This is a genomic window from Streptomyces coeruleorubidus, from assembly GCF_008705135.1.
GTDB lineage: Bacteria > Actinomycetota > Actinomycetes > Streptomycetales > Streptomycetaceae > Streptomyces > Streptomyces coeruleofuscus.
In genome coordinates this window covers 4,284,853-4,340,529 of the sequence record NZ_CP023694.1, presented here as the reverse complement: position 1 = coordinate 4,340,529, position 55,677 = coordinate 4,284,853, and the positions used below count along the sequence as shown (strand labels likewise).

General features: G+C 71.8%; 52 protein-coding genes and 2 pseudogenes (2 of these 54 cut by a window edge). 29 read left to right on the top strand and 25 right to left on the bottom strand.

From position 1 onward, the window contains the following. Positions 1–553, top strand: the 3' portion of a protein-coding gene (locus CP976_RS19950; protein ID WP_150481614.1) for a MerC domain-containing protein. 92 nt of this gene lie to the left of the window's left edge; 553 of the gene's 645 nt are visible here — the last part of the coding sequence; its start codon lies beyond the left edge, outside the window; it ends in the stop codon at positions 551–553. Position 554: 1 nt separating this feature from the next. Here CP976_RS19950 and murQ read toward each other — a convergent pair whose 3' ends face one another. Together murQ and CP976_RS19940 are read right to left on the bottom strand one after the other, a co-directional pair. Next, positions 555–1,487, bottom strand: coding sequence for an N-acetylmuramic acid 6-phosphate etherase (gene murQ, locus CP976_RS19945; protein WP_150481613.1), 933 nt, complete (start codon positions 1,485–1,487; stop codon positions 555–557). A 48-nt stretch (positions 1,488–1,535) separates the two neighbouring features. Continuing rightward, entirely contained in the window at positions 1,536–2,438 is a 903-nt protein-coding gene (locus CP976_RS19940) for a MurR/RpiR family transcriptional regulator (RefSeq protein WP_150481612.1), read from the bottom strand. A 55-nt stretch (positions 2,439–2,493) separates the two neighbouring features. Between CP976_RS19940 and CP976_RS19935 the strand changes: the two genes are divergently transcribed. Continuing rightward, positions 2,494–2,877, top strand: coding sequence for a hypothetical protein (locus CP976_RS19935; protein ID WP_150481611.1), 384 nt, complete (start codon positions 2,494–2,496; stop codon positions 2,875–2,877). Continuing rightward, positions 2,874–3,161, top strand: coding sequence for a DUF4031 domain-containing protein (locus CP976_RS19930; protein WP_150481610.1), 288 nt, complete (start codon positions 2,874–2,876; stop codon positions 3,159–3,161). Before CP976_RS19935 ends, CP976_RS19930 begins: the two co-directional genes overlap by 4 nt. On the opposite strand, the gene CP976_RS19925 is transcribed toward CP976_RS19930, so the two are convergent. Further along, on the bottom strand, positions 3,134–4,186 hold the full coding sequence (locus CP976_RS19925) for a GNAT family N-acetyltransferase (protein ID WP_150485417.1): 1,053 nt from the start codon (positions 4,184–4,186) through the stop codon (positions 3,134–3,136). The two genes, CP976_RS19930 and CP976_RS19925, sit on opposite strands and share 28 nt — an antisense overlap. Before the next feature lie 34 nt (positions 4,187–4,220). After that, positions 4,221–4,883, bottom strand: a complete 663-nt coding sequence (locus CP976_RS19920; RefSeq protein ID WP_150481609.1) for an HD domain-containing protein — start codon at positions 4,881–4,883, stop codon at positions 4,221–4,223. 47 nt (positions 4,884–4,930) lie between these two features. Here CP976_RS19920 and CP976_RS19915 point away from each other — a divergent pair, with 47 nt between their 5' ends. The 4 genes from CP976_RS19915 (at position 4,931) to CP976_RS19900 (ending at position 8,911) form a co-directional block, all read left to right on the top strand. After that, on the top strand, positions 4,931–5,611 hold the full coding sequence (locus tag CP976_RS19915; RefSeq protein ID WP_150481608.1) for a maleylpyruvate isomerase family mycothiol-dependent enzyme: 681 nt from the start codon (positions 4,931–4,933) through the stop codon (positions 5,609–5,611). A 103-nt stretch (positions 5,612–5,714) separates the two neighbouring features. Next, on the top strand, positions 5,715–6,407 hold the full coding sequence (locus CP976_RS19910; protein WP_150481607.1) for a copper homeostasis protein CutC: 693 nt from the start codon (positions 5,715–5,717) through the stop codon (positions 6,405–6,407). Between the two features lie 163 nt (positions 6,408–6,570). Beyond that, positions 6,571–8,088: an AfsR/SARP family transcriptional regulator gene (locus tag CP976_RS19905; RefSeq protein WP_167537372.1), complete on the top strand. Its 1,518-nt coding sequence runs from the start codon at positions 6,571–6,573 to the stop codon at positions 8,086–8,088. Between the two features lie 82 nt (positions 8,089–8,170). Further along, complete coding sequence (locus CP976_RS19900) at positions 8,171–8,911, top strand: SDR family NAD(P)-dependent oxidoreductase (RefSeq protein WP_150481605.1); 741 nt, start codon at positions 8,171–8,173, stop codon at positions 8,909–8,911. Between the two features lie 80 nt (positions 8,912–8,991). Here the strand turns inward: CP976_RS19900 and CP976_RS19895 are convergent, their stop codons facing one another. Beyond that, the gene (locus CP976_RS19895; protein ID WP_150481604.1) at positions 8,992–11,046 is read right to left on the bottom strand and encodes a HelD family protein; all 2,055 of its coding nucleotides are present in this window, start codon (positions 11,044–11,046) and stop codon (positions 8,992–8,994) included. 296 nt (positions 11,047–11,342) lie between these two features. Here CP976_RS19895 and CP976_RS19890 point away from each other — a divergent pair, with 296 nt between their 5' ends. Further along, the gene (locus tag CP976_RS19890) at positions 11,343–11,534 is read left to right on the top strand and encodes a hypothetical protein (RefSeq protein ID WP_086848789.1); all 192 of its coding nucleotides are present in this window, start codon (positions 11,343–11,345) and stop codon (positions 11,532–11,534) included. A 21-nt stretch (positions 11,535–11,555) separates the two neighbouring features. Here CP976_RS19890 and CP976_RS19885 read toward each other — a convergent pair whose 3' ends face one another. Continuing rightward, positions 11,556–13,199: a DNA repair helicase XPB gene (locus tag CP976_RS19885; RefSeq protein ID WP_150481603.1), complete on the bottom strand. Its 1,644-nt coding sequence runs from the start codon at positions 13,197–13,199 to the stop codon at positions 11,556–11,558. A gap of 208 nt (positions 13,200–13,407) precedes the next feature. Here CP976_RS19885 and istB point away from each other — a divergent pair, with 208 nt between their 5' ends. Further along, positions 13,408–14,649 carry an IS21-like element helper ATPase IstB gene (istB, locus tag CP976_RS19880; RefSeq protein ID WP_150481602.1) on the top strand — a complete coding sequence of 414 codons (1,242 nt, stop codon included), beginning with the start codon at positions 13,408–13,410 and terminating at the stop codon, positions 14,647–14,649. Here istB and CP976_RS19875 read toward each other — a convergent pair. The 3 genes from CP976_RS19875 to CP976_RS19870 all read right to left on the bottom strand — a co-directional run bounded on the left by CP976_RS19875 (position 14,627) and on the right by CP976_RS19870 (position 17,762). After that, entirely contained in the window at positions 14,627–14,818 is a 192-nt protein-coding gene (locus CP976_RS19875; RefSeq protein WP_150481601.1) for a hypothetical protein, read from the bottom strand. The two genes, istB and CP976_RS19875, sit on opposite strands and share 23 nt — an antisense overlap. A 102-nt stretch (positions 14,819–14,920) precedes the next feature. Then, the gene (locus CP976_RS44355) at positions 14,921–15,052 is read right to left on the bottom strand and encodes a hypothetical protein (protein ID WP_256984351.1); all 132 of its coding nucleotides are present in this window, start codon (positions 15,050–15,052) and stop codon (positions 14,921–14,923) included. A gap of 175 nt (positions 15,053–15,227) precedes the next feature. Beyond that, positions 15,228–17,762, bottom strand: a complete 2,535-nt coding sequence (locus tag CP976_RS19870) for a helicase C-terminal domain-containing protein (RefSeq protein WP_150481600.1) — start codon at positions 17,760–17,762, stop codon at positions 15,228–15,230. A 153-nt stretch (positions 17,763–17,915) separates the two neighbouring features. Here CP976_RS19870 and CP976_RS19865 point away from each other — a divergent pair, with 153 nt between their 5' ends. After that, entirely contained in the window at positions 17,916–18,932 is a 1,017-nt protein-coding gene (locus CP976_RS19865; protein WP_150481599.1) for a hypothetical protein, read from the top strand. 72 nt (positions 18,933–19,004) lie between these two features. Then, entirely contained in the window at positions 19,005–19,628 is a 624-nt protein-coding gene (locus tag CP976_RS19860; protein ID WP_150481598.1) for an HAD family hydrolase, read from the top strand. Here the strand turns inward: CP976_RS19860 and CP976_RS19855 are convergent. Further along, positions 19,607–19,855 carry a hypothetical protein gene (locus CP976_RS19855; RefSeq protein WP_086601337.1) on the bottom strand — a complete coding sequence of 83 codons (249 nt, stop codon included), beginning with the start codon at positions 19,853–19,855 and terminating at the stop codon, positions 19,607–19,609. The two genes, CP976_RS19860 and CP976_RS19855, sit on opposite strands and share 22 nt — an antisense overlap. A 162-nt stretch (positions 19,856–20,017) precedes the next feature. On the opposite strand from CP976_RS19855, the gene CP976_RS19850 reads away from it, so the two are divergent. Continuing rightward, positions 20,018–20,401: a cold-shock protein gene (locus CP976_RS19850; protein WP_010035896.1), complete on the top strand. Its 384-nt coding sequence runs from the start codon at positions 20,018–20,020 to the stop codon at positions 20,399–20,401. 5 nt (positions 20,402–20,406) lie between these two features. Here the strand turns inward: CP976_RS19850 and CP976_RS19845 are convergent, their stop codons facing one another. The 4 genes from CP976_RS19845 to CP976_RS19830 form a co-directional block, all read right to left on the bottom strand. Further along, the gene (locus CP976_RS19845) at positions 20,407–21,255 is read right to left on the bottom strand and encodes a 1,4-dihydroxy-6-naphtoate synthase (RefSeq protein WP_150481597.1); all 849 of its coding nucleotides are present in this window, start codon (positions 21,253–21,255) and stop codon (positions 20,407–20,409) included. Then, the gene (locus CP976_RS19840; protein WP_190146922.1) at positions 21,245–22,045 is read right to left on the bottom strand and encodes a futalosine hydrolase; all 801 of its coding nucleotides are present in this window, start codon (positions 22,043–22,045) and stop codon (positions 21,245–21,247) included. The genes CP976_RS19845 and CP976_RS19840 overlap by 11 nt, the downstream gene beginning before the upstream one ends. After that, on the bottom strand, positions 22,015–22,488 hold the full coding sequence (locus CP976_RS19835; RefSeq protein ID WP_190146923.1) for a DUF2771 domain-containing protein: 474 nt from the start codon (positions 22,486–22,488) through the stop codon (positions 22,015–22,017). Before CP976_RS19835 ends, CP976_RS19840 begins: the two co-directional genes overlap by 31 nt. 62 nt (positions 22,489–22,550) lie before the next feature. Next, complete coding sequence (locus CP976_RS19830; protein WP_150481596.1) at positions 22,551–23,984, bottom strand: MFS transporter; 1,434 nt, start codon at positions 23,982–23,984, stop codon at positions 22,551–22,553. Positions 23,985–24,266: 282 nt separating this feature from the next. Between CP976_RS19830 and CP976_RS19825 the strand changes: the two genes are divergently transcribed. Continuing rightward, entirely contained in the window at positions 24,267–25,181 is a 915-nt protein-coding gene (locus CP976_RS19825; RefSeq protein ID WP_150481595.1) for a DUF3027 domain-containing protein, read from the top strand. Positions 25,182–25,208: 27 nt separating this feature from the next. Here CP976_RS19825 and CP976_RS42950 read toward each other — a convergent pair whose 3' ends face one another. Both CP976_RS42950 and CP976_RS19820 read right to left on the bottom strand, forming a co-directional pair. Continuing rightward, positions 25,209–25,349: a hypothetical protein gene (locus tag CP976_RS42950; protein WP_167537371.1), complete on the bottom strand. Its 141-nt coding sequence runs from the start codon at positions 25,347–25,349 to the stop codon at positions 25,209–25,211. Between the two features lie 88 nt (positions 25,350–25,437). Next, a pseudogene (locus CP976_RS19820) lies at positions 25,438–26,300 on the bottom strand (helix-turn-helix domain-containing protein). A 453-nt stretch (positions 26,301–26,753) separates the two neighbouring features. Between CP976_RS19820 and CP976_RS19815 the strand changes: the two are divergent. From CP976_RS19815 to CP976_RS19805, 3 genes are all read left to right on the top strand, one after another. After that, positions 26,754–29,900 (top strand): sacsin N-terminal ATP-binding-like domain-containing protein, encoded by a 3,147-nt coding sequence (locus CP976_RS19815; RefSeq protein WP_150481594.1) that lies wholly within the window; start codon positions 26,754–26,756, stop codon positions 29,898–29,900. Between the two features lie 194 nt (positions 29,901–30,094). Continuing rightward, the gene (locus CP976_RS19810) at positions 30,095–31,003 is read left to right on the top strand and encodes a hypothetical protein (RefSeq protein ID WP_150481593.1); all 909 of its coding nucleotides are present in this window, start codon (positions 30,095–30,097) and stop codon (positions 31,001–31,003) included. Positions 31,004–31,217: 214 nt separating this feature from the next. Beyond that, positions 31,218–32,072: a hypothetical protein gene (locus CP976_RS19805; RefSeq protein ID WP_150481592.1), complete on the top strand. Its 855-nt coding sequence runs from the start codon at positions 31,218–31,220 to the stop codon at positions 32,070–32,072. A gap of 6 nt (positions 32,073–32,078) precedes the next feature. Here CP976_RS19805 and CP976_RS19800 read toward each other — a convergent pair whose 3' ends face one another. The 3 genes from CP976_RS19800 to CP976_RS19790 form a co-directional block, all read right to left on the bottom strand. Beyond that, positions 32,079–34,472, bottom strand: a complete 2,394-nt coding sequence (locus tag CP976_RS19800) for an HAD-IC family P-type ATPase (RefSeq protein ID WP_150481591.1) — start codon at positions 34,470–34,472, stop codon at positions 32,079–32,081. A 144-nt stretch (positions 34,473–34,616) separates the two neighbouring features. Continuing rightward, entirely contained in the window at positions 34,617–35,462 is an 846-nt protein-coding gene (locus CP976_RS19795; RefSeq protein WP_150481590.1) for a class I SAM-dependent methyltransferase, read from the bottom strand. Positions 35,463–35,580: 118 nt separating this feature from the next. Continuing rightward, positions 35,581–35,859, bottom strand: coding sequence for a DUF2530 domain-containing protein (locus CP976_RS19790; protein ID WP_150481589.1), 279 nt, complete (start codon positions 35,857–35,859; stop codon positions 35,581–35,583). A gap of 117 nt (positions 35,860–35,976) precedes the next feature. Here CP976_RS19790 and CP976_RS19785 point away from each other — a divergent pair, with 117 nt between their 5' ends. Beyond that, positions 35,977–37,428: an NCS2 family permease gene (locus tag CP976_RS19785; RefSeq protein WP_150481588.1), complete on the top strand. Its 1,452-nt coding sequence runs from the start codon at positions 35,977–35,979 to the stop codon at positions 37,426–37,428. Positions 37,429–37,457: 29 nt separating this feature from the next. On the opposite strand, the pseudogene CP976_RS19780 reads toward CP976_RS19785, so the two are convergent. Beyond that, positions 37,458–37,631 (bottom strand): annotated as a pseudogene (locus CP976_RS19780) (ribbon-helix-helix protein, CopG family); the annotation flags it as partial. Positions 37,632–37,784: 153 nt separating this feature from the next. Between CP976_RS19780 and CP976_RS19775 the strand changes: the two are divergent. Together CP976_RS19775 and CP976_RS19770 are read left to right on the top strand one after the other, a co-directional pair. Then, a complete protein-coding gene (locus tag CP976_RS19775; protein WP_020273509.1) occupies positions 37,785–38,222 on the top strand; it encodes a MarR family winged helix-turn-helix transcriptional regulator in 438 nt (145 codons plus the stop codon). Positions 38,223–38,249: 27 nt separating this feature from the next. Next, positions 38,250–39,635: an MFS transporter gene (locus tag CP976_RS19770; protein WP_150481586.1), complete on the top strand. Its 1,386-nt coding sequence runs from the start codon at positions 38,250–38,252 to the stop codon at positions 39,633–39,635. A 7-nt stretch (positions 39,636–39,642) separates the two neighbouring features. Here the strand turns inward: CP976_RS19770 and CP976_RS19765 are convergent, their stop codons facing one another. After that, positions 39,643–40,230 (bottom strand): Uma2 family endonuclease, encoded by a 588-nt coding sequence (locus CP976_RS19765; RefSeq protein ID WP_150481585.1) that lies wholly within the window; start codon positions 40,228–40,230, stop codon positions 39,643–39,645. A gap of 99 nt (positions 40,231–40,329) precedes the next feature. Continuing rightward, the gene (locus tag CP976_RS19760; RefSeq protein ID WP_150481584.1) at positions 40,330–40,851 is read right to left on the bottom strand and encodes a GNAT family N-acetyltransferase; all 522 of its coding nucleotides are present in this window, start codon (positions 40,849–40,851) and stop codon (positions 40,330–40,332) included. A 25-nt stretch (positions 40,852–40,876) separates the two neighbouring features. Here CP976_RS19760 and thpR point away from each other — a divergent pair, with 25 nt between their 5' ends. Beyond that, on the top strand, positions 40,877–41,449 hold the full coding sequence (thpR, locus tag CP976_RS19755; RefSeq protein WP_150481583.1) for an RNA 2',3'-cyclic phosphodiesterase: 573 nt from the start codon (positions 40,877–40,879) through the stop codon (positions 41,447–41,449). A gap of 198 nt (positions 41,450–41,647) precedes the next feature. Here thpR and CP976_RS19750 read toward each other — a convergent pair whose 3' ends face one another. Beyond that, complete coding sequence (locus tag CP976_RS19750) at positions 41,648–42,640, bottom strand: aldo/keto reductase (protein ID WP_150481582.1); 993 nt, start codon at positions 42,638–42,640, stop codon at positions 41,648–41,650. Positions 42,641–42,766: 126 nt separating this feature from the next. On the opposite strand from CP976_RS19750, the gene CP976_RS19745 reads away from it, so the two are divergent. Then, positions 42,767–43,516 carry an aminoglycoside adenylyltransferase family protein gene (locus CP976_RS19745; protein WP_150481581.1) on the top strand — a complete coding sequence of 250 codons (750 nt, stop codon included), beginning with the start codon at positions 42,767–42,769 and terminating at the stop codon, positions 43,514–43,516. Here CP976_RS19745 and CP976_RS19740 read toward each other — a convergent pair. Next, positions 43,504–44,178: a GDSL-type esterase/lipase family protein gene (locus tag CP976_RS19740; RefSeq protein WP_150481580.1), complete on the bottom strand. Its 675-nt coding sequence runs from the start codon at positions 44,176–44,178 to the stop codon at positions 43,504–43,506. The genes CP976_RS19745 and CP976_RS19740 overlap by 13 nt on opposite strands. Before the next feature lie 159 nt (positions 44,179–44,337). On the opposite strand from CP976_RS19740, the gene CP976_RS19735 reads away from it, so the two are divergent. Genes CP976_RS19735 through CP976_RS19725 form a run of 3 tightly spaced genes read left to right on the top strand, consistent with a single transcriptional unit; the run spans position 44,338 to position 46,934 of the window. Then, complete coding sequence (locus CP976_RS19735; protein WP_086844440.1) at positions 44,338–44,745, top strand: YciI family protein; 408 nt, start codon at positions 44,338–44,340, stop codon at positions 44,743–44,745. A gap of 8 nt (positions 44,746–44,753) precedes the next feature. Continuing rightward, positions 44,754–45,899 (top strand): RNA polymerase sigma factor, encoded by a 1,146-nt coding sequence (locus CP976_RS19730; protein ID WP_150485414.1) that lies wholly within the window; start codon positions 44,754–44,756, stop codon positions 45,897–45,899. 60 nt (positions 45,900–45,959) lie between these two features. Further along, positions 45,960–46,934: a WD40 repeat domain-containing protein gene (locus CP976_RS19725; protein ID WP_150481579.1), complete on the top strand. Its 975-nt coding sequence runs from the start codon at positions 45,960–45,962 to the stop codon at positions 46,932–46,934. Between the two features lie 40 nt (positions 46,935–46,974). Here CP976_RS19725 and CP976_RS19720 read toward each other — a convergent pair whose 3' ends face one another. Continuing rightward, positions 46,975–47,787: a TetR/AcrR family transcriptional regulator gene (locus tag CP976_RS19720; RefSeq protein WP_150481578.1), complete on the bottom strand. Its 813-nt coding sequence runs from the start codon at positions 47,785–47,787 to the stop codon at positions 46,975–46,977. Positions 47,788–47,898: 111 nt separating this feature from the next. Here CP976_RS19720 and CP976_RS19715 point away from each other — a divergent pair, with 111 nt between their 5' ends. The 5 genes from CP976_RS19715 to CP976_RS19690 all read left to right on the top strand — a co-directional run. Then, the gene (locus CP976_RS19715; protein WP_150481577.1) at positions 47,899–48,867 is read left to right on the top strand and encodes an ATP-binding cassette domain-containing protein; all 969 of its coding nucleotides are present in this window, start codon (positions 47,899–47,901) and stop codon (positions 48,865–48,867) included. Beyond that, positions 48,864–49,682 (top strand): ABC transporter permease, encoded by an 819-nt coding sequence (locus tag CP976_RS19710; protein ID WP_086844436.1) that lies wholly within the window; start codon positions 48,864–48,866, stop codon positions 49,680–49,682. The genes CP976_RS19715 and CP976_RS19710 overlap by 4 nt, the downstream gene beginning before the upstream one ends. 141 nt (positions 49,683–49,823) lie before the next feature. Next, complete coding sequence (locus tag CP976_RS19705; RefSeq protein ID WP_150481576.1) at positions 49,824–51,341, top strand: cellulase family glycosylhydrolase; 1,518 nt, start codon at positions 49,824–49,826, stop codon at positions 51,339–51,341. 906 nt (positions 51,342–52,247) lie between these two features. Next, on the top strand, positions 52,248–54,434 hold the full coding sequence (locus CP976_RS19700; RefSeq protein WP_150481575.1) for a bifunctional polysaccharide deacetylase/glycosyltransferase family 2 protein: 2,187 nt from the start codon (positions 52,248–52,250) through the stop codon (positions 54,432–54,434). A gap of 759 nt (positions 54,435–55,193) precedes the next feature. Then, positions 55,194–55,677 carry the 5' portion of an alpha/beta hydrolase gene (locus CP976_RS19690; RefSeq protein WP_150481573.1) on the top strand. Its footprint extends 1,109 nt past the window's final position, so only the first 484 of its 1,593 coding nucleotides appear in the window; it begins with the start codon at positions 55,194–55,196; its stop codon lies beyond the right edge, outside the window.

The window sequence follows — 55,677 nt, the reverse complement described above, 5'->3', positions numbered from 1 at the left end:
TTCCGCGCTGTGGGCCGTGCTGGTGCCCGCCCTGCTGTTGGTCGGTTCCGCGGTCGGACAGTGGGTGACCTGGCTCGGGGTCGTCGTCTGCATGGCGACCATCGCGGTCGCCGCCAGTGTCATCGGCGGTTCCTGGCACCGGGCCGGGGCGGCGACGCTCGTCTCCTTCGGCGGATTCGCGCTGATGCTGTTCGCCGGGCCCGCCGTGTACGAGGGGTACATGGCAACCGTGGGAGAGCCCGTCGACGCCGTGGTGACCCAGGTGGCCGACCGGGACCAGCGGCGCGGGCCGGACATGTTCTGCACGGTCCGGGAGCTCGGCGGGGACCGAAAGACGTACGAGGTGTCCCAGCAGGAGAACTGCTTCGGCCAGGCAGAGCCCGGCGACCGCGTCGAGATCCGCAAGGACCCGCTCGGGCTGCTCGATCCCAGGCTGCCCGACAGTCCCGATCAGCGGAACACCACGGAGATCACCCTCGCCGTCACCGCCGGACTGACCCTGGTCCTGGCGGGCGGCACCTTCTACGGCGGTCAGCGCCGCCGGGGCCGGTGAGTCAGCCGGCCGCCGCCAGGGCCGCGCGCAGATGGCCGTCGGACTCCTCCAGCAGGCGCGCCGCCGTCGGGCCGTCCACGTCGGCCAGGATGGTCAGGATCGCGTTCTTCACCTCGCCGTCGGTGGCGGCCAGGGCCCGTTCGATCTCCTCGTCGCCCGCGCCGGTGGCGAGGGCGACGATGCGGTGGGAGCGGGCGCGCAGTTTGTCGTTGGAGGCGCGGACGTCGACCATCAGGTTCCCGTAGGTCTTGCCCAGGCGGATCATCGTGATCGTCGAGAGCATGTTGAGGACGAGCTTCTGTGCCGTGCCGGCCTTCAGGCGGGTGGAGCCGGTGAGCAGTTCGGGGCCCACGACGATCTCCACGCCGTGCTCGGCGGCCGCTGCCAGCGGGCTGTCGGCGTTGCAGGCGAGGCCGATGGTGAGGGAGCCGCGGCTGCGGGCGTACTCGACCGCGCCGATGGCGTAGGGCGTGCGGCCGGAGGCCGAGATGCCGACCACCGTGTCGTCCGGGGTCAGGCCGAGCGGCTCCAGGTCGGCACGGGCCAGTTCCCGGGAGTCCTCCGCGCCTTCGACCGAGGTGACCACGGCCTGCGGGCCGCCCGCGATCAGCCCGACGACCCGGGAGGGGTCGGTGTTGAAGGTGGGCGGGCACTCGGAGGCGTCCAGGACGCCCAGCCGGCCCGCCGTGCCCGCACCCGCGTAGACCAGGCGGCCGCCCCGGGCCATCCGCTCGGCCAGGGCGTCGATCGCGGCGGCGATCTGCGGCAGCCGGGCCGCGACCGCCCCGGCCACGGTGGCGTCCTCGCCGTTCATGAGCCGCGCGATGTCGAGGGTGGGCAACCGGTCGATACCGGCGAGGTCCGGCCGGAACGCCTCGGTGGTCAGGGACCCCAACTCGGCTCTGAGATCACGGGGGTCGGAGGTGGAGGTCATGGGAGGGCTCTTTCCGTGTCTTTCCGGTGCGTGCCGACCGGGGCCGGCTCAGGGGCGGTGCCGGTGGGCCAGCGCCTCGTACGACGCCGAGAGCGCCGGCGCCGCCGTCTCGTACGTCCGCTGCGCCACCCCCACGAACAGGCAGTCCACCACAAGAAGCTGACCGGTCCGGGACGACATCGCCGCGGGACGCAGCTCGCTCTCCCGCGCGGTGGACGTGGTGAGGACGTGGTCGGCGTACTGGGAGACCGGGCCGTCGGGGCGGCCGGTGATCGCCACCGTCGTCGCCCCGCGCTCGAAGGCGACCCGCAGCGGCTCGATGACGTCCCCCGTCGACCCGGAGTGCGTGATGGCGATCGCGACGTCGCCCGCGCGCAGTTGCACGGCGTTGGTGACGGCCAGGTGCGGGTCGCTGTGCGCGTGCGCCACCAGACCTATCCGCAGCAGCTTCTGTGTGAGGTCCTGGGCGACCAGCCCGGACGCCCCGACGCCGTACACGTCCGTGCGGCGGGCACCGGTCAGCGCGGTGACGGCCGCGCCGAGCTGGACGGTGTCGAGGCCGGCGGCGGTGTCGGCGAGGGTCTGCTGCTCGTCGTAGGCGAGCTTCGCGACGACGTCGGCGATCGGGTCGTCGACCGCGATGTCCGTCGTTATGGCCGGGGCGCGGCCGGACTGCTGCTGCGCGGCGAGGCCGGCGAGGGCCAGGCGCAGGTCCCGGTAACCCGGATAGCCCAGCAGCCGGGCGGTGCGTACGACGGTGGCCTCGCTGGTGCCGGTGAGTTCGGCGAGGCCGGTGACCGTGAGGGCCGCGCAGCCGGCCGGGTCGCCCGCGACGGCCTCGGCGACGCGCTGCATGGAACGCGTCATCGACGGGCCCAGCGTGCGGACCTTGGCCGCGAGGGCGGCGGGGGCCGGCGGGGTGCCGAAACTTTCCTTCACTCTTGAGGTCACCTCTGAAAGATATTTTCGGCTCGGCGTCACGGTCAAGAGTGCGCACAATGGGGGCATGGACCCCATCAGCCCCCTGGAGCAGGCGCTGCACGCCGCGCGCGCCCTCGTGCTGGCCGACCTCGTCGCGGGACGCGTCGCCGAGGCGGACGTCGTGTCGCTGGTCGAGCAGTCCGTCGTGCAGCGGCGGTGGTGGGTCGAGCAGTGGCCGGAGGGCGCGCAGTACGTCGCCGGTCTGGTCGCGCAGGACGTGCAGGACGCCCTGCTGGAGCGCTACGGCCGCTGGCCGCTGTGCCCGGTGTGCGGCACCGGCGACCCGCACGCGCTGGACGTGCAACCGGAGTTGGGGCCCGACCCGCACTGGGTGTGCAGCGAGGCGGGCGTGAAGGTCGCGGCGCTGGGATCGCTGGGCGAGGCCCTCGGCGGAGCGGCGCCCTCGTGACCGTCTACATCGACCCGCCGACCTGGCCCGGCCACGGGCGCATGTGGTCCCACCTGATCAGCGACGTCTCGTACGAGGAGCTGCACACCTTCGCCGAACGCCTCGGTGTGCCCCGGCGTGCCTTCGAGCGCGACCACTACGACATCCCCGCCGAGCGGTACGCGGACGTCGTGGCCGCCGGGGCCGTGGAGGTCAGCAGCCGCGAAGTGGTGCGGCTGCTGCACGGGGCGGGGCTGCGGCGGCCCAAGGGGCGGGCTCAGGCGCCGGGTTCGCGCAGTTCGTAGGCGACCTGCTCGGCGTCCTCCGCGACGGCCTTGAACCCGGCGCGGGCGAGGACGTTGTGCGAGGGCGTGTTGTCCCGCTCGACGTTCGCGACGACGGTCCGTACCTCGTCCCGGGACAGCGCGTACGCCGACAGCGCGCGCAGCGCCTCGGTGGCGTAACCGTGGCCACGGGCCGCTTCGACCAGGTCGTAACCGATTTCCACCCGCCCCGACTCGTCCGGGACGCCGTGGAAGCCCATGGCGCCGAGCGCGCGGCCGTCCTCGCGCCGGACCAGGACGTACATGCCCCACTCGGGCCGGTGGACGCCGTCCTCGTACTGCTTGAACACCAGCCCGGCGCCCACCCGGGTGCCCTCGGCCGGGTCGCCTCCGAGCCACTCGAAGCCGCCGTCGCCGACCATGCCCAGATCGCCGGCCGCCGCCGGAGTGACGCCTTCAAGGGTGAGCCGCTCGGTCGGCAGCACCAGGTTGTTGGACCAGCGCCACTCGGTGACCGGTTCGCGGCCGGGCAGGTCACCCCGGCCGGTGGCCCACAGCAGGGTCTGCCACGGGGTGGGGCCGGGCTGCACGTGCGGGAAGATCCGGGTGAGGACGAAGTCGCACAGCTCGGGGGCCGGTTCGTACGACACGCCCAGCCCCTCGGCCATGTCGTGGGTGTGCAGCAGCACCTCGGCCACGCCCATCGCGGCGAACCCCTCACGGTTCGCGCTGCGGAACGGATACGGATGGAAGGCCCGCACCTCGCGCGGGGTGGTGCGGATCGCGGCGGCGAACAGGGCGCCCATCGTGCGGATCACGCGCAGCGCACCCGCGTTGTCCGTCCCCTCCTCCAACGAGATCTCGAACGGCGTGTACCCCTCGGGCTCGCGCCCCGCCAGCTGCCCCGCGTACCCGATGAGGTCCCCGGCGATATGCTCCGCCGTCTCCCGGCAGCTCCACTCCAGCCGCCCGGCGCGCACCGCCTCCCAGTCCCGGTCGGTGACCGCCCCCAGCAGGCCCACGCACTCGTCGACGGCCTGCTCCACCTGTTCCGCGCCCGTTGTCCACATGCCGGGCAGGTTACGAGGGGACGTCCGGTGGAAGCGACAGCATTTCCAGCTCGGCGGTGAGGTTGTAGCGGGCCGTCGCCTCCCACTCCGACGCTCCGTACGGCGTCCTGAACAGCCTCGGCAGGTCGAGGAGTTGGCGCAGGATCGCCGCGCGGCCCGCGCGGAAGGCGTCGTTCGGGACGAAGTGGTACTCCTCGCGGACGGCCGCGGTGTAGGCGGCGTACGCCGACGGGGGCGAGGCGAGGATCGCCAGGTCGGCGTCGCACAGCACCTGGCCGTCGGGGTCGTCGTCGGCGGGGTCGTGGCCGACGGTGAGGCGGACCAGGCGGGCCACCTCGGCGGTCTTGGCGGCGGACATGCCGGCCTCGGGGAGGGCGCGCTCGGCCAGGCGGGCGGAGCGTTCCTCGTTCTCGGAGCGGTCGGGGAGGTAGACGGCGTCGTGGAACCACGCGGCCAGCCGGACCACGTCCGGGTCGTGCGCGTACTTCTCCAGCACGTCGATGTGGTCCAGGACCGCCGTGAGATGCGCGACCGTGTGGTAGCGGCGCTGGGGCTCCTGCCAGCGGCCGAGCAGGTCGTCGGCGTACGGGTCCGGGTCCGGGCCGCCGGCCGGGCCCCGGGCCGCTTCCAGGGTGCGGACGAAGCGGGCGCGGAGGACGTCGAGATCGGCCATGGGGGCATTCTCCCGCCGAACGGGCCGCGGCACCTAGCGTGGGTCCCATGACGACTCCTGCTGATGTGCACGACGTACGGGACCCCGAGCAGCCCGGGCGGCTGCTCGCGATCGAGCGTGACGCGCTGATCCCGCTGTTGCGGGGCAGGGCCGAGGAGGACTTCGCGCTGCCCGTGAGGGCGTGTCCGGGCTGGTCGGTGCGGTCGGTGCTGGCGCACTGCTCGGCCGCGCTCACGCGGGTGGTGGAGAACCGGTTCGAGGAGGGCGTGTTCTCGCCCGAGTCGAACGACCGGGACATCGCCGAGCGCGACGGCTGGAGCAACGCGCGGGTGGTCGACGAGCTGGAGCGCGGGATGACCGGGGCCGGGCCGGTCATCGCAGGGTCGGACGGGAAGCTGGACGGCCTCGCGCTGGGGGAGTGGGTGCACGCCGGGGACGTGCGCGAGGCCCTCGGCGAGCCCGGGGCGTACGGCGGGGCCGGGCTGCCGGACGCGCTCGCGCTGCTCGCCCGGCTCACCCGCGAGCGGGGGCACGTGCCGCTGCACGCCGACCTCGACGACCCGGACGAACCGCTGCGGCTGGGCGAGAGCGGCGGGGAGCGGCCCCCGGGGCGCTTCATCGGGGACGGGCCGACGCTGGTGCGGCTGTACACGGGACGGCCGGTCGACGGGGCGCCCGCGTTCGAGCTGGTCGGGGTGGAGGCGAAGGACCTGAACCTCTTCGGGTGAGCCATGTCCTCCAGGGCTTGGAATCGGGCGTGAGGGGGCAGCGTAGTCTTGATTGGACTAGACCTGTTGTCGAACGCCGACGCCATGCCGACGAAGGGGCCCCATGAGCAAGCGTGCAGTCCTGGAGGTGATCGCCCTCGGCGTCGAGGACGCGGTCGCCGCCCAGGCCGGAGGCGCGGACCGCCTCGAACTGGTCACCGACATGGCGGCCGACGGGCTCACCCCGTCGGCCGCCACCGTCGCCGGGATCCGCCGTGCCGTCGACATCTCGCTGCGGGTGATGCTGCGGCTCGCCGACGGCTTCGCGGCCGGGGACGTCGACCGGCTGGTCGGTGTGACCGCCGGGCTGCGGGAGGCCGGGGCCGAGGAGTTCGTGCTGGGGTTCCTCGACGCGGGGGGTGGGGTGGATCTGGCGGCTGTGGAGCGGGTTGTGGGGGCGCTGGACGGCTGCCCCTGGACCTTCCACCGGGCGATCGACCGGGCCGCCGACCGGGACGCGCTGCGCAAGCAGCTGGACGGGATGCCGGGGTTGGACACGTACCTGACGGCCGGGGCGGCGGACGGGGTCGACGACGGGCTTCCCGTGCTGCTCGCGGAGGCGGCCCGGCAGGGGGAGCCGGGGTACGAGCAGCATCTCCTGGTGGGGGGCGGGCTGCGGCTCGACCATGTGCCGACGCTGCTGACGGCCGGGGTCGACGGCTTCCACATCGGCGGGGCGGCCCGGCCGGAGGGCTGGGAGGCACCGGTGTCGGCGGATGCCGTCGCGCGGTGGCGGGCCGCCCTGGACTCCGTCTGAACACCCCCGGGCCGCACCCGCGGGTGACGGTGACCGTGACGTCTGACAACACCTTCACGGGCGGCGGAGTTCACCGTCGCACGTTCCCTCGGTTGCCTCTGTACGGGGAAGCAGGGGATGTGCCCGTGCGTTGTGCCGTTGCATGAGCCTGCGCTTCTCACTGATGGGTCCGGTACGAGCCTGGCGCGACGACGAGGAGATCGAACTGGGGCCGCGCCAGCAGCGGGCGGTGCTGGCGGCGTTGCTGCTGAACAACGGCATCCGGCTGAGCAACGACCAGTTGATCGGCATGGTCTGGGACGACCCGACGCCGAGCGCGGTGATGGCGTTGCGGACGTACGTGTACAAGCTCCGCAAGACGCTTCCGGAGCTGAACCTGAAGTCCAGGGACGGCGGGTACACGGTCCGCGCCGAAATCGTCGACGACTGCCGCGGCGAGCCCTTGGAAGGCCTCCGGAGCGCCTACTTCGACGCGCAACGGGTGCGGCTCGGCGACTACCGGCTCAAGGCGCGGGAGGACTGCCTCGAACGCGAGCTCGACGTGCTGGAGCTGCAGAAGCACGTCGCCGCCTTCCCGCTCAGGGAACGACCGCGCGCCCTCCTGATGCGCGCGCTCTACCTGGAGGGCAGGCAGGGGGAAGCACTTGACCACTTCCACCAGGCGCGCGCACTCCTCAACGAGGAGCTCGGCCTCGACCCGGGGCCGGAGCTGCGCGAGGTCCACGCGCAGATCCTCAACGGCGACCTCGCCCCGCCGCGCAGGCCGGAGCAGCTGCTGCCGGATCTGATCGACTTCACCGGCCGCGCCGAGGAGATCGCGCAGGCTCTCCGGACGTTGCCGGGCACCGTGGGCATCACCGGTATGCGGGGCAGCGGCAAGACCGTGCTGGCCACCCGGATCGGCCACCTCGTCAGGGGCCGCTTCCCGGACGGGCAGATCTTCGTCAGGGGCGGGGACGTCGCCAACCAGCTGTTGCGCGCGGTCGGCGTGGAGAACCCCGTCGCCGACAAAGCCGCACTGTGGCGGGAGAAGGCGCGCGGCAAGCGGTTCCTGGTAGTGGTCGACGACGTGCAGGACGCGGCGGCCGTACGCGATCTCGCCACGCCCGGGTCGGCGATGATTCTCACGAGCGTCCGCCGGTTGCACGAGCTGCCGGGGGTGACCTGGATGAAGATCGCCGGGCTGACCGAGCGGGAGGCACGGGAGTTCCTCCGCAAGACCTTCGGCCCGGTGCGTGCGGACGCGGAACCCGAGCAGGCCGGGATGCTGGTGGAACGCCTTTCGCGACTGCCGGGCCCGATCAGGGTGATCGGCGGCAAGCTCAGCTCGCGTCCTCACTGGACGATCGAGATGGCCCTGCTGCAGATGCAGCGGGAGAGCACGCTCGACGGCGTGATCCCGTCCGACTGCGCCGCGATGCTGGCCCCGTTGATCGCAGCCGAGGAGCAGCTGAGCGAACCGGAACGGCGCATGCTCATGTGCTTCGCGCGCCAGGACGCCGAGGTGATCGACAGTCACAAGGCGGCGGACATGTCCGGGGCCGACCCCGGTGAGATCGAGCTGGTGCTGGAGTCACTCGCGGGCGTGCACCTGATCGAGCCGCTCGTACTCGGCCGCTACCGGCTGCCGCAGTTCGTGCGCCTTTACTTCGGGCGGCGCACAGCGGCCCTGACCGCCTGATTCATTTCGAAGCCCTCGACCTGACCAGGCCGTATATCCGGAAATTATGCTCTGACGATCTGACACGGCCAGGTTTGCGGACATGTCAACCAACGAACTTCAGGGCAAGAAGGCACTCGTCACCGGCGCCACGTCGGGTATCGGCCGCGCGATCGCGGTCAAGCTCGCGGAGGCGGGTGCCACCGTCTACGTGACGGGGCGCAGGGCCGAGCTCGGCAAGGAGACCGTCGAGCTGATCGAGGAGGCGGGCGGGACGGGCCACTTCGTCGTCGCGGACGTCGCGAAGATCGACGACGTCCGCAAGCTCGCCGAGGAGGTCGGCGAGGTGGACGTGCTGGTGAACAACGCGGGCATCTTCCCGTTCTCGCCGACCCCCGAGCAGTCGCTCGACAGCTACGAGCAGGTGTTCGACATCAATGTTCGTGCGTCCTACTTCCTGACAGCCGCGCTCGCGCCGGCCATGGTGGCCAAGAAGAAGGGGGCGATCGTCAACGTGTCGTCGGTCGCCGCGCAGATCGGCACCCCGGTCGGCTCCGTCTACAACGCCTCCAAGGCCGCGATGGACGCGCTGACCCGGTCGTGGGCCGTCGAGTTCGGCGCGGCGGGCGTTCGCGTCAACTCTGTGGCGCCCGGCCCGATCCGGACCGACACGGCCGTCGACACGGTGGGAGAGATGTTCGAGGCGTTCAGCCAGAACACACCGCTCACCCGCGCCGGCGAGCCTGAGGAGATCGCCGAGGCCGTGCTGTTCCTGGCTTCCGACAAGGCCAGCTACATCACCGGCGCGGTGCTCACCGCAGACGGCGGCTTGGTCGCTACCTGAGCGCAGGAGCGACTGCTGGGCGCTGATGGGCCTCCCGCGGGCATCACCGCCAGTGATGCCCGTCGTGCAAGCCCGAGGCTTCAGCGAAGGGGAGTTGACGCCAACTGTGGCGGCAGCCCGGCCGCGTGCGTGACGACAAGGCCGGACACCGCGCGCGTCAGCGCCACGTACAGGCGTCGCAAGCCCGTCCGTTCGTCCGGCTCGCCGTCGACCACCGCCCGGGGCTCGTCCAGGACGACGTAGTCGTACTCCAGACCCTTGGCGAGCGACGCCGGGACCAGGGTCAGGCGGGTCTCCTGGGTGGTCTCCTCGCCGGGGCCGAGGTACGGGATCCCGGCCTCCGTCAGGGCCGCCGCCAGCTCCGGGACCCGGGCGTCCGCCGCGATCAGGCCCGTCGAACCCTCGTGGCGCAGGGATGCGCGGCAGGCGTCGACCACGTCCGTCGTCCCCGCGACCGGCCGGACCTCGAAGTGCCCCGGGTTCTCACGGATCGACACGACCGGGGTGAGCCCCGGGGCGATGTGCGGGAGCAGCCGGGAGGCGTAGGTGATGACGTCCGTCGGCACGCGGAAACCGGCCGTCAGCTCCTCGATCACCGCCTCCGGCTTGCCCAGGTGGGTCAGTGCCTCCTCCCATCCCCGGGTCGCCCACGGCGTCGTGCCCTGCGCCAGGTCGCCGAGGACGGTCGCGCTGCCGGTCGTGCAGCGGCGGCCGACCGCCCGGTACTGCATGGGGGAGAGGTCCTGTGCCTCGTCGAGGACGACATGGCCGAGGGAGTGCGTGCGCTGGATCAGGTCGGTGGCCTCGTCGATGAGAACGGCGTCGGCGGCCGACCACTGGGCGGACTTGACGCTGCGCGCCGGTTTCGTCCACAGCACCGCCTTCTGCTCCTCCTCGTCGAGGATCCCCGCCGCGTGTCCGGCGAGGAAGTCCGGGTCCGACAGCAGGCGCAGCACCAGCTTCGCCGGGTCGACGGCCGGCCAGACCGCCTTGACGGCGGCCTTGACCGCGCTGTTGCGGGCCACCGCGTCCTGCACCCGGTCGTCCGGCGCCTCCCCCGACCGCTCCATCTGCACCAGCACGGCGTGCGCGATGCGCTGCGGCAGGGCCTCGCGGGCGGCGCCGTAGCGGATGTCGCGGTCGAGCAACTCGCGGACGATCTCCTCCAGTTCGTACGCCGCCACGCGCCACCGGCGGGAGCCGCGCACGACCACGACCGGCTCGGTGGGCATCGTGACGTGCGAGTAGAGGGCCCTGCGCAGCACCCGCGCCATCCGGGCGTCGCCCTTGACGACCGCGGCCGTCGCGTCGTCCGTCCCCTTGATCTCCACGTGGCCCACCAGGTCCTCGACGGTGGCCTGCTGGACCGCCAACTCGCCGAGAGCGGGGAGCACTTGCTCGATGTAGTGCAGGAAGGAACGGTTCGGTCCGATGACGAGCGTGCCGGTGCGGGCGAGGCGCTCGCGGTGGGCGTAGAGGAGGTAGGCGACCCGGTGCAGGCCGACGGCGGTCTTCCCGGTGCCCGGGCCGCCCTGCACGCACACCGTGCCGGAGAGCCCCGACCGGACGATCTCGTCCTGCTCGGGCTGGATCGTCGCGACGATGTCCCGCATCGGGCCGACGCGGGGTCGCTCGATCTCCTGCTGGAGCAGCTTGCTGGTCCGGGCCGCCTCGGCGGGATCGGAGAGGTGCTCGTCCTCGTACGCCGTGATGTCGCCGCGGGTGTACCCGAAGCGGCGGCGCAGCGCGATGTCCATCGGGTCCTTCTTGGAGGCCCGGTAGAACGGCTGGGAGACCGGGGCGCGCCAGTCGATGACCATCGGGTCGCCGTCGGCGTCGTGCACATGCCGCCGCCCGATGTAGAAGCGTTCCCCTTCCGCGCCCTCGGCCTGCTCGGCGCCCGGTGCGCGCAGGTAGTCGAGCCGGCCGAAGAACAGCGGCGTGTCGCTGAGGTCGGCCAGGGCCTTGATGCGCTCCTCGATCTGGCGGGCCAGCACCTCCGCGTTGACCCAGTTCGCGGTGACGTCGGTGATGTCGAGGGCCTCGACGTCCTCGCGCATGGCACGCAGGGCGGAACGGGACGCGGAGAGGTGGGAGCGCTCACGGGAGAGCGGGTCGTCGACGGGCGTGGACAAGGGGGTGCCTCCGGAGGACCTGCTGAAGGGATGGCGGTGAGATGCCGGCCGGTTTCCGTCCGGTCGGCGGCGCTCCGGGAGGGAGGCGGGCAAGAGCGGAGATCTTAGAGCAGCGGGGGAGCCGACCGCCAACGGTTTTCTCGTCCCCTGTTCCTCGTCTCTTGTTCCTCATCCCCTAGGGGATGAGGGCCTCCTCCCTCAGGGGCACGGGTCGGTCCGCAGGCGTACGAGCGGGGTACGCGGGTTCGGCCCTCAGACCGACGCGGACTTTACGACCGGAAACGCACCATGGAGACATGAGCGCAGCAACCTTCTCCCCCGCTTCGGCACCGGGCCGTCCGCCCGGCGCCACCGCCGTGGCAGGCAGCCACCACCGTCATCGCCTCGGCGATGCCCTGCGCGCCGTCAGGGTGTTCGCGGGCGCAGCCTTCGACGTGGTCATCCTCGGCCAGTACGGCGAGGAAGTGGGCGTGGTCCGCCGCAAGTGATCGGTGCGTGGCCGGCCGGCCTCAGCTCTCCGCGAGCAGCTCGTCCGCGTCCATGATCCGGTACGCGTACCCCTGCTCCGCCAGGAAGCGCTGGCGGTGCGCGGCGAAGTCCTGGTCGATGGTGTCCCTCGCGACCACCGAGTAGAAGTGCGCCTGGTGACCGTCGGACTTCGGCCGGAGCACCCGGCCCAGCCGCTGGGCCTCCTCCTGGCGCGACCCGAACGTGCCGGACACCTGGATCGCGACCGTCGCCTCCGGCAGGTCGATCGAGAAGTTCGCGACCTTCGACACGACGAGCACGCTGATCTCGCCCTCCCGGAACGCGTCGAACAGCTTCTCCCGCTGCGCGTTCGACGTCTCGCCCTTGATCACGGGCGCCCCGAGGTGCTCACCCAGCTCGTCGAGCTGGTCGATGTACTGGCCGATGACGAGGATCTGCTGCCCGGCGAAGCGGCGGACGATCGCCTCCGTGACCTTCCGCTTGGTGTCGGTCGTCGCGCAGAAGCGGTACTTCTCCTCCGCCTCGGCCGTGGCGTACGCGAGCCGCTCCGCGTCCGTCAGATTGACCCGGACCTCCACACAGTCGGCGGGCGCGATGTATCCCTGCGCCTCGATCTCCTTCCACGGCGCGTCGAACCGCTTGGGCCCGATCAGGGAGAAGACGTCCGACTCGCGCCCGTCCTCACGCACCAGCGTGGCCGTCAGGCCCAGCCGCCGCCGTGCCTGGAGATCCGCCGTGAACTTGAACACCGGGGCCGGCAGCAGATGCACCTCGTCGTAGACGATCAGGCCCCAGTCCCGGGAGTCGAACAGCTCCAGGTGCGGATAGACGCCCTTCCGCTTGGTCGTCAGCACCTGGTACGTGGCGATCGTGACGGGCCGGATCTCCTTCTTCGTCCCGCTGTACTCGCCGATCTCGTCCTCGGTGAGCGACGTCCGCCGCACCAGCTCGTGCTTCCACTGCCGGGCGGAGACCGTGTTCGTGACGAGGATCAGGGTCGTGGACTTCGCCTGCGCCATCGCCCCGGCGCCGACCAGCGTCTTGCCCGCGCCACAGGGCAGCACGACCACGCCCGACCCGCCGTGCCAGAAGTTCTCCACCGCCTGCTTCTGGTACGGCCGCAGCGCCCAGCCGTCCTCGGCCAGCCCGATCGCGTGCGCCTCACCGTCGACGTACCCGGCGAGGTCCTCGGCCGGCCAGCCCAGCTTCAGCAGCGTCTGCTTGATCTGCCCGCGCTCGGAGGGGTGCACGGCGACCGTGTCCGGGTCGATGCGGGCGCCGACCAGCGGCGCGACCCGCTTCGACCGCAGGATCTCCTCCAGCACCGGACGGTCGGTGGTGGTCAGGACCAGCCCGTGCGCCGGGTGCTTGGACAGCGTGAGCCGCCCGTAGCGGTCCATCGTCTCGGCGATGTCGACCAGCAGCGCGTGCGGCACCGGATAGCGGCTGTACTGCACCAGCGCGTCCACGACCTGCTCGGCGTCGTGACCCGCGGCCCGGGCGTTCCACAGGCCCAGCGGCGTCACGCGGTAGGTGTGGATGTGCTCCGGTGCCCGCTCCAGCTCCGCGAACGGGGCGATGGCCCGACGGCAGTCGTCGGCCTGCTCGTGGTCGACTTCCAGGAGCAGGGTCTTGTCGGACTGGACGATCAGCGGACCATTCACGCGTGGCACCCTTTCCCACGGCCGGACGGCTCGGACGGCTCGGACGGCTCGAACGACTCGGCCAAACGTCCAGTGTGCCTGATCGTCGCCGTCCCGAGGGTGTGATCTGCGCGGGACCGGACCGGCTCCGGTCCTACTGAATGCCTTTTCATCCCAACGTGTGGTGTGAATTCAGTTTTTCCACGGCGGCCCCGAAGAATGGCGAACCGTGCGGAATCCCACGACCACCACGCTCGGCTACGCCCTGTTCGCCACCCGCTGGCTCCAGGCCCCGCTCTACTTCGGGCTGGTGGCCGCCCAGGGCGTCTACGTCTACAAGTTCTTCAAGGAGCTCTGGACCTTAATCCTGATGTGCGTGAGCGGGCACGCCACCGAGACGTACGTGATGCTCGCGGTGCTCAAGCTGGTCGACGTCGTCATGATCGCCAACCTGCTGATCATGGTGATCGTCGGCGGCTACGAGACCTTCGTCTCGCGCATCGGCCTCCAGGGCCACCGTGACCAGCCCGAATGGCTCTCGCACGTCAACTCCAACGTACTGAAGGTCAAGCTCGCCACGGCGATCGTGGGCATCTCGTCCGTCCACCTGCTCCAGATGTTCGTGGACGTCCACCACACCTCCCGGCACGCCCTGCTGTGGGGGACGGTGATCCACATGGCGTTCATCTTCTCGGCGGCGATCCTCGCCTACATGTCGGGCCCGATGGCCGCGCACGGGGATCGCGGACATGCCGAGCGCCCGCAGGCCGGGCCCGGGCGGACGACGCCTCCCCATGCCGAGCGGGACCACGGGGACCAGCGGCAGGGGAAGCCGGAACAGGAGGAACCGGCGGCCACGCCTGCCGTTCCCCGGCAGCCGGGCCCGGACGCGGACGCCGAGGCCCGGATCCGCGCGGCCGGGTTCCCGGCCCGCAAGCTGCTGGAGGACTTCGACCAGCAGCACCCCCGGGGCTTCGACCGGGAGACCGTGGCCCGGCTCGGAAAGGCGGAGTTCGTCGCCGCCCGGCGCAACGTGGTCCTCGTCGGCCCGCCCGGCACCGGCAAGACCCACCTCGCCATCGGCTTCGGCATGCGTGCCTGTCAGGCCGGGCACCGGGTGCTCTTCGCGACCGCCGCCGAGTGGGCCGCCCGGCTCTCCGACGCCCGGGCCGCCGGTCGGCTCGACGCGGAGCTGGCCGCCCTCGACGAGTACCCCCTGCTCATCGTCGACGAGGTCGGCTACACGCCCTTCGACGCGGCGACCGCCGGACTGTTCTTCCGCCTGGTCGCGCACCGCTACGAGCGTGCCTCGCTGATCGTGACCGGCGACCGCCCGCTCGGCCGCTGGGACGAGGTCTTCGGTGCCTCCGCCCCGGCGCTGGCGGACCGCCTCGCCCATCACGCCGACGTCGTGCGGCTGGACGGCGACAGCTACCGGACGCGCCGCGCTACTTCAGCGTGGGCAGATTGACGTTCTGGATCAGCGGTCCCTCGATGCCGATCGCCTCGTTGACCAGGGGCTCGGTGCCCGCGGCGGGCAGGGGCAGCGGCAGGGCGGGCGGGGCCGCCGCGGCGGAGGACGCGAGCACGCCCACGAGGGCGACAGTGGAGAGAGCGACGGCGGGCAGTTTTTCACGCATGGGGACGACGGGGCCTTTCGCTGACCGAGAGACGAGGGACACCCCACCGCGGGCCGGCCCGGGGGGCGCCGGGACCGGCCCGATGGGTGCGCGGGAGGCGGATCAGATCTGCGGTGTCTCGAGGACGAGGCCGGCTACATCGATGCTCACCGCGGCGGCCGGAGTGGCCAGCCCACCGAAGGTCATCAGGGCGGCGGTGGCCAGGACGGCGGCGACTCGACGGACAGCACGCATGCTGGGACTTCCTTTCCACAAGGCTCACAGGGACACCCGGTGACTGCCCCCGCCCGAACGGCGGAATGCGGCGCGCCCGGCGATGTCGCCCAAGGGTGGGACATCCCCGGCGTGGCGTGCATGAACGCCGGCGTGCACCCGAACGGGTGAGACGACGCCCGGGCGGAACGGCCCGTCAGCCCGCGTCGTCGGCGAGCTCCGCGACCCCGGTGATCCGGTGCAGCGGGTACGTACGGACCTCGTCCGCCGTGTGGTCGTACGCCGTGACGAAGCCGCCCTCGACGCGGATCGGGGCGATGACGCGCTGGCTGGCGGCGCCCTCGGCGTTGACGTAACCGATCCACAGGGCCTCGCCGGTCAGGACGGCGGCCTGCATGGTGGCGAGGGTCTCGGCGGAACCGGTGCGGGGCAGTTCCCCGTTGTCCTCCGGAGCCGTGCCGGGCTTGCGCGGGGTGGTGGAGGCGAGGTCGCCGGCCCGGATGGCGCGCAGGGCCGCCGCGAGGAGGGTGTCGTCGGGGACCGGCGGGCCGTCCGGCACCGGCTCGGGCGCCGTGCGGGGCGGCGTGCGGTGCGCGTGCGCGCGGGTGATCAGGACATCGCCCTCGGCGGACTCGGCGGCCGGCGCGAAGCCCATCGCCCGCAGGCCCTCCAGCAGCCCCGCCGGGTCGCTCTGCGCGGCCAGCACGGTCGGGGCGAGCCGGCGCAGCCCGAGTCCGGTGGCCCGCTTGTCGGCGAGGATCTCGTTGAGCACCGCGTCGTCGTCGCAGCGGACGTACGCCGAGGCCGCGCCGACGCGCAGGTGCCCGTGCCTGCGGGCCACGTCGTCGATCAGGTACGTGAGCGGCTGCGGCACCGGCGTGCGGGAGTGCGCGGCGAGGAAGGCGTGCAGGTCCGAGGCGCTCTGCCCGGCGTCGAGGGCGCGCCGCACCGAGCCGGGCGTGAACCGGTAGACAGTGGCCCCGCCCTTGGACTCGACGTCCGCCAGCACGCCCAGCATGTCGGCGAGCGGGCGCCGCAAGGGACCTGGCGCCACCGCCGTCAGGTCGGCCTGGAGCAGCACGTGGTCCAGCGGCTCGGGCAGCAGGGGAGTGAGCAACCGGGCCGCGGCGGCGGAGGCGACGGCCTGTTCGGCGGGGGAGAGGGTGGGGACATGCGTGGGTCGGTGGTGGACCGGGAGCTTGTCGCCCGGCCCGGAGGACTCCGCTTCCGGGCCCTTCGCGGGAGCCGCAGGGGCACCCAGCAGGGCCCGGCCGTGGGCCGACAGGGCACCCCTGCCCGTCACGCCCAGCATTTCCGCCTCGGACAGGGCCCACTCGGCGAGCCGGCCGCGCAGGTCGTCCTCGCGCTGGGCGCCGCGAAGCGGCCGCTCCCAGCGCAGCCGGGCCAGCACCGACTCGGCGGCCGGCGCGGCGCCCTCGGGCAGCCCGGCCAGCAGCGCCAGCACCCGGTGCCGTACCTCCGGCGCCGCCGAACGGTCCAGACCCGGCCCGAGCGCCGACAACGTCCGGTCCTTCGCGTCCCGCCCGCCCACCAGCCCGGGCGTGCGGGTCACCGGGAGCCACGCCGTGACCAGCCCGGACCAGCGCTCGGCGGCGGGCAGCTCCAGCCACTCGTCGTACGCCGGGGTCGCCGCGTACCGCTCGTCGGCCTCCCCGTCCGGGGCGATCAGCCCCGCCGCGTACGCCAGTTCCACCCAGAACGCGGCGACCGGCTCGGGCACGTCGAGGGCGACGGCGGTCCGCTTCAGGTCCCGCACGCTCAGCCCGCCGGCCCGCAGCACCGCAGGCCCGCCCTCGTCCCAGTCCTTCAGCAGCTCCTCGACGGTCGCGAGGGCGGTGTACGCCTGCCCGGCCGCAGTGCTGTCCACAACCTGTGGATGGTGCACGGCGGCGGCCTCGACCGCCGGCGGCACCGGCTCGGGCGTCCGGTGCGCGAGCCCCCGCCGCAGGTGCAGGGCGACCTCGCGCGGCAGCACGACCGTTCCGGGCGCCGTCGGCAGCAGCAGCCCCCGGTCCAGCAGCCAGCGCAGCCGGGGCGCCGGATCGGCCGTGACCTGCCCGTACGGCGGCCCCCACACCAGCCGCTCCAGCACGTCGAGGGAGTCGGCCGGGGCCTCGGCGAGCAGCGCGGCCATCCGGCGCCGGTCCGTGAACAGCTCGGTCAGGGAGGTCACCGCGGAGACCGAGTCGTGAGTCGAGGGCAGCCCGGCGGCCGTGACGATCTCCTGGATGCGCCCCGGGGACATCCCGGCGGTGGCCTCCTGGACCGTCGGGCCGAGCCCCGTCGGGGAGGGGTGCTGCGGCGAGGGCGCCAGCAGCTCACGGGCCGTGCGGACCAGCCGCAGCCGGTCGTCGCCGCCCCACACCAGGGCCTGCTCGCGCAGGACGCCCAGGGCGTGCGGCAGGGCCTGGGCGACGGCCGGGTCGGCGTCGTCGCCGGCCATGAGCCCGAGCAGTTCGTCGTACGCCGCCGGATCCGCCGCCACGGCCAGCGCCTCCGCCGTCTGGAGCGTGAACCGGTCCAGCCGCTCCAGGGCCCGCACGACCGAGGCCCGGGTCCCGGCGCGGGTCGCGAGCTGCGTGAGGTCGGTGGGTACGGGCGTGATGAGATCCGGACGGCTGCGCAGGAGCGCGCCCAGCGAGACGTCGTCCCGCCCGCGGAGTGCTTCCGCGAGGGAACGGGGGGCCGCAGGCCTGTCCTCGGTGCTCATCCGGTCCACGGTAGCGGGTCGCCTCCGGCGGCCGGGCCGGCTGTGCGCGGGCGTGCGGGGCCGGCACCGGACGGGCCTGTGGGTCGCCCGCTCGCACTCGCGGTACCGTCGACCGACGGCGTCAGCCAACGCACACGCCCCGGAGGGGACTTCGTGGGGATTGAGAGCGACCAGGTCGTTTACGAGTATCTGAGCCGCGTCGGAGACGTGGCCCAGCAGCGGCAGTTGTCGTCGGCCACCCGCATGCGTCTGGTCGCGGACCTGCGCAACGAGATCGACCGGCGCCGCGCGAAGGCCACCGTCGACTCGCCCGCCGCCGTCCGCCGCATCCTGTCCCGCCTCGGCAGCCCCGACGAGGTCGTGGCGTCGGCCGCGGACGGCACGGGCGGCGGCGCTACGACGGACAGCGCCCCCGCCGCCGTGCCCGTACAGCGCGAGGCCCGCGAGCGGGACGAGCCGGACGAGCGACCGAAGGGGGTCATGCGGCGCGTCGTACCGCGTCCCCGCCCGGCCCGGCCCGCCGAGGAGCCACGTCCCGCAGCCGGGGGCGCGGCCCCTCCCCACCTGGCCGCCGGGCACGAGCTCGGGGACAGCGCGGTCCAGCCGGACTGGTGGCGGGTGGACAGCAGCCCCTTCGGGGCGGGCGACGACGTGCCGGGCTTCGTGGGCGGCGTGGAGCTGCCGGACCTGCTGAAGCCGCCGAAGCCGAGGAAGCCGGAGCCGGCGAAGACGGCGGCCGACGAGGAGACGGCGCCGGTCGTCGAGGTCGCCGGGGTGCCCGAGGAGACGGCCGGCAAGGCGGGTCGCCGACGTCTCCCGCGCCTGCCCGCGGGCGGCTGGAGCAACCCGTTCCTCCTGATCGCCGCCGGTCTCCTCGTCGGGGGCGCCGTACTCGGCAACTGGTTCGTGCTGATCCTCGGCTGGCTCATCGCCTACGCCTCCCGCCGCCTGAGCCCGGCCGAGACGAAGTGGGCGGTCGTGATCCTCCCCAGCCTCTCCGTCGCAGCCGGCATTCTCTGGCTGTGGGGCAGGATGAACGACCGCTGGGGCACCCCGATCACAGAGGGCCACATGAACGACGCGGTGGCGCAGACCTGGCCGTGGGTGGTCAGGGGCGCGGCGGTGGCGTCGGCGCTGTTCCTGGTCTGGCGCTCACAGCGCTCCCGCTAGCCGATCAGCTCTCGCCGGCCGATCACAGGCCGATCACAGGGTGACGTCTGCCGTTCACACCGCCTGGGCACAATGGCCCATATGGCAATCACCGTCGGCTTCGACCTCGACATGACCCTCATCGACTCCCGCCCCGGCATCCGCGCCTGTTACCAGGCGCTGTCCGAGCGGACGGGGACGTACATCGACGCCGACCTGGCGGTCACGCGGCTCGGGCCGCCGCTGGCCGAGGAGCTGATCAACTGGTTCCCGGCCGACGAGGTCGAGACCGTGGCGGACGTCTACCGGGAGATGTACCCGACCATCGCCATCGCCGCGACGCCCGCGCTCCCCGGCGCCCGGGAGGCCATCGCGGCCGTACGGGAGGCCGGCGGACGCGCGATAGTCGTCACCGCCAAGTACGAGCCCAACGCCAAACTGCACCTCGCCCACCTCGGCATCGAGCCCGACGCGGTCATCGGCGACCTGTGGGCCGAACAGAAGGCGGTGGCGCTGCGCGAGCACGACGCGGGCGTCTACGTCGGCGACCACGTCGGGGACGTACGCGGCGCCCGGACGGCCGGCGCGCTGTCGGTCGCGGTGGCCACCGGCCCCTGCCCCCCGGAGGAACTGCGCGCGGCGGGCGCGGACATCGTCCTCACCGACCTGACGGAATTCCCCGGGTGGCTTTCGGACTACCGTCCCGCACGCGCCTGACGCCGGCCCGCCGCCACGGAACGCAGCACTCCCGCGCCGGCCATCAGGAATCCGACCGCCATGAGCATGCTCAGGCCGAACATATAGGTCGGAAAGGGTGTCGTCCCCAGCAACAGCGGGGCGACCGTGACCAGTGTGGCCACGGCGCCGATGAAGAAGACGATGCCACCGGCACGGACCAGACGGTCACCGGGAGCGGCGGAATTCGTTTGGGTTTTGTCACGCACCCGACCAGGGTAGTTCCCAGCGCGAAGGAACAACCGGGTGACGTCTTGTCACCGGCCTGAAGAGCATTAGCCTTGGTACCGGCGGGTCGTACGACCCGCCCGAGTGCTATCCAGAGCCGTTTCAGAAGCAGTTTTCCGACGAGTACGAGGACGAGGACAGACGTGCCTACCGGCAAGGTCAAGTGGTTCAACAGTGAGAAGGGCTTCGGCTTTCTCTCCCGCGACGACGGCGGTGACGTCTTCGTCCATTCCTCGGTCCTCCCCGCCGGAGTCGAGACGCTCAAGCCGGGACAGCGGGTGGAGTTCGGGGTCGTCGCCGGACAGCGCGGCGACCAGGCGCTGTCCCTGACGATTCTGGACCCGACCCCCTCGGTCGCCGCCGCGACCCGCAAGAAGCCGGACGAGCTGGCTTCGATCGTCCAGGATCTGACGACTCTCCTGGAGAACATCACGCCGATGCTGGAGCGGGGCCGCTACCCCGAGAAGACCGCCGGCAAGAAGATCGCGGGCCTGCTGCGCGCGGTCGCCGACCAGTTGGACGTGTAGACCGCTTACGGGAAACGCAGCGCGTTCGGGCCGAGGGGCGGCACCAGCCCCTCGGCCGCCGCGCGTGTCAGCAGCCCGCGTACGGCGGCGTAGCCGTCCTCGCCGAGGTCGGCGGTGAACTCGTTGACGTACAGCCCGATGTGCTGGTCGGCGACGGCCGGGTCCATCTCCTGGGCGTGCTCCATGACGTACGGGCGGGACGCCTCGGGGTCGTCCCAGGCGGCGCGCACGGACGTCCGGACGGAGTCGGCGAGCAGCCGCAGCTTCTGCTCGCCCAGCGACCGCTTGGCGATGATCGCGCCCAGCGGGATCGGCAGCCCGGTGGTGTTCTCCCAGTGCTCGCCCATGTCCGCGAGCTTGTGCAGGCCGTAGTTCCGGTACGTGAAGCGCGCCTCGTGGATGACGAGCCCCGCGTCGACCTTGCCGTCCCGCACGGCCGGCATGATCTCGTGGAACGGCATGACGACGATCTCGCCGACCCCGTCGCCCAGCGTGTCCGCGGCCCACAGCCGGAACAGCAGATACGCGGTCGACTTCTCGCTGGGCACGGCGACCGTACGACCGGCGAGATCGACGTCCGCCTCCCGCGTCAGCACCAGCGGCCCGCACCCCCGCCCCAGCGCACCCCCGCACGGCAGCAGGGCGTACTCGTCCAGCACGTACGGCAGCACGGCGTACGACACCTTCAGCACGTCGAACTCGCCGCGCTCGGCCATGCCGTTGGTGATGTCGATGTCGGCGAAGGTCACGTCGAAGGCGGGGGCGCCGGGGACGCGGCCGTGGGCCAGGGCGTCGAAGACGAAGGTGTCGTTCGGGCAGGGGGAGTAGGCGATCTTCAGCTGCTCACTGGTCATGCCGGTTCCAACTCTCCAGTACGGGCAGGAGCTTCCCGAAACCCTCGGTGAGGGCCGCCAGGGCGTCGGGGATGCGCCAGGCGGCGCGGTCGCGCGGCCCGACGGGATTGGAGATCGCCCGGACCTCCAGCACGGGCACCCCGTGCGCGGCGGCGGCCTCGGCCACACCGAAGCCCTCCATGGCCTCGGCCAGGGCGGTGGGGTGGCGCTCGCGGAGCGCGCGGGCCCGCTCGGCGGTCCCGGTCACGGTGGACACGGTGAGCACGGCCCCGGTACGGGCCCCGACGGCGTCGCCGACCAGCCGTACGAGGTCTTCGGGCGGGTGGTGCCGCACGGTCCCGAACCCGAGCTCCGTGACCGACACGAACCCGTCATCGGTCTCGGCCCCCAGATCGGCCGCGACGATCTCATCGGCGACGACGAGCGACCCCACGCTCGCCTCCGGCTGAAACCCCCCACCGATCCCGGCGGAGACGACGAGGTCGTAGGGGTCGCCCTGGAGGACGGCGGCGGTGAGGGCGGAGGCGGTGGAAGCAGCGGCGAGGGCGGGCCCCACACCGGCGGCGATCACCTGGAGGTCGAGCGCCCCGCCGCCGTGGGCAGTCGTTCCGCTGGGGCGGAACGGGTGGGCACGGCCCACAACGCCGAGTGCCTCTTCATCGGACCCCGGGGGCAACGCCCCAAAGGCCCGAGCCACCGCGTCCCGTTCAACGACAACCGCGGTGGCAACAAGCACCCTGCCCAGCCCAGCGGCAGCGATTACGCGTCCTTCTCCAGCTTGAAGTTCCACAGCCCCGACGTGTCCTTCTCGCCCTGCTTGATGGACACCAGCGTCGAGTTGCCCTGCGCCCCGTACTGGGCGTTGAAGAACACGCTGCCCGGAATGGTGCGGTACGTCTTCGTGCTGGAGTCGGTCAGCGGCTGACCGTTCATCAGGATCGTCCAGCCCTTGTCGGCGATCTCCGGGTCGACACCGAACCGCACGGTCTCGTCCGGGTCGACGGAGATGGTCTTGACGCCCTTGTCCTTCAGGCACTGCGTGAGGTCGGACGACTTCAGGGCGTCGCCCTCGCCGCCACAGGTGGCCTCGGAGTTCACCGAGTCGCTGCCCACGGTGACCGTGGCCATCGGCGTCGGCTTGTCACAGGCGGAGAGGACGAGCAGTCCGGCGGATACGACGCCGGCGGCGGCGACGGCGCGGCGGCGTCGCACAGCGGATTGCAACGTGGTCATGGGCGAAGGCTATCGGGCCTGCCAGTCGGACCGCCCACGAGGGGTACGGCGTGCCCGTACGGCTATGCCACGCGCGGCCGTGTCGCACCGCCGCGCCGGGCCGAGCCGATCAGCCCCCGTACGGTCGTCAGCCAGCCCGTGCCGACGATCGCGGCGCCCACCGCCAGCCCGAGCGTGCCGTTGAGCGGCATCGCGATGCCGACCGCCCCGCCCAGCACCCAGGACATCTGGAGCAGCGTCTCGGAGCGGGCGAAGGCCGACGTGCGGACCAGTTCGGGCACGTCCCGCTGGATCAGCGCGTCGAGCGACAGCTTGGCCAGGGCCTGCGCGAAGCCGGCGATCGCGGCCAGGCCGGCCACCAGGATCGCGCCGAAGAACAGCGCGGCCGTGATCGCCGCGCCCAGCACGCACGCCACGACCGTCACGATGATGATCTCCGGCGCCCGGGACCGTAGCCACGCCCCCACGGCCGTACCGAGCGCGTTGCCGACGCCCGCCGACACGCCCACGATCCCCAGGGACACGGCGGCGCTCTGGCCGGAGATCGGGTGCTCGCGCAGCAGGAAGGCGAGGAAGAAGATCAGGAAGCCGGTGAGACAGCGGATGGAGGCGTTGGCGGCCAGGGCGTGGGTGACGGCCGGGCCGACCGTGCGCAGCCCGGGGCGCTTGACGGGACGGCGGTGCGGCCCGTGCAGGTGCTCCTCGTCCGCGGCCAGCAGGGCGGTGTCTTCCCCCTTGGCGGAGTCGACCTTCGGCGGCAGCGTGAACGACAGGAACGTCCCTGCCACGAAGATCACGAAGGCGCCGTAGAGGGGCCAGCGTGGCCCGACCTGCTGGAGCCCGGCGCCGATCGGGGCGGCGATGCCGGTGGCCAGGAGCCCGCCGAGGGTGACGCGCGAGTTGGCCTTCACCAGGGAGAAGCCGGGCGGCAGCAGCCGGGGCACGACGGCGCTTCTGACCACCCCGTACGCCTTCGACGCGACGAGGACGCCGAGCGCCGCCGGGTACAGCTGGATGCTGCCGCTGACGACCGCGCCGGACAGGATGAGCGCGAGCAGTGCCCGGGCCAGCATCGCCCCGGCCATCGCGGCCCGGCGGCCGTGCGGGATGCGGTCGAGGAGCGGGCCGATCACCGGCGCGAGGAGGGTGAAGGGCGCCATGGTGATGGCGAGGTACAGCGCGACCCGGCCGCGGGCCTCGTCGGTCGGCACGGAGAAGAACACGGTCGACGCGAGGGCGACGGTGATCATCACGTCTCCGGCGCCGTTCACGCCGTGCAGTTCGATCAGCTTGCCGAGGCCGGACTCGCCGGCGCCGTGCGCGTGCGTGGCCTTGCGGATGCCGCGTGCGGTGCCGGTGAAGGGCAGGTGCAGGGCACGGCCGACCGTGCGGAAGGAGCCGCCCACACGGCCCGGCCCGCTCAGTCGGCTGCTTCCCTTGACCCCTTTCGACCCACCGGTCCCGGTGTCGCCCTGGGGCGTCCTCGCGGCTGCCACGACGTCATAGTGCCCCGAGATGGCTGTGGGTAGTGCCATTACCGCTTGTATAGGGCCTGTGGGGTGAGTGTCCCGGTTGTTGGCGCCCGATCGGCACGGTGGCCGGAGGCATCGGTCAGGACCGTCGGTGTACGCGAAGTGGGGCGGAAGGGTAGCGTGCGTATCTCAGCCATCCCGCAAAATGGATGAAGGACGTCGACGCGGTCCCCTGGTCCGCTCCGTCCGCCCCCGGCGCTGGGAGTGGCGCACTCGTGAGACGGCGTATGGAGAGAAGCGATACCTGTGAGCGCAGCGACAACGCGAAGCCGCACCCCTGACCGTCTGTGCGCCGAGGCCGTCGACCTCGCCCGCGCCGCAGCCGAGGAGGCCGCGGCACCAGGAATCGTCGGCGAGCACGTGGAGCTGGTCTCCGAAGGGGATCGCGTTGTCACGCACTTCTTCGAGTGCAAGGAGCTCGGGTACCGGGGCTGGCGCTGGGCCGTGACGGTGGCCCGGGCGTCCCGGGCGAAGATCGTCACGGTGGACGAGGCGGCGCTGCTGCCCGGCCCGGACGCGGTGCTCGCGCCCGAGTGGGTGCCGTGGAGCGAGCGGCTGCGGCCCGGCGACATGGGTCCGGGCGACCTGCTGCCCACGGACGCCGAGGATCTGCGCCTGGAGCCCGGCTGGACCGGCGAGGACGAGCCGCCGCCGAACTCCGTCGTCTCCGAGGACATGGCCGCCCTGGCGGAGGCCGAGGACGCGGAGGTCACGGCGGGCCCCCTGGCCGTCCCCGCCCGCGGTTCGATCGCGGCGGTGGCCGAGGAACTCGGCGTACGCCGTGCCCGGGTGCTGTCCCGCTACGGCCTGCACATCGCCGCCGACCGCTGGGAGGAAGCCTTCGGCCCCAAGACCCCGATGGCGCAGGCGGCCCCCGCCGCCTGCGTGAGCTGCGGCTTCCTGCTCCGCATCGGGGGCTCCCTGGGCCAGGCCTTCGGCGTCTGCGCCAACGAGTTCTCCCCGGCCGACGGCCGCGTCGTCTCCCTGGCCTACGGCTGCGGCGGCCACTCCGAGGCCGCGGTCATGCCGAAGCCGCCGCAGCCGGCCCCGCCGGTCATCGACGAAACCCGGGTGGACCCGTTCCCGCTGCGCCCGGCCTCGGACTCGGGCTCGGTGCCGGTGGCGGCGGACGAGGATACGGAGGAGCTGGGGCACTCGTAGCGGTGTCCCGGCCCGGCTGCGGAACGACTACTTGTCCTGCTCGTCCGAGAAGATCTGCTCGGCGGAGGGGGCGATCACGGCGCGTCGGTGCCAGCGGCGCAGAGTCTCGGGGTCATCGCAGCTGACGATGCGCTCGCGGATCGCTTCGGGGACGTCGATGTCACGCACCTCCAGAACCTCCAGGACGTCTTCGGCGGCCCGCCGAGCCTCACCCTCGGCGCATCGCCTCGTGGGACGAGCTGACCATGGGGTGGCTTCAGGCCTTTCGTCGGAGTGGTGCGGTGGTACGGCAGTCCCGGCAGTGGCCGGGTTCGGGGGCGCGGAAGGCGCGGTCGCAGCCGTCGCAGGTCTGGAGTGGGGGCCGGGCGGTCGGTGGTGAGGCAGGCCTCGGGAACGGGGGCGGCGGTGGTAGCTGGGCGGTGAGGCGGTGGGCCAGGAGGGCGGCCGGGCGGCGGGGCCTTCGGGTGGCAGGTCGGTGGTCAGGGCGTCTCGCACGGCCGTGGGGGTGACGTCGCGCTCCAGCCAGGCTGCGACGCCGGGGGCGAGGTGGGCGGCGTCGCAGGCGGAGAGGAGCAGGCGGGGGTCGTGGCGGCGGAGGTCCGCGAGGAGGTCCGTGGCCTGCTGGAGGAGGGTGGGGGCGGGGTAGGCGGGCTGCGGTACGGCGGGGAGGGGCTTGCGCGGGGCTCGCTTCTTCGGAGCCGGGTGCGCTCGCCGTACGGTCCGGTCGTCGGGGGTCCGGTGTCCGGGCTGGTTGCAGGAGATCGTGCGGGTGATGATCCGGCCGCTGGAGACGCGTTCGCGCTCTCGCCGCAGGTAGCCGTGGGATTCCAGCTCGCGCAGGGCGGCGGCGATACGAGTCGCTCCCTCGGGGAAGCGGGCGGCGAGGGTCTTGATGTCGACGCGAGCGCCTTTCGGCAGCGACTGGATGTGGACGCCCAGCCCGATCGCGAGCAGTGACAGCTCCGGGTGCTGGGCGAGGTGGTTGCCGATCACCGTGAAGCGGGTCGTGTGGCGGGTGTTGTCGTGAACCAGGCCCGCGTGAGGGTGCCGGTTCGGGTGCTTCTTCCCGGCAACCCGGGTGTGGGCGTGCGGGGGCGCGCTAGGGTTCTGCGTATCCATCGGGAAGCTCCTACTTCCTCGGTGGTCAGGCCCTCGCACTGGGATGCCAGTCCCGGCGAGGGCCGTCGCATGTCTGCGGTTGTGTTGCGCCGAGAGTAGGGCCGACAACCAGGCCCCACACCAGCCGAGTTGGCGAGGTTCACACGGGCGGGTGAGCGGGCGCCAGGGGTGGGGTTTGGTGAGGTTCTTTCACCGTTGTGGTCCTTGGGAAGACCACCTGTGGCACCGGAGCACGGGCCGTCGGGTTCCGGTGGGCTGAACATCCACAGGCTGTTGCAGACGCCGGAGTACGCACGCGGGTTGCTTCTCATGCGGCGTCCCCTGAGGGCCCCCGGCTCGCCGTCGCTCCGGCCGCATGGGCGGATTTCGTGACGTACGCGTCCGAGGGCCGACCCGAGGGCCGGACGGCGCGCACACCCCTACTCCCCAGGCGGTACCTTCGTCCTCTCGTCGATGAGGAGAAGGAACGTGAGCAGCAAGTTCGTGCGGCCCGCCGCCGAGGGTGCCGACCCGTTCGGTACGGCACGCCTGCGGCGCGGCGTCATCGACGCCTGGGCCACCAGCCCCGCCCGGTTCCGTGAGGACGCCAACGCCGAGGAGGATCTCGTCCTCGGCGGGTACCGGGACCGGCTCGTCGTCGAACTCGCGCAGAACGCCGCCGACGCGGCGGCCCGGGCCGGGGTGCCCGGACGGCTGCGGCTCACCCTCCGTGACGGTGTGCTCGTCGCCGCGAACACCGGCGCGCCGCTGGACGCGGCCGGGGTCGAGTCGCTGTCCACCCTGCGCGCGTCGGCGAAGCGGGAGACCCACGAGCAGGCCGTCGGGCGGTTCGGCGTCGGCTTCGCCGCCGTCCTCGCCGTCACCGACGAGCCCGCCGTCGTCGGCCGGCACGGCGGCGTGCGGTGGTCGCTGGCCGAGGCGCGGGAGCTGGCCGCCGAGACCGCCCGGCACAGCCCCGGCCTCGGGGACGAGATCCGGCGGCGCGACGGTCACGTACCGCTGCTGCGGCTGCCGTTCGCCGCCGAGGGCACCGCCCCGGACCCGTACGACACCGCCGTCATCCTGCCGCTGCGCGACACCCCCGCCGCCGACCTCGCCGAACGGCTGCTGCGGGCGGTCGACGACGCGCTGCTGCTCACCCTCGCCGGTCTCGAAGAGGTCGTCGTCGAGATCAACGGCGAGAGCCCCCGGACGATCTCCCGCCGCACCGACGGCCCCTTCACCGTCATCGACGACTCCGGCGACGGCGTCACCTACTGGCGCACCTGCGCCGCCCACGGCCCCCTCACCCCCGAGCTGCTCACCGGTCGGCCCGTCGAGGAGCGGCTGCGCCCGCACTGGTCGGTCACCTGGGCCGTGCCCGTCGACTCCGACGGCAGCCCGGCCCGGCCCCGCACCAGCCCGGTCGTGCACGCCCCCACGCCCAGCGACGAGCCGCTCGGCGTCCCGGCCCTGCTCATCGCCTCGTTCCCGCTGGACTCCACCCGCCGGCACGCCGCCCCCGGTCCGCTGACCGACTTCCTGATCGAGCGCGCCGCCGACTCCTACGCCGAACTCCTCGGCGACTGGCGGCCGGTGACGACCGGTCTCATCGACCTCGTGCCCGGGCCGCTCGGCAAGGGCGAGCTGGACGGCGCCCTGCGCCGGGCGATCCTGGAGCGGTTGCCGCGCACCTCCTTCCTGCCGCCCGCCGCCGAGCCCCACGGGCACGACGACGAGGAGTCGCCCGAGTCGCTGCGGCCCCGGGACGCCGAGGTCGTCGAGGGCGCGGGCGCGGACACGGTGCGGGTGCTCGCCGAGGTGCTGCCCACCCTGCTGCCCGCCGGGCTGGAACGCCGGGCGGAGCTGCGCACCCTGGGCGTCGCCCGCGTGCCGCTGACCGACGCGATCGACCGGCTGGCCGGGCTGGAGAAGGAGCCCGGCTGGTGGCGGCGGCTCTACGACAGCCTGGCCGGGCTCGACCCGGACCGGCTGTCGGGCCTGCCGGTGCCGCTCGCGGACGGACGTACGACGATCGGCCCCCGGCAGGTCCTGCTGCCCAGCCCCGACGCCACCGGTACCGACCCGGAGACCCTGGCCCGGCTCGGACTGAAGGTCGCCCATCCGGACGCCGCGCACCCCATCCTGGAGAAGCTGGGCGCCCTGCCCGCGACCCCGCGCGCCGTGCTCACCACCCCGCAGGTCAGGGCCGCCGTCGCCGCATCGCTCGACGACGAGGGCGGCGCGCTGTGGGAGGAGGACACCCTCGACGCGGAGGAACTGGCCGACACCGTGCTCGCGTTGGTGCGGGACGCCGGTCTGGAGCCCGGTGACGAGCCCTGGCTCGGTGCCCTCGCCCTGCCCGACGAGGACGGCGAACCGGCCCCGGCCTGCGAACTCGTCTTCCCGGGCGGCCCGTTCGCCCAGGTCATGCGCGAGGGCGAACTGGCCGCGGTGGACGCCGAGCTGGCCTCGAAGTGGGGCGAGCAGCCGCTGGCGGCCTGCGGGGTGCTGGTGAACTTCGCGCTCGTCCGCGCCACCGACGTCGTCCTCGACCCCGACGAACTGGAGCCGCGGGAGGGCGACTTCGCCGAACCCGACGACCCCGGCCTGCTGGACGCGGTCGACGTGTGGGCGGAGGACATCCTCGACCGTTTCCCGGACAGCCCGGTGCCGCCGGTCGCCACCGAGATCGTCGCCGTACGGGATCTGGACCTGGTCGACGAGGACAAGTGGCCCCAGGCCCTGTCCCTGCTGTCGCAGCCGCCCCTGCGGGACGCGATCGTGCAGCCCGTGCGCGTCCTGCTGCCGGACGGCACGCACGAGGTCGTACGGCCGTACACGGCGTGGTGGCTGCGCGGGAACCCGGTCCTCGACGGCCGCCGCCCGGCCGGACTGCGGGCCGCCGGCGGCGACCCGCTGCTGCGCGGTCTCTACGAGGAGGCCGACGCGACCGGGTTCGACGACGAGCAGGTGCTGCGGGCGCTGGGGGTGCGGACGTCCGTCGCCGCGCTGCTGGACGAGCCCGGCGGTGCCGCCGAACTCCTCGACCGGCTCGCCGACCCGGAGCGCGAGGTGGCTGTCGCCCAACTGCACGCGCTGTACGGGGCCCTGGCCGGACTGGACCCGGAGCAGGTGACCCTGCCGGACGAGCTGCGTGCCGTCATCGACGGCCGGGTGGAGGTCGTGGACGCGGCCGACGCCGTGGTGTGCGACTCACCCGATCTCCTGCCGTTCACGGAAGGCGTCGCGCTGCTCCCGGTCCGCCCGTCCCGGGCCGCCGACCTGGCCGAACTCTTCCAGGTACGGCGCCTGAGCGAGTCGGTCACGGGGCGGGTCACCTCCGAGGGCACCGAACACGAAGTCCCGGATCCGGTCCGGGTCCTGCTCGGCCCCCGCACCCCCTCCTCCTACATCGAGCACGAGGAACTCGTCGTCGACGGCGTGGAGATGGACTGGCGGCTCACCGACGACGGTGTCCTGCACGCCGCCACGCTGGAGGGCGTGGCCGCGGGGCTCGCGTGGGCGGCGGGGCAGTGGCCGCGGCGGTTCGAGGTGGCGGCGCTGCTGGAGGATCCGTCGCGGACGGAGGAGCTGGCGCGGGACCGGTGGTTCGACTGACCGGCTGAAGCATGCGGTGGCGTTTGGCTGTTGCGTTTGGCTGTTCGGTGAAAACTCCCACACAAATTTTTCACTCGCCGTACAACCAAGCGCTTGGCTCGCGCATCTGATCACGTGAGTCAACAGACTCCACGATCACTTGGGCCCCAGGAGCCGACGACGAGCGCCGGGGCCCCTCTCCACCTGGAGAACGCATGCGTATCCGAGCCACTGTGGCCGCCGTCACCGGCGCCCTGGCCCTTTCCGCCTTCGCCGTGCCCGCCGCGCAGGCCGCCGAGCCGAAGGTTCCCGCGGACATCGCCGCCGCCAGCGAGGTCGTCCACCCCGACTCCGGCCGGTCGGCCTTCGCCGCCGCGGAGGACGGCACGCCGTACGCCATGAACGCGACCTTCTCCTCCGTCAAGGTCAACAACGGCAAGAACATCGCCGTCGGCACCACCAACGTGGTGAAGGTGCCCGTCACCTTCAAGCTGACGCACGGCGCGGACGTCGACATCCACGCGGCCGACTTCTTCGCGGGCATCGAGCTGTACCGCGGCGCCTCGTTCGACGAGTCGGTCTTCTTCTTCGACAGCAACGACGCGAGCTGCACGGACTCCTCCGCGACCGTCGCCAACTGCAAGGCCACCGTCCAGATCGACCCGTTCGCGCTGCTGAACGAGGACGCCGGCTCCTGGAAGGCCGCGGGCTTCGCGGTCGCGTTCAACGGCGAGGACCCGGAGAACCCGAACCTGGACAACGTCGGTGTCGCGGTGACGGACCCGACCAACTCCTTCAAGCTCCAGCGCTACTCGAAGCTGACGGTCAACGCCTCCCCGGAGCCCGTGACGAAGGGCAAGACCATCACGGTCACCGGCAAGCTCTCCCGTGCCAACTGGGACGACAACAAGTACCACGGCTACACCAACCAGCCGGTGAAGCTCCAGTTCCGCAAGAAGGGGTCCGACACCTACTCCACGGTGAAGACCATCACGTCCAACTCCACGGGCGAGCTGAAGACCACCGTCAAGGCCGCCACCGACGGTTACTTCCGCTACTCGTTCGCGGGCACGACGACCACGCCGGCCGTGAACGCCACGGGTGACTTCGTCGACGTGCGATAACGCCGTCCTCCCGCACGACACGGACGACACCGCCGGCCCCGGAATCCGTTCCGGGGCCGGCGGTTCCGTATTTCTCATGGGCGAGTCAAGGCGAGTCAAGCATTGCGGACGAGGCGGTAAAGCCTGGACCTGGGCCTACAACCCACCCCCGGGCTCGTGGATCTGATCGCGTGAGTCAACAGACTCCTAGATCACTTCTCCACCTGGGGAACACATGCACATCCGAGCCACCGTGGCCGCCGTCGCCGGCGCCCTGGCCCTTTCCGCCCTCGTCGTTCCGGCCGCGCAGGCCGCCGACGCGCCCTCGGGCAAGGCGGCCTTCGGCTCCGCCTCGGCCGACGCCGAATCGGGCACCAACGCGTCGACCCTCGACGTCACCTTCTCCGACGTCAAGGTCAACAGCGGCAGGAACATCGTCGTCGGCACCACCAACGTCGTCAGCGTCCCCGTCACCTACACCGTGACGCACGCGGCGGACCTGGACACCGGCTCCGACAACTTCGCCACCGGCCCGCTGATCTACCACGGCTCCTCGATGGACACCGCGGACAACGTCTTCATCAGCGACGACCCGGCCACCTGCACCGCCGCCTCGTCGACCGTCCTGAGCTGCAAGGGCGTGATCAGCATCCGCCCGGCCGACGGCGATCTGTGGAACTCCGACGCCGGCACCTGGGGCGCCGGCGCCCTGGCCGTCACCAGCGACGGCGACGAGAAAGAGCAGGGCGGCCTGGGCACCGTCAAGGTCCAGCGCTACTCCAAGCTGACCGTCAACGCCGGCCCCGAGCCCGTGTACAAGGGCAAGACCATCACGTCCACCGGCAAGCTGTCCCGCGCCAACTGGGAGGACAACGCCTACCACGGCTACACCAACCAGCCGGTCAAGCTCCAGTTCCGCAAGGCCGGCACCAGTACGTACACCACGGTCAAGACGGTGTACTCCGACCAGTACGGCAACCTGAAGGCCACCGCCACCGCCCAGTACGACGGCTACTGGCGCTTCAGCTTCGCGGGCACGACGACCACTCCGGCGGTCAGCGCCACGGGCGACTACGTCGACGTGAGGTAACTCCGGCTACGCGGGGAAGCGGCGGTCCACCCACCTCCAGGTGAGCTCCAGGGTGGCCGCCGCCACCACCGCGATGCCGACCGCCAGCCACGGCATCGTCACGCCGACCAGCTTCAGCGCGAAGAAGTCCTGGAGCCACGGCACGACTAGGACCAGCAGGAAGGCCCCGGCCATCGCCGCCACCAGGGCGATGCGCCACCAGGTGTAGGGGCGGGCGATGATCGCCAGGACCCACATCGAGATGAGGAACAGCGTGAGCGTCGCGGCGCTGGTCTCCGCGTCCAGGGCGCCCGCGCCCGTGTAGTGCTGCCGGGCGAGCAGGTAGGTCGCGAAGGTCGCCGTCGCGGCCACCACCCCGCCCGGGATCGCGTACCGCATCACCCGCCGCACGAAGTTCGGCTTCGCGCGCTCCTTGTTGGGCGCGAGCGCGAGGAAGAAGGCCGGGACGCCGATCGTCAGGGTCGAGAGCAGGGTCAGGTGGCGCGGCAGGAACGGGTACTCGACCTGCGAGCAGACCACCAGGATCGCCAGCAGCACCGAGTAGACCGTCTTGACGAGGAACAGGGTCGCGACCCGCGTGATGTTGCCGATGACCCGGCGGCCCTCCGCCACCACCGACGGCAGCGTCGCGAAGCTGTTGTTCAGCAGCACGATCTGCGCGACCGCCCGGGTGGCCTCCGAGCCGGAGCCCATCGCTACTCCGATGTCGGCGTCCTTCAGGGCGAGGACGTCGTTCACCCCGTCGCCCGTCATCGCGACCGTGTGCCCGCGCGACTGCAACGCGCCCACCATGTTCCGCTTCTGCTGTGGGGTGACCCGCCCGAACACCGTGCCGTCGTCGAGGGCCTCGGCCATCCCCTCCTGCTCGGCGGGCAGCCGGCGCGCGTCCACGGTGGTGCCGGACAGCCCCAGCTTGGAGGCGACCGCGCCGACCGACACCGCGTTGTCGCCGGAGATGACCTTGGCGGCCACGTTCTGCTCGGCGAAGTAGCGCAGCGTGTCGGCCGCGTCCGGCCGCAGCCGCTGGTCCAGGACCACCAGCGCGGTGGGCTTCGCTCCCTCGGCCACCTCCGGGTCGTCGAGGTCCCGGTCGACCCGGGCGAGCAGCAGTACCCGCAGGCCCCGCTCGTTCAGCCGCTCGGTCTCGGCGAGGGCCGGGTCGTCGTCGGGCAGCAGCACGTCAGGCGCCCCGAGCAGCCAGGTGCTGCTCTCCCCGTCGGCCTCGGAGAACGCGGCGCCGCTGTACTTGCGGGCGGAGGAGAACGGCAGTGCCCGGGTGCAGCGCCAGTCCTCGACGGCCGGGTAGGCGTCGATGATCGCCTTCAGGGAGGCGTTCGGCCGGGGGTCCGACGAGCCGAGCGCGCCGAGCACCCGGCGTACGTACGTCTCGTCGGCGCCCTGGAGGGGCCGCAGCCCGGTGACGTCCATGCCGCCCTCGGTGAGGGTGCCGGTCTTGTCGAGGCAGACCGTGTCGACCCGGGCCAGCCCCTCGATCGCGGGCAGCTCCTGGACGAGGCACTGCTTGCGGCCCAGGCGGATGACGCCGATGGCGAAGGCGACCGAGGTGAGCAGGACCAGCCCCTCGGGGACCATCGGGACGATGCCGCCGACCGTGCGGGCGACCGAGTCCTTGAAGGCGTTGTCCTTCACGAACAGCTGGCTGATGATCAGGCCGATCGCGGTCGGGACCATCATCCACGTGACGTACTTGAGGATCGTGGAGATGCCGGAGCGCAGTTCGGAGTGGACGAGGGTGAACCGGGACGCCTCCTCGGCGAGCTGCGCGGCGTACGCCTCCCGCCCGACCTTCGTGGCCTGGAAGGCCCCGCCGCCCGCGACGACGAAGCTGCCCGACATCACCTGGTCGCCGGGGCGCTTGACGACCGGGTCCGCCTCGCCGGTGAGCAGCGACTCGTCGATCTCCAGCCCGTCGGCCTCGGCACAGACACCGTCGACGACGACCTTGTCGCCGGGCCCGATCTCGATCAGGTCGTCGAGGACGATCTCGGAGGTGCCGACCTCGCCGGAGGCCCCGTCCCGGCGGACGGTGGGACGCACCTCGCCGATCAGCGCGAGCGAGTCCAGCGTCTTCTTCGCCCGCCACTCCTGGACGATCCCGATCCCGGTGTTCGCGAGGATCACGAAGCCGAACAGGCTGTCCTGGATCGGCGCCACGACCAGCATGATCAGCCAGAGCACGCCGATGATCGCGTTGAAGCGGGTGAAGACGTTCGCGCGGACGATGTCGACGGTGGAGCGGCTGCTGCGCACCGGCACGTCGTTGACCTGGCCGCGCTCCACCCGCTCGGCGACCTGAGCCGTGGTCAGACCGGTCTCGCGTGAGGTGACCGTCGCCGGCCGCGTGGAGTCGGGCCGGGCACCCGCGTCGAGATGCGTCATGCATTCGACGGTACGTGCGGATTTGCCGCTTCACCTGCCGAATGCGGGGAAGATCCGACCTGGGAAGGACGGACGTCGTGCCCTGGTCGTACGGCAGTTGTACGCCCTCGGACCACCGTCGGGCCCGGGCGCCACCCGCGGTGGTCAGCCCGCCCGGCGCGCGGTGAGCAGCAGGTACTCCCACTCCAGGGCGGTCCCGCCCCCGCCGGTCCCGAGGTCGCCGTGGCGGGCGAGGTCCGCCAGGTCGCGGTCCAGGGCGGCGGTGCGCTCGGGGTCGCCGGCGATGTTCTTGTAGACGGTGATCGTGGGGCCGTAGCGCTCCTTGAAGTAGTCGCGGAACGCCTCGGGCGTCTCGAAGCGGTCGACCCGGACGGTCCGGCGCTCGGCGCGCACGTCCGTGACCCGGTCGCCGAGGAGGGCGCCCACATGGTCCTCGTCCCCCCACAGCGGGGGCGGCTGCGCGCCCGGCGGGGGCGGCGGCGCGTACGGCTTCATGGTGGCGAACATCCGGCCGATGAAGCCCTGCGGCGTCCAGCTCAGCAGGCCGATGGTGCCGCCGGGACGGCAGACCCGGACGAGTTCGTCGGCGGCCTGCCGGTGGTGCGGTGCGAACATCACCCCGACGCAGGACAGCACGGTGTCGAACTCCGCGTCGCCGAAGGGCAGGGCCTCGGCGTCGGCCTCCTGCCAGGTGAGGTGGGCGCCCTGCTTCTCGGCCACCCGCCGGCCGGCCTCGAACAGTTCCGGAGCCAGGTCCGAGGCGACCACGTCGGCGCCGGCCAGGGCCGCCGGGATCGCGGCGTTGCCGGTGCCGGCGGCCACGTCCAGCACCCGCTGCCCGGAGCGCACCCCGCACGCCTCGACCAGGACCGCCCCGAGACCGGGGATCACCTCGGCGGCCAGGGACGGGTAGTCGCCCTGCGCCCACATCGCCCGGTGCTTGGCCTTCAGAGCCCGGTCGGCCTCGGCCGAACTGTTCTGCGTCGTCATGGCTGCGCTCCTCACCGGTGCGGCGGCGGCCGCGACGGTTTCGGGCGTTTCGCCGCCTCCCTCCGAGAGTAGGGAGGGGACGGAGGCGTGTCGCGCCGGGAAGCGGGCGGGAACGCGCCTACTCGGCCGACGGAGTCGCCGTCACGTCCTGCTGGGCCGCGGCCCGCTTGATCGCGGCATCACGCCTGCGGACGTACCAGATGCCGATCAGCCCCAGACCGGCGCCGGCCAGGCAGGTCCACACCCACCACGTGTGGCCGTGGTCGTCGAACCAGCCGTAGAAGGGGAGCTGGACCAGGAAGAGGACGAACCAAAGGATCGTGCCGCCGGTGACGGTGGCGACCACGGGGCCCTCCAGGGGCTCCGGCGCCTCGTGTCTGGGGGTCCATTTCGCCATGGGGACAGCTTACGAGGCGATCAGGTCTACGCGCGCAGATGTGCGATCCCGGCCTTATATGTTCATACTGAAACGGTTTCTGTCTGACCACTTCTCTTCGTAGGAAACACCAAACACATGTCCTCCTCGGCTCCCGCCAAGGTCCCCGCCCCTGAACAGCCGGGAGCCGGGCCCACGTACGGCGCACTCGACCGCTTCTTCCGGATCTCCGAGCGGGGCAGCACGCTGTCCCGTGAGGTCCGGGGCGGCCTCGCCACCTTCTTCGCGATGGCCTACATCATCGTGCTGAACCCGATCATCCTCGGCAGCGCGAAGGACATGTACGGTCACCAGCTCGACAACGGACAGCTGGTCACCGCGACGGCCCTCACGGCCGCGCTCACCACCCTCCTCATGGGTGTCATCGGCAACGTGCCGATCGCGCTCGCCGCCGGCCTGGGTGTGAACTCCGTCGTCGCCCTCCAGCTCGCCCCGCGCATGTCCTGGCCGGACGCGATGGGCATGGTGGTCCTCGCCGGGTTCGTGGTCATGCTGCTGGTCGCCACGGGGCTGCGCGAGCGTGTGATGAACGCCGTCCCCTACGGGCTGCGCAAGGCCATCTCCATCGGTATCGGCCTGTTCATCATGCTGATCGGGCTCGTCGACGCCGGCTTCGTCTCCCGTATCCCGGACGCCGCCCGCACCACCGTCCCGCTCCAGCTCGGCGGCGACGGCCACCTCGACGGCTGGCCGGTCCTGGTCTTCGTCCTGGGCGTGCTGCTCACGCTCGCCCTGATCGTGCGCAAGGTCTCCGGCGCGATCCTGATCTCGATCGTCGCCATGACCGTCGTGGCCGTGGTGATCGAGGCCGTGGCCAAGGTGCCGAGCTGGGGTCTCACCACCCCGAAGTGGCCCGGCAACCCCGTCGCCGCCCCCGACTTCGGGCTGGTCGGGCAGGTCAGCCTGTTCGGCGGCTTCGAGAAGGTCGGGCTGCTGACCGGTGTGCTGTTCGTCTTCACCGTGCTGCTGTCGTGCTTCTTCGACGCGATGGGCACGATCATGGGCGTCTCCGACGAGGCGAAGCTGACCGACGCGCAGGGGCAGATGCCCGGCATCAACAAGGTGCTTTTCGTCGACGGCCTCGCGGTCGCCGCCGGCGGCGCCAGCTCCTCCTCGGCGACCACCGCCTTCGTCGAGTCCACGGCCGGTGTCGGCGAGGGCGCCCGTACCGGCCTCGCGAACGTCGTCACCGGCGGTCTCTTCGCCGCCGCCCTCTTCCTGACTCCGGTCGCCACGATGGTGCCGTCCCAGGCGGCCACCCCGGCCCTGCTCGCGGTCGGCTTCCTGATCCTGGCCGGCTCGGTCAAGGAGATCGACTGGGCGGACCACACGATCGCCGTCCCGGCCTTCGTGACGATGGTGATGATGCCGTTCACGTACTCGATCACCAACGGCATCGGCATGGGCTTCGTCACCTTCGTGGTGCTGCGCCTGGCGGCCGGACGGGGCCGGGAGGTGCCGACGGCGATGTACGCGGTGGCGGCGGTGTTCGCGTTCTACTACCTGATGCCGGCGCTGGGTCTGACCTGATCCGGATCCTCGTCGCCCGAGTCGGGTGACCCGTAGAACCTCTCCGTCTCCTCGACGGCGGCCTGGAACCGCTGGTCGAAGTCATCGCGAATGAGCGTCCGGACGACATAGTCCTGGACGCTCATTCCCCTTTTCGCGGCATGGTGCCGGAGCCGCTCAAGCAGCTCGTGGTCTATTCGCAGGCTGAACACGCTGGTCCCCATGACCGAAGGGTCGCGGCACCCTTCGGTGCGGTGTGTCACGTTCCGCCGCCAGATCACCCATATGAGTGATGTCACGCTTCAGTGGCCAGGGTCACGGGAGTTCATGCGTGTCCGGGTAGTCCTTAGCGAGAGTAATGAGTTACGCTAAAGAACATGCCGGACCTCAGCCATGGCGACGATGTAGCCGCCGTGAACTCCCTCCGCTCCGCCGTGATGCGGCTCTCCCGTCGGCTCAAGCACCAGCGGGTCGACGAGTCGCTCAGCCCCACCGAGATGTCGGTGCTCGGCACCCTGTCCCTGTGCGGCAGGGCCACCCCGGGCGAGCTCGCCCGCAAGGAGCACGTCCAGCCGCCCTCGATGACCCGCATCGTGGCGCTGCTGGAGTCCAAGGGGCTGGTCCGTCTGGAGCCGCACCCCGAGGACCGGCGCCAGAAGGTCGTGACGCGTACCGAGCAGGCAGAGGCGATGCTCGAGGAGAGCCGCCGCAAGCGGAACGCATTCCTGGCCACATTGGTGGAAAACCTCGACGAGGACGAGTGGGCGAAACTGCGCGCCGCCGCCCCCGTGCTGGAGAAACTCGCGCATCTGTAAGCCGTACGTCGCAAGGAGGCGAACCCTTTGAGTTCGGGACCCGGAGCAGCTTCCGCCCCCGCACCTGATCCCCACGACTCCCCGCCCACCTCCGACACACCCCGCTCCGATGACGCCCGGCCGGTCCGCAAGTCCTCGATGTTCTCCTCCCTGAAGGTGCGGAACTACCGCCTGTTCTTCATGGGACAGGTCGTCTCCAACATCGGCACCTGGATGCAGCGCATCGCCCAGGACTGGCTGGTCCTCAGCCTCACCGGCTCCTCCGCGGCCGTCGGCATAACGACGGCACTCCAGTTCCTGCCGATGCTGCTCTTCGGCCTCTACGGCGGTGTCCTCGTCGACCGGCTGCGCAAGCGTCCCACCCTGCTGGTCACACAGTCGGCGATGGCCCTCACCGCCCTCGCCCTCGCCGTCGCCGTCCTCACCGGCCACGTCCAGGTGTGGCACGTGTACGTCGCCGCCTTCGCGGTCGGTCTCGCCACGGTGGTCGACAACCCGGCCCGGCAGTCCTTCGTCTCCGAGCTGGTCGGCCCGCGACAGCTGCAGAACGCGGTCAGCCTGAACTCGGCGAACTTCCAGTCCGCCCGCCTGGTCGGCCCCGCCGTCGCGGGCATACTGATCACCGGCGTCGGCACCGGCTACGCGTTCCTCTTCAACGGCCTGTCCTTCATCGCGCCGCTCACCGGCCTGCTGCTGATGCGCGCCCGCGAGCTGCACGTCGTCGAGCGCGCCCCGCGCGGCAAGGGGCAGCTTCGCGAAGGCGTGCGCTATGTCACCGGCCGCCCGGAGCTGATCTGGCCGATCGTCCTGGTCGGATTCGTCGGCACCTTCGCCTTCAACTTCCCCGTCTACCTCTCGGCCTTCGCGGACGACGTGTTCCACGCGGGCGCGGGCGCCTACAGCATGTTCAACACGCTGATGGCGGTCGGCTCGGTCGCGGGCGCCCTGCTCGCCGCCCGGCGCGGCACGGCCCGGCTGCGGCTGCTGATCGCGGCGGCCCTGGTCTTCGGCGCGCTGGAGATCGTGGCGGCCACGACACCGACGCTGTGGATGTTCGCGCTGCTCATGGTCCCGCTGGGCCTGTTCGGCATGACGGTCAACGTCACGACGAACACCAGCATCCAGATGTCCACGGACCCGGCCATGCGCGGCCGTGTCATGGCCCTCTACATGATGGTCTTCCTCGGCGGCTCGCCCGTCGGCGCCCCGATAGTCGGCTGGATCACGGACACGTACGGCGCCCGGGTCGGCCTCGCGGCCGGCGGTGCCGTCGCGGCCGTGGCCGCGGCCGTGATCGGCTTGATCCTGGCCCGCGTCGGCAACCTGCGGCTTTCGGTGGGCTGGCACCGGGGGCACCCGAGGGTGCGGTTCGTGCCCCGGGAGCATCAGGAGGAGCTGGCCCCCGCGGCGTAGGGCGGCGTCAGTCGCGGGGGAACTCGCCGGTTTCGAGGACGAGCCCGACCACGGTGCCTGTCAGGTCGATCTCGTCCCCGAAGTCCAGACTCAGCTCGCCCCGATATTCGCCGTCCTTGGGCTTGGTGTGCAGATGCCAGCGGCCGGTGTACGGATCCACGATCAGGTACACCGGCACACCGGCCGCGGCATAGGCGTCCTTCTTGGGGCCGTAGTCGTTCGCCGCGGTCTTCCTGGAGATCACCTCGGCGACGAACTCGACGTCCTCGTAGCGCCAAAGGCCCTTGTCGTTCTTCGCCGCGCCCTCCGCCATCACGGTCAGATCGGAGGCGAAGCCGTTGAGGTGGCCCGGGTAGTCCACGCGGACATCGGACTTCACGCGCTTGCGCGGATACTTGGTGCGCAGTTGCTCGACGATGTCCAGGATGATGTCCCAGTGGGTGTCCCGCTGAGGCGCCATGAAGATGTTCCCCCCGACGATCTCGACCTTGTAGCCCTCGGGGACCGGCATCGTCTCCACCCACTCGAACATCGTGTCGAGGGTGAGTTCACCGCTGCTGTCGGCCATCTCGATCCTGTCGTCAAGGACGGTCATCGTGGCGCTCCTCCCCGGCCGCACCCGTGGATGGATCCGGCCGCGCAATACAACGATACGCACGGTGACCAGGACACGCCCCGGGTCCGCGGGGCGGGCCTACACCCTGCGTGCCAGCAACTGCCCCGGCCACTTGTTCTCGCCGACCGTGAAGGCCTCGGTCCGGGTGAAGCCGTTGGCCTCGTAGTAGCGGACGAGCTTGCCGTCGTCCCCGGCGTAGCAGTCGACGCGGAGCAGGGAGATCCCGGCGCGGCGGGTCTCCTCGGCGGCGTGCGCGAGCAGGGCGCTGCCCACGCCGTGCCCCTTGAAGCGGCGGTCGGAGGCCAGCCAGTGGATGTAGCGCTCGGGTTCGCCGGGCTGCGGGAGGTGGGACAGGTAGGCGCCCGCCGAGTCGGTGAGGGTGAGGGTGCCGGCGGGGACGCCGTCGGCGTCGGCCATGTACACGCTGCCCTCCGCCATGTACCGGCCGACCGACTCCACCGTCTTCGGGCTCTGCGACAGGGGCCGCTTCCCCCACTGCCCCGTGCGCCCCTCGGAGACCAGCCACTCCACACAGCTGTCGAGCATGCCGAGTATCGCGGGAATGTCGTCGGGCCCGCCGTCCCGGATGGTGATCCGCATGGCCTCATGGTGCCAGGCTGGACCCATGAGACTCTTCGCGGCCGTGCTGCCCCCTGACGAGGTGTGTCGTGAACTCGGCGGTGTGGTCGACGAGTTGCGCGCGCTGCCCGGCGCCGACGGCATGCGCTGGACCGGCCGTCCGGGCTGGCACTTCACACTCGCCTTCTACGGTGAGGTCGACGACGGTCTGGTCCCCGAGCTGGCGGAGCGGCTGGAGCGGGCCGCGCGCCGGACCGAGCCGTTCTCGCTGGCCGTGCGGGGTGGCGGGCAGTTCGGGCACGGGAAGGCGCTGTGGGCCGGGGCCGACGGGGACCTGGCGGCCCTCCGGCTGCTGGCCGAGCGGGCCGAGGCGGCCGCGCGCAAGGCCGGGGTGCCGATGGGGGAGCACCGGCGGTACAAGGCCCATCTGACCGTGGCGCGGAAGCGGGAGGCGGGGGACGTGCGGGCGTTCCTGGACGCGCTCGCGGGATTCACGGGCCGGACCTGGACCGTGCGGGAGCTCTGCCTGGTGCGGAGCAATCTGCCGACGTCGGGGGTCCCGGGAGAGCAGCCCCGGTACGAGGCGGTCGGGCGCTGGCCTCTCGGCGGCGCCGGTTAGGCTCGGTGGCGTGGACCCGAAAACCCGCAACCGGATCATGGCCGGTGTGCTTGTGCTGATGTTCTTCGTTGTCGCCTTGGCTTCCGTGCTCGGGAGGTAGGGCGGCGGCCGGGGAACTGCGGACGGCTGCTTTCCGGCTGCGGGCCGGTGGGGGCTTGTCGCGCAGTTCCCCGCGCCCCTGAAAAGGAAGGGCGTCTTCTACCAGGCGAAGGCCTCTGGGCTCGGCCCCGGGCCCGGGAAGATCTCGTCCAGGCCGGTCAGGAGCTCCTCGGACAGCTCCAGCTCGGCCGCGCGGACCGCGGAGGCGAGCTGCTCGGCCGTGCGCGGGCCGACGATCGGGCCGGTCACGCCGGGGCGGGTGAGCAGCCAGGCCAGGGCGGCCTCGCCGGGCTCGATGCCGTGCTTGTCGAGCAGGTCCTCGTAGGACTGGATCTGCGCCCGGGTGGCGGGGTCGGCGAGCGCGTCGGCCGCGCGGCCGGAGGTGCGGCGTCCGCCCTGGGCCTCCTTCTTGAGCACACCGCCCAGCAGACCGCCGTGCAGCGGCGACCAGGGGATCACGCCGAGCCCGTAGTCCTGAGCGGCCGGGATGACCTCCATCTCGGCACGCCGCTCGGCGAGGTTGTACAGGCACTGCTCGCTGACCAGCCCGATGGTCCCGCCCCGCCGGGCGGCGATCTCGTTGGCCTGGGCGATCTTGTAGCCGGGGAAGTTCGACGACCCGACGTAGAGGATCTTGCCCTGCTGGACCAGGACGTCGATCGCCTGCCAGATCTCCTCGAAAGGCGTGTCCCGGTCGATGTGGTGGAACTGGTAGACGTCGATGTAGTCGGTCTGGAGCCGCTTGAGGCTGGCGTCCACGGCCCGCCGGATGTTGACCGCGGAGAGCTTGTCGTGGTTGGGCCAGGCCGGGCCGTCGGCGCCCATGTTGCCGTAGACCTTCGTGGCGAGGACGACCTTGTCGCGCCGCCCCTCGCCCTTGGCGAACCAGTTGCCGATGATGCTTTCGGTGCGGCCCTTGTTCTCGCCCCAGCCGTAGACGTTGGCGGTGTCGAAGAAGTTGATGCCCGCGTCCAGCGCCGCGTCCATGATGGCGTGGCTGTCGGCCTCGTCGGTCTGCGGGCCGAAGTTCATGGTGCCGAGGACGAGCCGGCTGACCTTGAGTCCCGTGCGTCCGAGCTGCGTGTACTTCATGCCGCCCAAGCCAACGTGTTGAAGTGCGCTCCAAGCAAGCACGTGTCGACCTCGAGGGGGCCGGGGTGGGGGCAGCCGCGCAGTACAACGATACGCACGGTGACCACGGCACCGGGAGGAGCGCATATGCCAGATCAGCCCGGCACCGACCACCTCGTCCAGCTCCTCCGCACCACCCTCGGCGACTCGGTCCTCGGCATCTACCTGCACGGCTCCGCCACCCTCGGCGGCCTCCGCCCGCACAGCGACATCGACGTCCTGGCCGTCGTACGGGACCGCACGACGCGCTCCCAACGCCGGGCCCTGGTGGATGAGTTGCTCGAGGTTTCCGGCGTGGACGGGCGGCGGCACATCGAGCTGATCGTCGTCGTACAGGACGACGTACGGCCCTGGCGCTACCCGCCGACCTGCGACTTCCTCTACGGCGACTGGCTGCGCGAGGACTACGAGCGCGGAGTGACCCCGGGCCCGGAGCCCAGCCCCGACCTCGCGCCGCTCCTCACCATGGTCCTGCGCGCCGACGCCCCGCTCCACGGGCCGCCGCCCGCCGGCCTCCTCGACCCCGTCCCGCACGACGACCTCAGGCGCGCCATCGTCGCCGGCGTGCCGGAGCTGATGGCGGAGCTGGACTCCGACACCCGCAACGTGCTGCTCACCCTCGCCCGGATCTGGGCCACCCTCAAAACCGGGACCATCCGCTCGAAGGACGCGGCGGCCGAGTGGGCGCTCGACCGGCTCCCCGCCGGGCACCGTCCCGTCCTCGCCCGCGCACGGGCCGTCTACCTGGGGCAGGAGGCGGAGCGCTGGGACGACCAAGCGCCCGGGCCCTGTGCGGAGTTCCTGACCCGGATGATCACCGAGAGTTACTGCTCGTAGGGCTCGCCCAGATCCCAGGCCTGGTACATCGCCTCCGCGAAGGCCGCCGCGATCTTGTGCTCGCCGCTCGCGTTGGGGTGGGTGCCGTCGTAGGTGTCGGCGTGGATGTCGTAGGAGGGCGGGGTCGAGGCCAGGAGGACGGGCGAGCCGGGCTCGTCGAGGTCGGCGGCCGTCTTCGCCAGCAGCTCGTTGAAGCGGGCCACCTCGGCGGCGAAGGCCGGGTCGGACTCGGCCCGCACGTTCGGGGTCACCGGCAGCCACACCATCCGCACCCGCCGGTTCGCCGCCCGTGCCTCGGCCGCGAAGGCCCGGACGTTCTCGGCGGTCTGCTCGGCGTTCGTGTAGAAACCCAGGTCGATCAGGCCGAGGGAGACCAGGAGGACGTCCGCGCGGCACGAGCGCACCGCCTCGCCGATCAGCGGCGCCATGTGCAGCCAGCCCTCGCCCCAGCCGGCCAGGTGGGCACGGGGGAAGTCCGGGTCGGCGTACGCGTACGACGTCGGGGCGTCGGCGAGCTTGTCGTGGAGGGTCTCGCGCGGGCCGACGAGGGCGAAGGGGCCGCCGTAGGACCGGCACAGGTGCTGCCACATCCGGTAGCGCCACGTGTGATCGCCCGCGCTCCCGATCGTCATGGAGTCACCGACGGGCATGAACCTGAGCATCCGCTCATCATGAACGATCCGGCCGCCTGACGGGGTGTGAGTCGGACCACGCACAGATCCCGAAGAAAAATCGGCCGGTGATGTCGAGAACCCGCGTCCGGCTCCGTCCCGGGGGTGAAGGCGACCACAATGGGTCGCACCAGCTCCGAGGAGAACACCATGGCCAAGTACCTGCTGCTGAAGCACTACCGCGGCGCCCCGGCTCCGGTCAACAACGTGCCGATGGACCAGTGGAGCCCGGAGGAGATCTCGGCGCACATGCAGTACATGAACGACTTCGCGGCCCGGCTGGAGAAGACCGGCGAGTTCGTCGACGGTCAGGCACTCGCCCCCGAGGGAGCATGGGTCCGCTACGACGGCGAGGGGCGCCCGCCGGTCACCGACGGCCCGTTCGCGGAGACCAAGGACCTCATCGCCGGCTGGATGATCATCGACGTCGACAGCTACGAGCGCGCCGTCGAGCTGGCCGGGGAGCTGTCGGCCGCCCCCGGTGCGGGCGGCAAGCCGATCCACGAGTGGCTGGAACTGCGCCCGTTCTACGGCGTGACCCCCACCATCACCGAGTGACGACTCTGATGAACGAGGCCCTGCTCCGGAGCCTCACGCCGAGCGTGCTCGCCGTCCTCGTCCGCCGCGGAGCCGACTTCGCGGCGGCCGAGGACGCCGTGCAGGACGCGCTCGTCGAGGCGCTCCGGGTCTGGCCCGCCGACCCTCCGCGGGATGCCAAGGGCTGGCTGGTCACCGTGGCCTGGCGCAAGTTCCTCGACGCGACGCGCGCCGACGTAGCCCGCCGCCGGCGTGAGGACCGCGTCGACGAGGAGCCGGCGCCCGGGCCCGCGCCCGGGGCGGACGACACGCTCCAGCTCTACTTCCTGTGCGCCCACCCGTCGCTGACGCCGTCGTCGGCCGTCGCGCTCACGCTGCGCGCCGTCGGCGGGCTGACCACCCGCCAGATCGCCCAGGCCTACCTGGTGCCCGAGGCGACCATGGCGCAGCGCATCAGCCGGGCCAAGCGCACCGTCTCCGACGTGCGGTTCGACCAGCCCGGCGATGTCGCCACCGTGCTGCGCGTCCTCTACCTGGTCTTCAACGAGGGCTACTCCGGCGACGTCGACCTCGCCGCCGAGGCCATCCGGCTCACCCGGCAGCTCGCGGCCGCGATCGACCACCCCGAGGTGGCGGGGCTGCTCGCCCTCATGCTGCTCCACCACGCCCGGCGTGCCGCCCGGACCGCGCCCGACGGCAGCCTGGTGCCGCTCGCCGAGCAGGACCGCGGCCGGTGGGACACCGCGTTGATCGCCGAAGGCGTCGGGATCCTCCAGGCGGCCCTCGCCCGCGACCGGCTGGGGGAGTTCCAGGCCCAGGCCGCCATCGCGGCCCTCCACGCCGACGCGCCCACCGCCGCGGAGACTGACTGGGTGCAGATCGTCGAGTGGTACGACGAGCTCACGCGACTGACCGACAGCCCGGTCGTCCGGCTCAACCGCGCGGTCGCCGTCGGTGAGGCCGACGGACCGCGCGCCGGCCTGGCGGCGCTCGCGGCGCTGGACGACTCACTGCCCCGCCACACCGCGGTGGCGGCATACCTCCACGAGCGCGACGGCGACCTGGCGACGGCGGCACGGCTGTACGCCGAGGCCGCCCAGAAGGCACCCAACCTCGCCGAGCGCGGTCACCTGACGCGCCAGGCCGCCCGGCTCAACGCCCGCCGCGGTGGCTGAAGATCGCGCCCGGCGCCGCGACGGGCCGACTACGCACACCCGGGATGGCAGGCTTGGGGCATGCGCCGACCGTTCGTCATCCTCGCCGCGGCCCTCCTCGTGGGCGCCCTCGCCGTGCCCGCCTCCGCCGCCGACGGCGACGAGGACTTCACGATCAAGGACCCACGCATCACCGAATCCAGCGGTCTGGCCGCCTCCCGCCTCCACCCCGGCATCTACTGGACGCACAACGACAGCGACGACGGCCCCTACATCTACGCCGTCGACAGCAGCACGGGCGAGACCGTCGCCCGCCTCACGCTCACCGGCGTCGGCACGCCCCGGGACGTCGAGGCCATCTCCGTCGGCCCGGACAACCGGCTCTACGTCGGCGACATCGGCGACAACCTCGGCGGCGGCTGGCCCCACGTGTGGATCTACGAGCTGCCCGAGCCGAAGACGCTGAAGGACCAGACGATCCGGGCCACCCAGTACGTCGTGAAGTACTCCGACGGGGCCCGCGACGCCGAGTCCCTCGTCGTGCACCCCAAGACCGGCCGCGTCTACATCCTCGACAAGAACGAGCAGGGCGGTCACCTGTACGAGGGGCCCGCCGAGCTCTCCGCCTCGGGCACGAACGTCTTCCGGCCCGTCGCGGCCGTGCCCGACCTGGAAGCCACCGACGCCACGCTCTCCCCGGACGGCGAACGCCTCGTCGTCCGCAGCTACTTCGGGGCGATCGCGTACGACTGGAACGGCGGGAAGATCAAGCGGAAGGAGCGGCTCGGCGTGCCGTTCCTCGGGCAGGGCGAGTCCGTCACGTACACCGCCGACGGGACGCGGCTCATGTACGGCGCCGAGGGGGCCGACAGCTCGGTGGAGGGACAGGACGCGCCCGGTGGCTCCGGCTCCTCCTCCGGCAGCGGGAGTCCGGCCGCGGAGGGCAAGGGCGACAGCGACGACGGGCTCGGCGGCAACCTCAAGACCGGGGCCATCGCCGTGGCCGTGGCCTGCGCCGCCCTGCTCGGTCTGCGCGGGCTGAGGCGGCGGAGGTAGCGGGCGGGAGGCGGCGCAACCAGCAGCCGGAGGTGACGGCTTACGGAGCCGACTCACCCCGGCGTTGCGCCACGAGTACCTCCAACCCGTCCAGGATCCGCTGGAGTCCGAACCCGAAGTGGTCGAAGTCGGGCCCGAACGTGTCCTCGGAGAGCGACGCCATCACCGGGTAGCGGCCCGAGGCCAGGACCTTCTCCAGCATCGGCACCTGCGCCCGCCAGAACTCCGCGTCCGTCAGGCCCGTCCGGCGCTCCGCCTCCTGCTGGTAGAGCTGCGAGCGCGCGGCCCCGACGACGTACCCGTCGATCATGATGATCGCGGAGACCAGTTCGGGATCGGTCAGCCCCATCGGGCGGATCAGGGTGAGGACCTTCTCCATGCCGTCCATGGCGCTCGGGCCGAGGATCGGGCGGGACTGGTTGACCTGGAGCAGCCAGGGATGGCGGCGGTAGAGGGCGAGGGTCTCGCGGGCCATGGCCTCCAGGGCGGCGCGCCAGCCGCCGTCGCCGAGGTCGGCCGGGTTCTCCGAGGGGCGCTGGACCCGGTCCAGCATCAGGTCGAGCAGCTCGCCCTTGCCCGGGACGTACCGGTAGAGCGACATGGTGCCGGTCCCGAGTTCGGCGGCGACGCGGCGCATGGAGAGCCCCTCCAGACCTTCCGCGTCCGCGATCTGGACGGCCGCTTCCACGATCCGGTCCAGGGTCAGGGTCGGCTTGGGGCCTCGACTGGGACGCCGGCCGGTGTCCCACAGCAGTTCGAGGGTGCGGGCGATATCGCCGCTGCCGCTGGTCTCCGTGCTGCCCGCACGACCCGTACCGCCCGTCTCGCTCGTCCTGCTCGTGCCGCTCTCCATGGAGCCCAGCTTAGGTCCCCGAAGAAAAACTGGGTACGGCGTACGCGTAATCGGGTACGCTGTACTCAGTTTGGTGCCGGAGGCAGGGCACGAGCACACGGGAGGGGCGGCATGGACGGATACGCGGTGCGGGCCGAGGCGCTGGAGAAGCGGTACGGCGAGAAACGCGCCCTCGACGGCTTCGACCTCGCGGTGGGCGAGGGCACGGTGCACGGCCTGCTCGGGCCGAACGGGGCGGGCAAGACCACCGCCGTCCGCATCCTGTCCACGCTGGTCCGGCTGGACGGGGGCAGGGCGACGGTCGCCGGGCTGGACGTGGCCCGGCAGCCGCGCGAGGTGCGGGCCCGGATCGGACTCACGGGGCAGTACGCGGCGGTGGACGAGGTGCTCACCGGCCGGCAGAACCTGGAGATGTTCGGCCGGCTGTTCCACCTGGGCGGCAGGCGGGCCAGGCTCCGGGCGACCGAACTGCTGGAGCAGTTCGACCTGACCGACGCCGGCGACCGGGGCGTCGGCAAGTACAGCGGCGGCATGCGGCGCCGCCTCGACCTCGCCGCGTCGATGATCCTCGCCCCGGCCGTCCTCTTCCTCGACGAGCCGACGACCGGTCTCGACCCCCGTAGCCGCGGGGAGGTCTGGGAGTCCGTACGGGCGTTGGTGGCGGGCGGCACGACCGTGCTGCTGACCACGCAGTACCTGGAGGAGGCCGACAAGCTCGCCTCCCGCATCACCGTCATCGACCAGGGGCGGGCCATCGCCGACGACACCCCGGACGGGCTGAAGAACCTGGTCGGCGGCGACCGTATCGAGGTCGTGGTCGCCGAGCGGGCCGAGATCCCGCGGGTGGTGAAGGTGGTCGCCCGGGTCGCGGACGGCGAACCCGAGGCGGACGAGACCGAGGCGCGGGTGCACGCCCCGGTCACCGACCGGGTCACGGCGCTCACGGAGGTGGCGCGGACTCTTCAGGACGAGGGCGTCCGCGTCGAGGACATCGGGCTGCGCAGGCCCAGCCTCGACGACGTGTTCCTGCGCCTGACCGGACACCGCACGGAAAACACGGAAGCCAAGGAGGCGGCGTGACCACCCTCGACCTGACCGCGCGCAGCGACCGCGGCCGCGTGTACTGGCTGCTCGCCGACTGCTGGAACATCGTCCGCCGCGGTCTGACCCACTACCAGCGCCAGCCCGTCAACATCGCCTGGCAGCTCGGCTTCCCGATCCTGTCCGTGCTGCTCTACGGCTATGTCTTCGGCAGCGCCATGAAGGTGCCGGGCGGCGGGGACTACAAGGACTTCCTGATGCCGGGCATGTTCGTGATGACCATGGCGTTCGGCTTCATCAACACGGCGACCCTCGTGGTCTACGACTCCACCAAGGGCGTCATCGACCGCTTCCGCTCCATGCCGATGGCCTCCTCCGCGGTGGTGGCCGGGCGCGGGGTCACCGATCTGATCGCCGCCTGCGCCGAGTTGGCGATCATGATGCTCACCGCGTTCGCCATGGGCTGGCGGCCGGACGGGGGTCTCGGCTTCCTCGGCGCGTTCGGGCTGCTGCTGTGGCTGCGGTTCGCGCTGATCTGGATCGGTGTGTGGCTCGGTCTGCTCGTGCCCAACCCGGAGGCCGCGGGCGGCCTGTTCGCGGTCGCCTTCCCGCTGACCATGATCTCCAGCATCATGGTCGCCCCGCAGCTCATGCCCGACTGGCTGGGCTGGGTGGCGATGTGGAACCCGATCTCCTCCACGGCGGCGGCGACCCGCGAGCTGTTCGGCACGCCGGTCGGCGGTGACACCTGGGTCGAGCAGCACGCGCTGCTGATGGCGGGGGTGTGGCCGGTGATCCTGACGCTCGTGTTCCTGCCGCTGGCGGTGCGGCGGTTCAAGAAGCTGAGCCGTTAGGCCCTGTCGTCCGAGCGGAACGCGCACCTCCCAGAGGCTTGACGTGCTCATGCGGCGTCAGTTTCCTGGGAGGTGCGCGGCGCGCATGGGAGCGCTCCCATCCATGTTCCGGGGCCGCGCCTCCCCCGAGAGGAAGCAGCCATGTTCCGCACTCTGCGAAGAGCGCTGTGCGTCGCCGCGGCGCTCCTGTTACCCCTGGCCGGTACGCAGTCGTCGGCACACGCCGACGTCGGCGCGCAGGCCGGCGCCGGCTACTGGCACACCAGCGGCCGGCAGATCCTGGACGCGGCCGGACAGCCGGTCCGTATCGCCGGCGTCAACTGGTTCGGCTTCGAGACCGACATCCACGTCGCCCACGGGCTGTGGGCCCGCGACTACAAGAGCATGATCGACCAGATGAAGTCGCTGGGCTACAACACCATCCGGATGCCCTACAGCGACGACATCCTCAAGCCCGGCACCATGCCCGGCAGCATCAACCACGACGGCAAGAACACCGACCTGCGCGGGCTGACGTCCTTGCAGGTCCTGGACCGGATCGTGGCCTACGCCGGGCAGGCCGGCCTCAAGATCGTCCTCGACCGGCACCGCCCGGACGCGGCGGGCCAGTCGGCGCTCTGGTACACGGCGTCGGTCCCCGAGTCGACCTGGATCGCCAACCTCAAGTCCCTGGCGGCCCGCTACAAGGGCAACCCCACCGTGATCGGCATCGACCTGCACAACGAGCCCCGCGACCCCGCCTGCTGGGGCTGCGGCGACACCGCCCGGGACTGGCGCCTGGCCGCCCAGCGCGCGGGCAACGCGGTCCTGTCGGTCAACCCCGAGCTGCTGATCATGGTCGAGGGCGTGCAGTCGTACAACGGCGCCAACGGCTGGTGGGGCGGCAACCTCATGGGGGTCGCCCAGCACCCGGTCCAGCTGGACGTCCCGGACCGGCTGGTCTACTCGGCCCACGACTACGCCACGTCGGTCGCCCAGCAGCCGTGGTTCGGCGACCCGTCCTTCCCCGCCAACATGCCGGAGGTCTGGGACCGGTACTGGGGCTACGTCTTCAAGCAGAACATCGCGCCGGTGTGGCTCGGCGAGTTCGGTACGACGCTCCAGCCGGCGGTGGACCAGAAGTGGCTGTCCGCGCTGGTGACGTACCTGCGGTCGACGTCGGCGTACGGCGCCGACAGCTTCCACTGGACGTTCTGGTCCTGGAACCCCAACTCGGGTGACACCGGGGGCATCCTCAAGGACGACTGGCAGACGGTGGACACCGCGAAGGACGGGTACCTCGAGGCGATCAAGGCGCCGGGGTTCGAGGGGGGCGGTTCCGGGCCGGATCCCGGCGGTCCGGGTGGCCCCGGTGGCACGCCCGCCTGCACCGCCGCATACGCGGTGAGCAGCGACTGGGGCGGCGGCTTCAACGCCGAGGTGAAGGTGACCAACACGGGCAGTACGCCGCTGAAGTCCTGGAAGGTCACGTGGGCGTGGAGCGGTGCGCAGAAGATCACCAGCATGTGGAACGCGTCGTACACGCAGAGCGGGACGAGCGTGACGGCTGTGAACGCCGCACACAACGGGAGCGTGCCGGCGGGGGGTTCGGCGAGCTTCGGCCTCGGAGGCACTCCCGGGGGCGGGGCCGCGCCGAGTGTGACGTGCACGGCGGCATGACGTCGGTGTGACGGGGGCGCCCGGTGCTCGTCGGCGCCCCCGGAGCACCTGACGTATGGCCATGTACCTGACCAGGGTGTTCGCCGGGAGTTGCCTCTGCTGATGCGGAAGATGCGGAAGATTCCATGCCGGCCCGCCCCGCGGCGGGCGTACTCTAAGTCATATGGTGCTTAATCGTGCCAAGACCGAACATACGGGACAGGAATCGTCGAGCGATCCGAGCCTCCCTGTGTTCGTCGATGCCTCCGGTCGGCGTGCGCGGAATCTGCGGCGCACCGGTTACGGGCTGGCCGCCTGCGCGGCCACTTACATGGTGGTGCTGGGGATGAGCCTGATGGGAGCAACGCCCTTCGCGCCGGGGGCGATCCTGCCCGGTGACATAGCGGCGCCCGCCGCACCGGAACCCCGCTCTCCGGAGCGGACGCCCCTCACGCCGCCGGACGGCCCTCCGGTCGCGGCCGGCCCGAGCGACCTGATCGTTCCGCAGCTCACCACGCCCGGCCCTCCCCTTGTTCCGCCCCTTCTGCGCAACCCGCAGAGCAGCACACCGGCACCTCCTGACACACCAGGACCACAGGCACCAACGACACAAGCGCCACTCTCACCGGAGCAGCCCACGGCCACCGATGCCCCTCCCGCTCCCGCCCCCGGCACGGGCAGCACTCCCGCCTCGCCCCCACCGGCCTCACCGGCACCTGAGCCCCCGGCGTCGACGCCGCCACCGGCCTCACCGGCACCTGAGCCCCCGGCGCCGGCGCCGCCACCGGCCTCACCGGCACCTGAGCCTCCGGCGCCGGCGCCGCCACCCGCCCCTCAGCCCACAGGGCCGGCGACCAGTCCCGCGGCACCGCCCGGTGCCGTGGCAGAACCTCCGCCCCCCGACCCATCGGTGGCCGAGGCCCCCTGATGCGGCGGCGTCCTGACCGGTCACGCGGCCGCTCATGGAGGCCGCCCGGCCCGCGGCGGACGCGAGCGCCCCTGTCGCCGCGGCACCGTTTCCGTATCGTCGTTCCCCTCGTCCTGCTGGCTTTCGTCGCTTCGGTCCTCCTGGTGGAGGGGTACACCACCAGGGGTTTCGCCGGTGACCAGGAAGGGCGCAGCGGAGGACCGGCCACCGGCGTCCCCCGCAGGATCGCCGACGGCGGCCCGGTCGTCGACACCACCGACGATCACCTGCGGACGTATCACACACCGGACAAGACCGTCGTCCTGACCTTCGACGACGGCCCCGACCCCATCTGGACACCCCGCATCAGGGCCGTTCTCGACCACCACCGCACGCCCGGCACCTTCTTCGTCACCGGGCAGCAGACCAGCCGGCACCCGGAAGTCCTGCGCGGTGTGGTCCGCTCCGGACACGAGATCGGCGTGCACACCTTCTCCCACCGGGACCTGACCACCCAGTCCGCGAGCGCCGTCGACCGTGAACTGGCGCTGACCCAACTCGCCCTCGCAGGGGCCGCGGGCATCAACACGTCACTGATGCGGATGCCCTACTCCTCGACCCCTTCCGCCCTCGACGCCAGGGCGTGGTCCGTGGCCCAGCGCCTGGGCGAGAAGGGCTACGTCCTGGCGTTCATCGACCAGGACACCAACGACTGGCGGCGGCCGGGCGCCCGGGCGATCGCCGACGCCGCCACACCGAGCGCGGCGGGCAGAGGTGCGGTCGTCCTCCTGCACGACGCGGGAGGGGACAGATCACAGACTGTCGAAGCCCTCAAGACCCTGATCCCCCGGCTGAAGGCACAGGGCTATCGCTTCACCACCCTCGCCGATCTCGTCGGCACCGACAGCTTCACCAGCCCCGTCGACACGGCGGACCGGTGGAGTGGCCGCATCTTCGTGGCCGCTGTGACCGTGTCGGGGGCAGCGGTGTCGGCCGTCAGCGTGCTGCTGCTGATGGTCGGTTCGCTCGTCCTCGCACGATGTGTGCTCCTGCTCGTCCTGGCCCGCCACCACGCCCGCCGTCAACGGCGCCCCCGCAGCGGCCGGCACGAGCCCGTCACCCAGCCCGTCAGCGTCGTCATACCCGCCTACAACGAGGAGCTGTGCATCGCCAAGACGCTCCGCTCCCTCGCTGCCAGCGACCACCCCGTCGAGATCATCGTCGTGGACGACGGATCCCGTGACGGCACCGCCGACATCGCACAGTCACTCGCCCTCGCGAACGTCACGGTCATCCGCCGGCCCAACGGCGGCAAACCCTCCGCCCTCAACACCGGGGTCCTGCGGGCCTCCCACGACCTCATCGTCATGCTGGACGCCGACACCGTCTTCGCCCCCTCGACCGTCGGCCGCCTCGTCCAGCCGTTCGCCGACCCCCGCGTCGGCGCCGTCGCGGGCAACGCCAAGGTCGGCAACCGCCGGCGGCTGCTCGGCCGGTGGCAGCACATCGAGTACGTCATGGGCTTCAACCTCGACCGCCGCATGTACGACCTGCTGCGCTGCCTGCCCACCATTCCCGGTGCCGTGGGGGCGTTCCGCGCCGAGGCCCTGCGGGACGCCGGAATGATGAGTGCCGACACCCTCGCCGAGGACACCGACATCACCATGGCCCTGCACCGGGCCGGGTGGGAGGTCCGCTACGCGCCGGACGCACTCGCCTGGACCGAGGCGCCGTCCTCGTTGCGGGAACTGTGGCGCCAGCGCTACCGATGGAGCTACGGCACGATGCAGGCCACGTGGAAGCACCGTCACGCGCTGCTCGAGCGTGGCCCCGCGGGCCACTTCGGCCGCCTCGGTCTGCCCTTGCTGGCCGTCTTCCAGATCTTCACCCCCTTGCTCGCCCCGCTGATCGACATACTGGCCGTCTACGGTTTGGTGTTCGGGAACCCGCGCACCACTGTGCTGGCCTGGTGCGGTGTGCTGGCGGTGCAGGCCGTCTGCGCCGTGTACGCCTTCCATCTCGACGGCGAGAGGCTCCGGCCCCTGTGGGCGCTTCCTCTCCAGCAGGTGGTCTACCGCCAGGTGATGTATCTGGTCCTCACCCAGGCCTGCCTGACCGCGGTCAACGGCTACCGACTGCCCTGGCAGCGGCTCAAACGCAGTGGAGACGTGATGCTGCCTCCCCAGCCCTCCACCCCCCGGAGGTGAGCGAGCCCCGGCGGCGAGCGGCACCGGCGCAGACCCCCTACGCCGGATGGCTCTCCGGTTCACGGAGGCCCCGATGCGTTCTGACGTGGCTCTTTCCCGCGCCCGCCTGCTCGAGCCTCGTCGGCGCGTCGCACAATCGGGTTGAGTTGTTCGGTTGAAGGGCCGCCAGCCTTCCTCCCGGGCGTTTTCCCACTCAAGGTGTGATCATGAAAACTCCACGATTGCACCGTATGCCCCGATCCCTCGCGCACTCGGCCGGTGCGGCTGTCATCGTTTTCGCGGCAGCCCTGACCTCCGCCGCACCCGTATCGGCCCACTCCGCTCCGCCGCCGGACCGTGGCGAGGGCAAGAGTTCCTCGTGCCACACGTCCCGCGCTGAGCGGCAGCGGGTCGAAGGGCTCGTCTGGACTGTTCTGTTCGGGCCTCAGAACCCCACGACGGAGGCCCGGTGCGACGGCGAGGCGGCGCAGGGAGGGCAGGACCAGAGCACAGGCCTCCTCCCGCCCCTCGCGGGCCTCTGACGCCCTAGGGGCGCTTGGGTGGTTGCCGGGCGCCCCTCTCGTCGCGTCCGACGCTCCTCCTGCGTGGTTCGCGATAGTCCAACTACCCCTCCTTTTGGAGGGTTTGAGCGCGGGGGATGACTCGATTCGGTCAAGTCTTGGTCGAATACGTACGTGCATGGCGTGCTCTTCCGAAACGATGCGGCACGGACCGTGTGACACGCGGTCCTGACCCCCCTCACCGTTCTGAGAGAACTCCATGAGAAGAAGCGCAGCCGTCCTGTGCGGCGCGACTGTCGTACTGGCCGGGACACTCACCGCCGTCCCCGCCAACGCCAGCGCGTCGCACTCCGCGAACACCGCCGCCGCGAAGGTCACTTGGAAGAAGTGCGGCACGGAGGACTACCCGACGCTCCAGTGCGCGTCGGTGAAGGTGCCGCTCGACTACGCGAAGCCGCAGGGGAAGAAGATCACGCTGGCGCTGTCCCGCGTGCCGCACACCGCGAAGAAGTTCCAGGGACCGCTGCTGGTCAACCCCGGCGGCCCCGGCGGCAGCGGCCTGACGCTGGCCGGTTTCGTCGCGTCCTCCCTGCCCAAGGAGGTCGCCGCCCAGTACGACGTCGTCGGATTTGACCCGCGCGGGGTGGGCAAGAGCCAGCCCGCGCTGGACTGCAAGCCGGGCCACTTCGACCCGGTGCGCCCCGACTCCGTACCCAGCACCCCGGCCATCGAGAAGGCCAACC

Coding starts and splice junctions, on each gene's coding strand:
- CP976_RS19765 (WP_150481585.1), bottom strand. CDS start 40,230: ATGACCGTCCTTGACGACAGGATCGAGATGGCCGACAGCAGCGGTGAA.
- CP976_RS44355 (WP_256984351.1), bottom strand. CDS start 15,052: ATGCGTGCTGTCCGTCGAGTCGCCGCCGTCCTGGCCACCGCCGCCCTG.
- CP976_RS19935 (WP_150481611.1), top strand. CDS start 2,494: ATGGACCCCATCAGCCCCCTGGAGCAGGCGCTGCACGCCGCGCGCGCC.
- CP976_RS19810 (WP_150481593.1), top strand. CDS start 30,095: ATGCGTATCCGAGCCACTGTGGCCGCCGTCACCGGCGCCCTGGCCCTT.
- CP976_RS19800 (WP_150481591.1), bottom strand. CDS start 34,472: ATGACGCATCTCGACGCGGGTGCCCGGCCCGACTCCACGCGGCCGGCG.
- CP976_RS19910 (WP_150481607.1), top strand. CDS start 5,715: ATGAGCAAGCGTGCAGTCCTGGAGGTGATCGCCCTCGGCGTCGAGGAC.
- CP976_RS19900 (WP_150481605.1), top strand. CDS start 8,171: ATGTCAACCAACGAACTTCAGGGCAAGAAGGCACTCGTCACCGGCGCC.
- CP976_RS19745 (WP_150481581.1), top strand. CDS start 42,767: ATGCCAGATCAGCCCGGCACCGACCACCTCGTCCAGCTCCTCCGCACC.
- CP976_RS19700 (WP_150481575.1), top strand. CDS start 52,248: ATGCGGCGGCGTCCTGACCGGTCACGCGGCCGCTCATGGAGGCCGCCC.
- CP976_RS19735 (WP_086844440.1), top strand. CDS start 44,338: ATGGCCAAGTACCTGCTGCTGAAGCACTACCGCGGCGCCCCGGCTCCG.
- CP976_RS19835 (WP_190146923.1), bottom strand. CDS start 22,488: ATGACCACGTTGCAATCCGCTGTGCGACGCCGCCGCGCCGTCGCCGCC.
- CP976_RS19785 (WP_150481588.1), top strand. CDS start 35,977: ATGTCCTCCTCGGCTCCCGCCAAGGTCCCCGCCCCTGAACAGCCGGGA.
- CP976_RS19720 (WP_150481578.1), bottom strand. CDS start 47,787: ATGGAGAGCGGCACGAGCAGGACGAGCGAGACGGGCGGTACGGGTCGT.
- CP976_RS19730 (WP_150485414.1), top strand. CDS start 44,754: ATGAACGAGGCCCTGCTCCGGAGCCTCACGCCGAGCGTGCTCGCCGTC.
- CP976_RS19870 (WP_150481600.1), bottom strand. CDS start 17,762: ATGAGCACCGAGGACAGGCCTGCGGCCCCCCGTTCCCTCGCGGAAGCA.
- CP976_RS19715 (WP_150481577.1), top strand. CDS start 47,899: ATGGACGGATACGCGGTGCGGGCCGAGGCGCTGGAGAAGCGGTACGGC.
- thpR (WP_150481583.1), top strand. CDS start 40,877: ATGAGACTCTTCGCGGCCGTGCTGCCCCCTGACGAGGTGTGTCGTGAA.
- CP976_RS19805 (WP_150481592.1), top strand. CDS start 31,218: ATGCACATCCGAGCCACCGTGGCCGCCGTCGCCGGCGCCCTGGCCCTT.
- CP976_RS19795 (WP_150481590.1), bottom strand. CDS start 35,462: ATGACGACGCAGAACAGTTCGGCCGAGGCCGACCGGGCTCTGAAGGCC.
- CP976_RS19750 (WP_150481582.1), bottom strand. CDS start 42,640: ATGAAGTACACGCAGCTCGGACGCACGGGACTCAAGGTCAGCCGGCTC.
- CP976_RS19905 (WP_167537372.1), top strand. CDS start 6,571: ATGGGTCCGGTACGAGCCTGGCGCGACGACGAGGAGATCGAACTGGGG.
- CP976_RS19775 (WP_020273509.1), top strand. CDS start 37,785: ATGCCGGACCTCAGCCATGGCGACGATGTAGCCGCCGTGAACTCCCTC.
- CP976_RS19860 (WP_150481598.1), top strand. CDS start 19,005: ATGGCCCATATGGCAATCACCGTCGGCTTCGACCTCGACATGACCCTC.
- CP976_RS19915 (WP_150481608.1), top strand. CDS start 4,931: ATGACGACTCCTGCTGATGTGCACGACGTACGGGACCCCGAGCAGCCC.
- murQ (WP_150481613.1), bottom strand. CDS start 1,487: ATGACCTCCACCTCCGACCCCCGTGATCTCAGAGCCGAGTTGGGGTCC.
- CP976_RS19740 (WP_150481580.1), bottom strand. CDS start 44,178: ATGCTCAGGTTCATGCCCGTCGGTGACTCCATGACGATCGGGAGCGCG.
- CP976_RS19705 (WP_150481576.1), top strand. CDS start 49,824: ATGTTCCGCACTCTGCGAAGAGCGCTGTGCGTCGCCGCGGCGCTCCTG.
- CP976_RS19890 (WP_086848789.1), top strand. CDS start 11,343: ATGAGCGCAGCAACCTTCTCCCCCGCTTCGGCACCGGGCCGTCCGCCC.
- CP976_RS19875 (WP_150481601.1), bottom strand. CDS start 14,818: ATGCGTGAAAAACTGCCCGCCGTCGCTCTCTCCACTGTCGCCCTCGTG.
- CP976_RS19815 (WP_150481594.1), top strand. CDS start 26,754: ATGAGGAGAAGGAACGTGAGCAGCAAGTTCGTGCGGCCCGCCGCCGAG.
- CP976_RS19920 (WP_150481609.1), bottom strand. CDS start 4,883: ATGGCCGATCTCGACGTCCTCCGCGCCCGCTTCGTCCGCACCCTGGAA.
- CP976_RS19845 (WP_150481597.1), bottom strand. CDS start 21,255: ATGACCAGTGAGCAGCTGAAGATCGCCTACTCCCCCTGCCCGAACGAC.
- CP976_RS19790 (WP_150481589.1), bottom strand. CDS start 35,859: ATGGCGAAATGGACCCCCAGACACGAGGCGCCGGAGCCCCTGGAGGGC.
- CP976_RS19760 (WP_150481584.1), bottom strand. CDS start 40,851: ATGCGGATCACCATCCGGGACGGCGGGCCCGACGACATTCCCGCGATA.
- CP976_RS19725 (WP_150481579.1), top strand. CDS start 45,960: ATGCGCCGACCGTTCGTCATCCTCGCCGCGGCCCTCCTCGTGGGCGCC.